45 protein-coding genes (2 of these 45 running past the window's edge) are annotated in these 57,671 nt (G+C 64.4%); 16 read left to right on the forward strand and 29 right to left on the reverse strand.

All coding sequences use genetic code 11. The features are described 5' to 3' along the window. The 5 genes from kdpA to OC450_RS01425 all read left to right on the forward strand — a co-directional run. Positions 1-123, forward strand: partial view of a potassium-transporting ATPase subunit KdpA gene (gene kdpA, locus OC450_RS01405; RefSeq protein ID WP_262047025.1) — the final stretch only. It extends 1,581 nt beyond the left edge of the window; the window shows 123 of its 1,704 coding nt (coding positions 1,582-1,704); its start codon lies off the left edge, out of view; it ends in the stop codon at positions 121-123. A gap of 49 nt (positions 124-172) precedes the next feature. Next, complete coding sequence (kdpB, locus tag OC450_RS01410; protein WP_211384328.1) at positions 173-2,287, forward strand: potassium-transporting ATPase subunit KdpB; 2,115 nt, start codon at positions 173-175, stop codon at positions 2,285-2,287. Between the two features lie 107 nt (positions 2,288-2,394). Next, on the forward strand, positions 2,395-3,000 hold the full coding sequence (locus OC450_RS01415; RefSeq protein ID WP_256805896.1) for a K(+)-transporting ATPase subunit C: 606 nt from the start codon (positions 2,395-2,397) through the stop codon (positions 2,998-3,000). Positions 3,001-3,040: 40 nt separating this feature from the next. Continuing rightward, entirely contained in the window at positions 3,041-5,764 is a 2,724-nt protein-coding gene (locus OC450_RS01420; protein WP_256805898.1) for a sensor histidine kinase, read from the forward strand. Next, on the forward strand, positions 5,761-6,450 hold the full coding sequence (locus OC450_RS01425) for a response regulator (RefSeq protein ID WP_211384331.1): 690 nt from the start codon (positions 5,761-5,763) through the stop codon (positions 6,448-6,450). Before OC450_RS01420 ends, OC450_RS01425 begins: the two co-directional genes overlap by 4 nt. Before the next feature lie 132 nt (positions 6,451-6,582). Here OC450_RS01425 and OC450_RS01430 read toward each other — a convergent pair whose 3' ends face one another. Then, a complete protein-coding gene (locus OC450_RS01430) occupies positions 6,583-7,467 on the reverse strand; it encodes a Ku protein (RefSeq protein WP_262047026.1) in 885 nt (294 codons plus the stop codon). A 119-nt stretch (positions 7,468-7,586) separates the two neighbouring features. Here OC450_RS01430 and ligD point away from each other — a divergent pair, with 119 nt between their 5' ends. Continuing rightward, on the forward strand, positions 7,587-10,247 hold the full coding sequence (gene ligD / locus OC450_RS01435; protein ID WP_262047027.1) for a DNA ligase D: 2,661 nt from the start codon (positions 7,587-7,589) through the stop codon (positions 10,245-10,247). A gap of 97 nt (positions 10,248-10,344) precedes the next feature. On the opposite strand, the gene OC450_RS01440 is transcribed toward ligD, so the two are convergent. Further along, entirely contained in the window at positions 10,345-10,509 is a 165-nt protein-coding gene (locus OC450_RS01440; RefSeq protein ID WP_211384334.1) for a DUF3309 family protein, read from the reverse strand. 172 nt (positions 10,510-10,681) lie between these two features. Here OC450_RS01440 and OC450_RS01445 point away from each other — a divergent pair, with 172 nt between their 5' ends. Beyond that, positions 10,682-10,999 carry a polyhydroxyalkanoic acid system family protein gene (locus OC450_RS01445; RefSeq protein WP_211384335.1) on the forward strand — a complete coding sequence of 106 codons (318 nt, stop codon included), beginning with the start codon at positions 10,682-10,684 and terminating at the stop codon, positions 10,997-10,999. Positions 11,000-11,002: 3 nt separating this feature from the next. Here OC450_RS01445 and treY read toward each other — a convergent pair whose 3' ends face one another. Genes treY through OC450_RS01475 form a run of 6 tightly spaced genes read right to left on the reverse strand, consistent with a single transcriptional unit; the run spans position 11,003 to position 25,006 of the window. Next, the gene (treY, locus tag OC450_RS01450; protein ID WP_262047028.1) at positions 11,003-13,789 is read right to left on the reverse strand and encodes a malto-oligosyltrehalose synthase; all 2,787 of its coding nucleotides are present in this window, start codon (positions 13,787-13,789) and stop codon (positions 11,003-11,005) included. A 1-nt stretch (position 13,790) separates the two neighbouring features. Continuing rightward, entirely contained in the window at positions 13,791-15,545 is a 1,755-nt protein-coding gene (gene treZ / locus OC450_RS01455) for a malto-oligosyltrehalose trehalohydrolase (protein WP_262047029.1), read from the reverse strand. Further along, the gene (glgX, locus tag OC450_RS01460) at positions 15,542-17,620 is read right to left on the reverse strand and encodes a glycogen debranching protein GlgX (protein WP_256805903.1); all 2,079 of its coding nucleotides are present in this window, start codon (positions 17,618-17,620) and stop codon (positions 15,542-15,544) included. The genes treZ and glgX overlap by 4 nt, the downstream gene beginning before the upstream one ends. Positions 17,621-17,623: 3 nt before the next feature. Continuing rightward, complete coding sequence (gene glgB, locus OC450_RS01465; protein ID WP_211384339.1) at positions 17,624-19,762, reverse strand: 1,4-alpha-glucan branching protein GlgB; 2,139 nt, start codon at positions 19,760-19,762, stop codon at positions 17,624-17,626. Beyond that, positions 19,755-23,048 carry a maltose alpha-D-glucosyltransferase gene (gene treS, locus OC450_RS01470; RefSeq protein ID WP_262047030.1) on the reverse strand — a complete coding sequence of 1,098 codons (3,294 nt, stop codon included), beginning with the start codon at positions 23,046-23,048 and terminating at the stop codon, positions 19,755-19,757. The genes glgB and treS overlap by 8 nt, the downstream gene beginning before the upstream one ends. A gap of 11 nt (positions 23,049-23,059) precedes the next feature. Further along, a complete protein-coding gene (locus OC450_RS01475; protein ID WP_262047031.1) occupies positions 23,060-25,006 on the reverse strand; it encodes a maltotransferase domain-containing protein in 1,947 nt (648 codons plus the stop codon). 203 nt (positions 25,007-25,209) lie between these two features. Between OC450_RS01475 and malQ the strand changes: the two genes are divergently transcribed. Further along, positions 25,210-27,171 (forward strand): 4-alpha-glucanotransferase, encoded by a 1,962-nt coding sequence (gene malQ / locus OC450_RS01480; RefSeq protein ID WP_262047032.1) that lies wholly within the window; start codon positions 25,210-25,212, stop codon positions 27,169-27,171. Between the two features lie 30 nt (positions 27,172-27,201). Continuing rightward, positions 27,202-29,007, forward strand: a complete 1,806-nt coding sequence (locus OC450_RS01485) for a glycoside hydrolase family 15 protein (RefSeq protein ID WP_262047033.1) — start codon at positions 27,202-27,204, stop codon at positions 29,005-29,007. 173 nt (positions 29,008-29,180) lie between these two features. On the opposite strand, the gene OC450_RS01490 is transcribed toward OC450_RS01485, so the two are convergent. From OC450_RS01490 to OC450_RS01515, 6 genes are read right to left on the reverse strand one after another with little or no spacing between them, the layout of a single operon-like run. Continuing rightward, positions 29,181-29,993, reverse strand: a complete 813-nt coding sequence (locus tag OC450_RS01490; protein WP_256805909.1) for an HAD family hydrolase — start codon at positions 29,991-29,993, stop codon at positions 29,181-29,183. Between the two features lie 34 nt (positions 29,994-30,027). Then, the gene (locus OC450_RS01495; RefSeq protein ID WP_211384345.1) at positions 30,028-30,558 is read right to left on the reverse strand and encodes a gluconokinase; all 531 of its coding nucleotides are present in this window, start codon (positions 30,556-30,558) and stop codon (positions 30,028-30,030) included. Further along, the gene (pgl, locus tag OC450_RS01500; protein ID WP_262047034.1) at positions 30,545-31,294 is read right to left on the reverse strand and encodes a 6-phosphogluconolactonase; all 750 of its coding nucleotides are present in this window, start codon (positions 31,292-31,294) and stop codon (positions 30,545-30,547) included. The genes OC450_RS01495 and pgl overlap by 14 nt, the downstream gene beginning before the upstream one ends. Next, positions 31,291-32,805, reverse strand: a complete 1,515-nt coding sequence (gene zwf, locus OC450_RS01505) for a glucose-6-phosphate dehydrogenase (RefSeq protein WP_211384347.1) — start codon at positions 32,803-32,805, stop codon at positions 31,291-31,293. Before zwf ends, pgl begins: the two co-directional genes overlap by 4 nt. A gap of 28 nt (positions 32,806-32,833) precedes the next feature. Beyond that, entirely contained in the window at positions 32,834-33,832 is a 999-nt protein-coding gene (gene gnd, locus OC450_RS01510; protein ID WP_262047035.1) for a phosphogluconate dehydrogenase (NAD(+)-dependent, decarboxylating), read from the reverse strand. A 13-nt stretch (positions 33,833-33,845) separates the two neighbouring features. After that, on the reverse strand, positions 33,846-36,695 hold the full coding sequence (locus OC450_RS01515) for a bifunctional transaldolase/phosoglucose isomerase (RefSeq protein WP_262047036.1): 2,850 nt from the start codon (positions 36,693-36,695) through the stop codon (positions 33,846-33,848). Positions 36,696-37,003: 308 nt separating this feature from the next. On the opposite strand from OC450_RS01515, the gene OC450_RS01520 reads away from it, so the two are divergent. The 4 genes from OC450_RS01520 (at position 37,004) to OC450_RS01535 (ending at position 42,724) form a co-directional block, all read left to right on the forward strand. Beyond that, entirely contained in the window at positions 37,004-37,654 is a 651-nt protein-coding gene (locus OC450_RS01520; RefSeq protein WP_211384350.1) for an STM3941 family protein, read from the forward strand. Between the two features lie 297 nt (positions 37,655-37,951). Beyond that, on the forward strand, positions 37,952-39,895 hold the full coding sequence (locus OC450_RS01525) for a PrkA family serine protein kinase (RefSeq protein WP_211384351.1): 1,944 nt from the start codon (positions 37,952-37,954) through the stop codon (positions 39,893-39,895). Between the two features lie 19 nt (positions 39,896-39,914). After that, a complete protein-coding gene (locus OC450_RS01530) occupies positions 39,915-41,192 on the forward strand; it encodes a YeaH/YhbH family protein (protein ID WP_211384798.1) in 1,278 nt (425 codons plus the stop codon). Beyond that, positions 41,189-42,724 (forward strand): SpoVR family protein, encoded by a 1,536-nt coding sequence (locus tag OC450_RS01535; protein ID WP_262047037.1) that lies wholly within the window; start codon positions 41,189-41,191, stop codon positions 42,722-42,724. The genes OC450_RS01530 and OC450_RS01535 overlap by 4 nt, the downstream gene beginning before the upstream one ends. Positions 42,725-42,733: 9 nt before the next feature. Here the strand turns inward: OC450_RS01535 and OC450_RS01540 are convergent, their stop codons facing one another. The 6 genes from OC450_RS01540 to OC450_RS01565 form a co-directional block, all read right to left on the reverse strand. Beyond that, positions 42,734-43,177, reverse strand: coding sequence for a DUF1801 domain-containing protein (locus OC450_RS01540; protein ID WP_211384353.1), 444 nt, complete (start codon positions 43,175-43,177; stop codon positions 42,734-42,736). Then, positions 43,174-43,386, reverse strand: coding sequence for a hypothetical protein (locus OC450_RS01545; protein ID WP_372702963.1), 213 nt, complete (start codon positions 43,384-43,386; stop codon positions 43,174-43,176). The genes OC450_RS01540 and OC450_RS01545 overlap by 4 nt, the downstream gene beginning before the upstream one ends. A gap of 54 nt (positions 43,387-43,440) precedes the next feature. Continuing rightward, entirely contained in the window at positions 43,441-43,872 is a 432-nt protein-coding gene (locus OC450_RS01550) for an SRPBCC domain-containing protein (RefSeq protein ID WP_211384355.1), read from the reverse strand. Next, on the reverse strand, positions 43,869-44,192 hold the full coding sequence (locus OC450_RS01555; RefSeq protein ID WP_211384356.1) for an ArsR/SmtB family transcription factor: 324 nt from the start codon (positions 44,190-44,192) through the stop codon (positions 43,869-43,871). The genes OC450_RS01550 and OC450_RS01555 overlap by 4 nt, the downstream gene beginning before the upstream one ends. Positions 44,193-44,395: 203 nt before the next feature. Beyond that, entirely contained in the window at positions 44,396-44,845 is a 450-nt protein-coding gene (locus tag OC450_RS01560; protein ID WP_262047038.1) for a DsrE family protein, read from the reverse strand. 40 nt (positions 44,846-44,885) lie between these two features. Then, on the reverse strand, positions 44,886-45,506 hold the full coding sequence (locus OC450_RS01565) for a hypothetical protein (RefSeq protein ID WP_211384358.1): 621 nt from the start codon (positions 45,504-45,506) through the stop codon (positions 44,886-44,888). A 196-nt stretch (positions 45,507-45,702) separates the two neighbouring features. Between OC450_RS01565 and OC450_RS01570 the strand changes: the two genes are divergently transcribed. The 3 genes from OC450_RS01570 to OC450_RS01580 all read left to right on the forward strand — a co-directional run bounded on the left by OC450_RS01570 (position 45,703) and on the right by OC450_RS01580 (position 48,540). Then, positions 45,703-46,275 (forward strand): STM3941 family protein, encoded by a 573-nt coding sequence (locus OC450_RS01570; RefSeq protein ID WP_262047039.1) that lies wholly within the window; start codon positions 45,703-45,705, stop codon positions 46,273-46,275. Between the two features lie 250 nt (positions 46,276-46,525). Beyond that, the gene (locus tag OC450_RS01575) at positions 46,526-48,076 is read left to right on the forward strand and encodes an SUMF1/EgtB/PvdO family nonheme iron enzyme (protein ID WP_262047040.1); all 1,551 of its coding nucleotides are present in this window, start codon (positions 46,526-46,528) and stop codon (positions 48,074-48,076) included. A 17-nt stretch (positions 48,077-48,093) separates the two neighbouring features. Continuing rightward, a complete protein-coding gene (locus OC450_RS01580) occupies positions 48,094-48,540 on the forward strand; it encodes a DUF4399 domain-containing protein (RefSeq protein ID WP_211384361.1) in 447 nt (148 codons plus the stop codon). Here OC450_RS01580 and OC450_RS01585 read toward each other — a convergent pair whose 3' ends face one another. From OC450_RS01585 to pqqB, 9 genes are all read right to left on the reverse strand, one after another. Then, positions 48,541-49,596 carry a 2-oxoacid:ferredoxin oxidoreductase subunit beta gene (locus OC450_RS01585; RefSeq protein WP_262047041.1) on the reverse strand — a complete coding sequence of 352 codons (1,056 nt, stop codon included), beginning with the start codon at positions 49,594-49,596 and terminating at the stop codon, positions 48,541-48,543. Further along, positions 49,593-51,440, reverse strand: coding sequence for a 2-oxoacid:acceptor oxidoreductase subunit alpha (locus OC450_RS01590; protein WP_262047042.1), 1,848 nt, complete (start codon positions 51,438-51,440; stop codon positions 49,593-49,595). Before OC450_RS01590 ends, OC450_RS01585 begins: the two co-directional genes overlap by 4 nt. Beyond that, positions 51,410-53,209, reverse strand: coding sequence for an FAD-dependent oxidoreductase (locus tag OC450_RS01595; RefSeq protein ID WP_262047043.1), 1,800 nt, complete (start codon positions 53,207-53,209; stop codon positions 51,410-51,412). The genes OC450_RS01590 and OC450_RS01595 overlap by 31 nt, the downstream gene beginning before the upstream one ends. A 232-nt stretch (positions 53,210-53,441) precedes the next feature. Next, the gene (locus OC450_RS01600; RefSeq protein WP_211384365.1) at positions 53,442-54,119 is read right to left on the reverse strand and encodes a DUF4286 family protein; all 678 of its coding nucleotides are present in this window, start codon (positions 54,117-54,119) and stop codon (positions 53,442-53,444) included. Between the two features lie 13 nt (positions 54,120-54,132). Next, positions 54,133-55,119, reverse strand: a complete 987-nt coding sequence (gene pip / locus OC450_RS01605) for a prolyl aminopeptidase (RefSeq protein WP_211384366.1) — start codon at positions 55,117-55,119, stop codon at positions 54,133-54,135. After that, complete coding sequence (gene pqqE, locus OC450_RS01610) at positions 55,109-56,308, reverse strand: pyrroloquinoline quinone biosynthesis protein PqqE (protein ID WP_262047044.1); 1,200 nt, start codon at positions 56,306-56,308, stop codon at positions 55,109-55,111. The genes pip and pqqE overlap by 11 nt, the downstream gene beginning before the upstream one ends. Further along, the gene (gene pqqD, locus OC450_RS01615) at positions 56,305-56,616 is read right to left on the reverse strand and encodes a pyrroloquinoline quinone biosynthesis peptide chaperone PqqD (protein ID WP_211384368.1); all 312 of its coding nucleotides are present in this window, start codon (positions 56,614-56,616) and stop codon (positions 56,305-56,307) included. Before pqqD ends, pqqE begins: the two co-directional genes overlap by 4 nt. A gap of 11 nt (positions 56,617-56,627) precedes the next feature. Next, positions 56,628-57,383, reverse strand: coding sequence for a pyrroloquinoline-quinone synthase PqqC (pqqC, locus tag OC450_RS01620; protein WP_410050490.1), 756 nt, complete (start codon positions 57,381-57,383; stop codon positions 56,628-56,630). Between the two features lie 20 nt (positions 57,384-57,403). Then, positions 57,404-57,671, reverse strand: partial view of a pyrroloquinoline quinone biosynthesis protein PqqB gene (gene pqqB / locus OC450_RS01625; RefSeq protein WP_262047046.1) — the 3' end only. It continues 662 nt past the right edge of the window; only the last 268 of its 930 coding nucleotides appear in the window; its start codon lies off the right edge, out of view; it ends in the stop codon at positions 57,404-57,406.

Consider the following 57,671-nt stretch of genomic DNA (forward strand, 5'->3'; position numbering starts at 1 on the left):
GGGCTGTTCGTCGGCCTCGTCGTCGGCGTGATCCTGATCATCGGCGGCCTGACCTTCTTCCCGGCGCTCGCGCTCGGCCCGATCGTCGAGCATCTCGCGATGAACGCCGGCCAAGTTTTCTGAACAGCAAGTGTTCTGATCGACAGCCTTCTGATTGTTTGGAGTGACCTCCATGGATACGATGAAACTGCAAAAACGCGCTTCCGTCTCGGCGATGCTCGATCCCAAGATCGTCGTGCCCGCGATTCGCGCGTCCTTCACCAAGCTCGACCCGCGGCTGATGATCAGAAATCCCGTGATGTTCGTGGTCGAGACCGTGGCCGCGCTCACCACGGTGATCTTCCTGCGCGACCTCGTCACCGGCGGCGCGAATCTCGGCTTCACCTTCCAGATCATCCTCTGGCTCTGGTTCACGGTGCTGTTCGCCAATTTCGCCGAAGCGGTCGCCGAAGGCCGCGGCAAGGCGCAGGCCGATTCGCTGCGCAAGACCCGCACCGAGAGCCAGGCCAAGCTGCTGACCGGCGCCGGGCAGGCCTTCCAGCTCGTGCCGGGCACCAGCCTGAAGGTCGGCGACATCGTGCTGGTCGAGGCGGGCGATACCATCCCCTCCGACGGCGAGGTGATCGAGGGCGTCGCCTCCGTCAACGAGGCTGCCATCACGGGTGAGTCCGCGCCCGTGATCCGCGAGTCCGGCGGCGACCGTTCGGCGGTGACCGGCGGCACGCAGGTGCTGTCCGACTGGATCCGCGTCCGCATCACGGCGGCGCAGGGCTCGACCTTCATCGACCGCATGATCAAGCTGGTCGAGGGCGCCGAGCGGGCGAAGACGCCGAACGAGATCGCGCTCAACATTCTGCTCGCGGGTCTCACCATCATCTTCGTGTTCGCCACCGTCACCATCCCGAGCTATGCGGCTTATGCCGGCGGCTCGATCTCGGTGATCGTGCTGGTCGCGCTGTTCGTGACGTTGATCCCGACGACGATCGGTGCGCTGCTGTCGGCGATCGGCATCGCCGGCATGGATCGCCTGGTGCGCTTCAACGTGCTGGCGATGTCGGGCCGCGCCGTCGAGGCCGCCGGCGACGTCGATACGCTGCTGCTGGACAAGACCGGAACGATCACGCTCGGCAATCGCCAGGCGACTGCGTTCCGTCCGGTTCGCGGCGTGACCGAGCAGGAGCTGGCGGACGCAGCCCAGCTTGCCTCACTCGCCGACGAGACGCCGGAAGGCCGTTCCATCGTCGTGCTGGCGAAAGAGAAGTATGGCATTCGCGGGCGCGACATGGCCGAGCTTGGCGCGACGTTCATCCCGTTCACGGCGCAGACCCGCATGAGCGGCGTCGATGCCGGCGGCTCGTCGGTGCGCAAGGGCGCGGTCGATGCCATGCTCAATTATGTCGGGGGCGGCGCGCCGCTGGCCGTCGCTTCCGGCAACACCGCACGGGCCATCCAGCCGGTGGCGCTGTCGGACATCGGACGCGAGGTCCAGACCATTGCGGACGACATTGCGAAGGCGGGCGGTACGCCGCTTGCTGTCGCCAGGGACGGCAAGCTGCTCGGCGTCGTTCAGCTCAAGGACATCGTCAAGGGCGGCATCCGCGAGCGCTTTGCCGAGCTGCGCCGCATGGGCATCCGTACCGTCATGATCACGGGCGACAACCCGATGACGGCCGCGGCGATCGCGGCGGAGGCCGGCGTCGACGATTTCCTGGCGCAGGCAACTCCCGAGGACAAGCTCAAGCTGATCCGCGACGAGCAGGCCAAGGGCAAGCTGGTGGCCATGTGCGGCGACGGCACCAACGACGCGCCGGCGCTCGCGCAGGCCGACGTCGGTGTCGCCATGAACACCGGCACCCAGGCGGCCCGCGAGGCCGGCAACATGGTCGACCTCGATTCCAACCCGACCAAGCTGATCGAGGTAGTCGAGATCGGCAAGCAGCTGCTGATGACGCGCGGTGCACTGACCACGTTCTCGATCGCCAACGACGTCGCAAAGTATTTTGCGATCATCCCGGCGATGTTCCTGGCATTCTATCCGCAGCTCAACGTGCTCAACGTCATGAACCTGTCGAGCCCGCAAAGCGCCATCCTGTCGGCGATCATCTTCAACGCGTTGATCATCATTGGGTTGATCCCGCTGGCGCTGAAGGGCGTCGCCTATCGTGCGGTCGGTGCCGGCGCTTTGCTTCGACGCAACCTGCTGATCTACGGCCTCGGCGGTATCGTCATTCCCTTTATCGGCATCAAGGCGATCGACCTCGTCGTCGTCGCCTTGCATCTGGCCTAACCCGTCATTGCGAGGAGCGAAGCGACGAAGCAATCCAGACTGCCTCGGTGGAAAGACCCTGGAATGCTTCGCTTCGCTCGCAATGACGATATATTTGGAGACCTAACATGCTCAGAGAAATCCGCCCCGCCATCGTCCTGCTGCTGGTGCTGACCGCCATCACGGGCCTGGCCTATCCGCTCGCGATGACGGCTATCGCCGGCGCGATCTTCCCGGCGCAGGCGCAAGGCAGCCTGATCGAGAAGGACGGCAAGGTGATCGGCTCCGCCCTGATCGGGCAGGAGTTCAAGGACGACAAATACTTCCACGGCCGCCCCTCGGCGACGCTCGCGCCGGACCCGAACGACTCGACCAAGACGGTCTCGGCGCCCTACAACGCCGCCAACTCCGGCGGCTCCAATCTCGGTCCGACCAGCAAGGCGCTGGCCGACCGGTTGAAGGAAGACGTGGACAGGCTCAAGAGTGAGAACCCGAACGCGGCCGTGCCGGTTGACCTGGTCACGACCTCGGCCAGTGGTCTCGATCCGGACATCTCGCCGGAAGCTGCCGAATTCCAGGTGCCGCGGATCGCCAAGGCTCGGAATATGCCGGAAGACACGCTGAAGCAGCTCGTGGCCTCCACCACGCAGGGCCGTTGGCTCGGCCTGCTTGGCGAACCCCGCGTTAACGTATTGGCGCTGAACCTCGCGCTTGATCGTGTGGCCGCGAAGTAGCGCTCTATGCTAGGAATGCCCGGATGACTATATTGGCCTGATGGTCCGAGAGCGCCGCGATCCCGAACAACGGCCGTCTCCCGAGGCGCTGCTGGAAGCTGCGCGCCGGGAGGAGGGCGCGAGCGGCAAGTTGAAGATCTTTGTCGGCGCCGCCCCCGGCGTCGGCAAGACCTACGAGATGCTGCAGAGCGCCCACGCCAAGCGCAAGGCCGGCATCGACGTCGTGGTCGGCTTCGTCGAGACCCATGGCCGCGCCGAGACCGAGGCTCTGGTGCGGGGGCTCGAGGTGGTCCCGCGCAAGCGGCTCGACTACCGCAGCCAGATCGTCGAGGAGATGGACCTCGATGCGGTGATCGCAAGGCGGCCGAAAATCGCCTTGGTCGACGAGCTCGCCCACACCAATGCGGCTGGCAGCCGCCATCCAAAACGCTATCTCGACGTCGAGGAGCTGCTCTCCCACGGCATCGACGTCTACACCGCCGTCAACATCCAGCACATCGAGAGCCTCAACGACGTCGTCGCGCAGATCACCCATGTGCGGGTGCGCGAGACGGTGCCCGATTCGGTATTCGACCGCGCCGATGCGATCGAGCTGATCGACCTCACGCCTGACGATTTGATCCAGCGGCTGAAGGAGGGCAAGGTCTATGTGCCCAAGCAGGCCGAGCGCGCGCTGGAGCATTATTTCTCGCCGGGCAATCTGACCGCGCTGCGCGAGCTGGCGCTGCGGCGCACGGCGGAGCGGGTTGATGAGCAGCTGCTCACGCACATGCAGGCGAACGCTATCGCCGGGCCCTGGGCCGCAGGCGAGCGCATTCTCGTCTGCGTCAGCGAGGACCCGCGCGCTGCGAGCCTCGTGCGCTACACCAAGCGGCTGGCCGACCGATTGCATGCGGCGTTCACCGCGATCTCGATCGAGACACGGCGCTCGCTCCAGCTTTCCGACGAAGAGCGCGACCGGGTCGCCGATACGCTGCGGCTCGCGGAAGCGCTCGGCGGCGAGGCCCTGACCATCCCCGCCGTCGGCCGCCGCATCGCCGACGACGTCATCAATTTCGCGCAAGGCAACAACGTCACCCAGATCGTGATCGGCAAGTCGACGCGATCGCGGTGGTTCGAATTGACGCGCGGTTCCGTCGTGCATGATCTGGTGCGCAGTGCCGGCAATATCAGCGTTCACGTCATTCCCGGCGATGAGCTCGCGATCGAGCCCGCGCCGAAGTCGGCGATCCAGACCGCGGCACGTTCCGAGCCGTTTGACGCACGTCCCTATCTGAAGGCGCTCGGGATCACTGCGCTCGGCCTTGCCGCAGCGGTGGGCATCAAGCCCTATTTCGGCATCGAAAACGTCGACCTGATGTTCCTGACCGCGGTGGTCGCCGTGGCCGTTCGCTATGGGCTATGGCCGTCGCTCCTGGCGAGCATAGCGGCGTCGCTGGCGTATAATTTCTTCTTCTTGCCGCCGGTCTACACGTTCACGATTACCGATCCGACCAATGTCGCGGCGTTCTTCTTCTTCATGCTGATTGCGTTTGTGGTGTCGAACGTTGCGGGACGGGTGCGGACCCAGGCCGACACCGCGATCGGCCGCATCCGCACGACCGAGCAGCTCTATGCGTTCAGCCGCAAGCTCGCGGGCACCGCCACGCTCGATGACGTGCTGTGGGCGACCGCCTATCAGACCGCGCTGATGCTGAAGGTCCGCGTGGTGCTGTTGTTGCCCGAGGACGGCCTGCTCACGGTCAAGTCCGGTTATCCGCCAGAGGATGAGCTCGACCAGGCCGATCTTGCCGCCGCCAACTGGGCCTGGAGCAACGATCGCACGGCCGGCCGCGGCTCGGACACGCTGCCGGGTGCAAAACGGCTGTTCCTGCCGATGCGTACCGGGCGCGGCCCGATCGGCGTCATCGGCATCGACGACGATCGCACAGGTCCCTTGCTGACGCCGGACCAGCGACGGCTTCTCGACGCGCTGGTCGACCAGGGCGCGCTCGCGATCGAGCGCGTGCTGCTGGTCGAGGACATGGACCGCGTCAAGCGGACCGTCGAGTCCGAGCGGCTGCGCTCGGCGCTGCTGACCTCGATTTCGCACGATCTCAAGACGCCGCTCGCGTCCGTGCTGGGGGCCGCCTCGACCATGCGTGATCTCGCCGGGGCGTTGTCCGACACCGAGAAGCGCGACCTGCTCGCCACCGTGATCGACGAGTCCGAGCGGCTCAACCGCTTCATCGCCAATCTGCTCGACATGACCAAGCTCGAATCCGGCGCCATCGTGCCCAACACGGCGCTGCACGACCTCGGCGAGATCGTCGGCAGCGCGCTGCGACGGGCAGCCAAGATTCTCACCGCCCACAAGGTCGAGCTGGTGCTTGCCGCGGACCTCCCCATGCTCCAGCTCGATGCCGTGCTATTCGAGCAGGTGCTGTTCAACCTGCTCGACAACGCCGCCAAATATTCGCGGCCCGACACTACGATCTCGATCAGGAGCCAGCGCGACAGGGATCATGTGGTGCTTCAGGTCGCCGACGAAGGCGACGGCATTCCGCCGGACGAGCTCGAGAGCGTGTTCGACAAGTTCTACCGCGCGCAGAAGGGCGATCACGTCCGCCCGGGCACCGGGCTCGGGCTTGCCATCTCCCGCGGCTTCGTCGAGGCGATGCGCGGCACGATCGCGGCCGCCAACCGCAATGACCGGAGCGGCGCGGTCCTGACCATCCGTCTGCCTGTTCCGGCACAGACCCACTCATTGGATACCGCCGCATGAGCGCTGCCCCCATCAAGGTGCTGGTCATCGACGACGAGCCGCCGATCCGCAAATTGCTGCGGATGGGGCTGACGACGCAGGGCTATGAGATCCTGGAGGCGCCGAACGGCAAGACCGCGCTGGAAAAGCTCAGCGAAGAGCCCGCGCTTATCATCCTCGATCTAGGCTTGCCCGACGTCCAGGGCCACGAGCTGCTGCGCACCATCCGCGCCCGCAATGAAAGCGTGCCGATCGTGGTGCTGTCGAGCCGCGGGGACGAGGCCGGCAAGGTGCAGGCGCTCGATCTCGGCGCCGACGACTACCTGACCAAACCGTTCGGCATGGACGAGCTGCTGGCGCGCCTGCGCGCCGCGCTGCGTCACCAGTTGCAGGTCCAGGGCGAGCGCCCGATCTTTCGCAGCGGCGATCTCTCGGTCGATCTCGTCCGCCGCATCGTCAAGATCGGCGAGCGCGACATCAAGCTGTCGCCGAAGGAATACGATCTGCTGCGTGTGCTCGTGCAGCACGCCGGCAAGGTGCTGACCCATCGCTTCCTGCTCAAGGAGCTGTGGGACGAGCTGACCGACGCGCAATATCTGCGCGTCTATGTCCGCCAGCTCCGTCAGAAGATCGAGGCCGATCCGGAGCGTCCGCAATATGTGCTGACGGAGACGGGGATCGGCTACCGGCTGAAGGCGGGAGATTAGTGTATTTCACGCCGTAGGACTGAAGAGCGCGTTTCCGGCCATACCCGTCATTGCGAGTGCAGAGAAGCAATCCAGGCTGTCTCCGCGGAAAGATTCTGGATTGCTTCTCTGCGCTCGCAATGACGGAATGGGTTAACCCGCCTTCCGGTGTCGGGCTGTCGAACGATGCGTCTTCTTCGCGCTGCGGCTACGCCCCGTCGCGCGGCGCGCGTGAGCCTTCGCTGCCGTTTTCTTTCCGCCGCGTCCCTTCAGGCTCTGCTTCAGCGCGTCCATCAGGTTGACGACGTTGCTCGGCCGCTCTTCGGGCTCCGGCAGCTCGATCTTCCTGCCGCTGGCCTTGCGCTTCACTAGCGCCTTCAGGGCGTTCTCGTATTCGTCCTTGAACTTGCTGGGGTCGAAATGCGAGGCCTTGGTATGCAGGATGTGGCCGGCGAGCTCGACCATGTCCTTGGTGATCTTCGGGTTCTTGATGTCGTCGAAGAACTGGTCCTCGTCGCGCAGCTCGTATGGGAAGCGCAGCGTGGTGCCCAGCAGGCCCTTGCCGAGCGGCTCGATGGCGATGATGTGCTCGCGGTTGGTGAGCACGATCTTGGCGAGCGCGACGCGGTCCTGGTCCTTCATGGCATCGCGGATCACGGCGAAGGCGTCGACCGCAGCTTTACCGTCGGGCGCGATGTAATAGGGGTGGTTGAGATAGCGCTGGTCGATCTCCTCGCTCGGCACGAAGCTCTCGATGTCGATGGTGTGATTGCTCTCGATCTGGACCGCCTCGAGCTCTTCCGGCTCGATCTCGACATATTTGCCCTTTCGCAGCTCGTAGCCGCGCCCCTTCTGGTCGCTTTCGACGACGTCGCCGGTCTCGGCATCGACCATCTGCTGCTTGAGCCTGTTGCCGGTCTCGCGGTTGATCATGTGAAACCGCGTCTTCTCGGCCGCAGTGGTCGCGGGATAAAGCACGACCGGACAACTGACCAGCGAGAGCTTCAACGTTCCCTTCCAATAGGCACGGGGGGCCATTCCATTCTCCAGCGATTCCAAGGCTTTTCAGGAACTCCAACCGGGCTCCGGGGTTTTGGTTCCGGCTGGGACTTTTGCCGTGATAGGCTTTAACGCGATTAGATAATGCGGGACCGGTCGTGCTGCGAAAACTCTCCACCTACCGACAGAAGCGTGACTTCGAGAAGACACCGGAGCCGTCCGGCAAGACCGCAGTGGCGCCATCGAAGCAGCGGCGTTTCGTGATCCAGAAGCATGACGCCACCCGCCTTCATTACGATCTCCGCCTCGAATTCGACGGTGTCTTCAAGTCCTGGGCCGTGACGAAGGGTCCTTCGCTTGACCCGCATGACAAGCGCCTGGCGGTCGAGGTCGAGGACCATCCGCTCGACTATGGCGATTTCGAAGGCACCATCCCCGAGGGACAATATGGCGGCGGCACGGTGATGCTGTGGGACCGCGGCACCTGGGAATCGGATGATCCGGAAGCCGGCTTCAAGAAAGGCGATCTCAAGTTCACCCTGCATGGCGACAAGCTGCACGGAAGCTGGGTGCTGGTGCGCATGCGCAATGACCGCAGCGGCGGCAAGCGCACCAATTGGCTCCTGATCAAGCACCGCGACGAATATGCGGCCGAGGGCGAGGACATTCTCAGCGAGGACAAGTCGGTCGCCTCCGGCCGTGCGATGGATCAGATCGCCGAAGGCAAGGGCCGCGCGCCAAAACCGTTCATGCTGGCGAAGGGCGCCAGGACCAAGGCGGACGCGGTCTGGCAGTCCAACCGGGCCGACGAGACGAAAGGGCGCACGGTCATGCCGGCGCCGCGCACGGCCTTGAAGACCCGGAAGGCAGGGAAGACGACGACGGCCTCGAACGCCAAGAAGGTCGCGGAGATGCCGGACTTCGTGGCGCCGCAGCTCTGCACACCAGTCGAGCGGCCGCCCGGCGGCGAGGGCTGGTGCCACGAGATCAAGTTCGACGGTTATCGCGTGCAGCTCCGCGTCGAGGAGGGCGAGGCGACGCTGAAGACGCGAAAAGGTCTCGACTGGACCGACAAGTTCGCCGCGATTGCGAAGGAAGCGGGTGTGCTGACGGACGTGATCATCGACGGCGAGATCGTCGCGCTGGACCACAATGGCGCACCGAATTTCTCCTCGCTCCAGGCTGCGCTATCGGACGGCAAGACCGACGAGCTCATCTTCTTCGCCTTCGACCTCTTGTTCGCGGACGGCCTCGATCATCGCCGTCTGCCGCTCGGCGAGCGCAAGGCGCGGCTGAAGGAACTTCTGGAAGCGCGCAAGCGCAAATCGAGCCAGATCCGCTATGTCGATCATTTCGAGAGCAGCGGCGACGCCGTGCTGCAATCGGCCTGCAAGCTCGAGCTGGAAGGCGTGGTGTCAAAGAAGCTGGACGCGCCCTATCGCTCCGGCCGCACCGAGAGCTGGACCAAGGCCAAATGCCGCGCCGGCCATGAGGTCGTGATCGGCGGCTACAAGACGACCAACGGCAAATTCCGCTCGCTGATGGCCGGCGTGCACCGCGGCGATCATCTCGCCTTCGTCGGCATGGTCGGCACCGGCTTCGGCGCGGACATGGTCAAGCGCATCATGCCGTCCTTGAAGGCCATGGAGGCGAAGCAAAGCCCGTTCGGCGGCAAGAACGCACCGAAAAAAGACCGCGAAGTGCACTGGCTGAAGCCGGAACTCGTCGCCGAGATCGAGTTCGCCGGCTTCACCGCCGACGGCAACATTCGTCAGGCCGCCTTCAAGGGGCTGCGGCAAGACAAGCCGGCGGAGGAGGTCGAGGCGGAGACGCCAGTTGATACCGAGCTCGCTGAGCCTTCGCCGAAGAGACGTTCTGCGCCAAACTCCGGCAAAAAGAAGGGCGCCGGCACTGCCGAGGTGATGGGCGTCTTGATTTCCAAGCCGGACAAGGAGCTGTGGCCGGACGGCGGCGACGGCGAGGGCGTCACGAAGCTCGATCTCGCGCGGTATTTCGAGGCGGTCGGCGGCTGGATGATCGAACATCTCAAGGGCCGCCCCTGCTCGATCGTGCGTGCGCCGGATGGCATCGGTGGCGAAAAATTCTTCCAGCGCCACGCCATGCCGGGGAGCTCGAACCTGCTTGAACTGGCAAAAGTCTCAGGCGACCGGAAGCCGTACTTGCAGATTGACCGTGTCGAGGGGCTTGCCGCGGTCGCGCAGATCGGTGGCCTCGAACTGCATCCCTGGAATTGCGCGCCGGGCGCGTATGATACGCCGGGCCGCCTGGTGTTCGACCTCGACCCGGCGCCGGACGTCGAGTTTGCCGACGTGGTCGAGGCGGCCAAGGAGATGCGGCAGCGGCTGGCCGATGTCGGCATGGAGAGTTTTTGCAAGACCACCGGCGGCAAGGGTCTGCATTTGGTGGTGCCGCTGCGCCATGGCGCCCGCGACAAGGTGAGCTGGAAGGAAGCCAAGGCCTTCGCGCAGGGCATCTGCCAGTGGATGGCCGACGACGATCCCGAGCGCTATCTGCTCAACATGTCCAAGAAACTGCGCAACGGGAAGATCTTCCTCGATTATCTGCGCAATGATCGCATGTCGACGGCGGTCGCGCCCTTATCGCCCCGGGCGCGCGATGGAGCGACCGTGTCGATGCCTGTGACGTGGGCGCAGGCGAAGGGCGACCTCGATCCGAAGCGGTACACGGTGCGGACCGTGCCGGGATTGCTCGGCCGCTCGAAGGCGTGGGAGAATTATGATGATGCGGCCGCGCCCATCAAGGCGGCGATGAAGAAGCTTGCGGCGAAAACGAAGTAGGGTGGGCAAAGCGAAGCTTGCCCACCAGCTTTCCTGCGTCGCGAGGAAGAGGTGGGCACGGCGCGTTGCGCCTTTGCCCACCCTGCGATGTCAGTCGCTAGATCCGTCCCATCAGCAGCAGGATCAGCAGGATTACGATGATTAGCCCGAGGCCGCCGCCGCCGTAATAGCCGGTGCCGTAGAACGGGCCGCCGCCGATGCCGCTGAAGCCGCCGAGCAGCGCGATGACCAAAATGATCAGGATGATTGTACCGATAGACATGCGAATCTCCTCCAGCCCTTCGTCAAAGGGTTGCTATGTTGTGCTCAGGGCAACTTGCCGCAGGTTTTAAAGTTCCAGATATGAAACAGGGCGTGGCTGGTAAGGCGGATGGAACCTTTGGCCTCGCGACCGGCATGACTATGTGAGGATCAATCACTTACAGGGCAGGGCCATGTCAGCACCACTTGTCGTTTCCATCCCGCATCGTCTCGGCCGCGAGGAAGCGGTGCGCCGGCTCAAGACCGGGCTCGGCCGTGCCGCAACAAGCATTCCCGTGATGCAGGTCGAGGAGGAGCGCTGGAGCGGCGACACCATGAATTTTCGCATCCGCGCAATGGGCCAGGTCGCGACGGGGCAGGTCGACGTTGCCGACGACCATGTCAAGGTTGAGGTGGTGTTGCCCTGGCTGCTGCAGCGCTTCGCCGAGATGGCGCAGGCCACGATCCGCAAGCGCGGCCAGTTGCTGCTGAGCAAGGACGGAAAAAGCTAGCGTTCAAGCGCGGGCGCGCTGCCGGACCGGCTTCGCCGCACCCGCGGTTCGTGCCGCGATGACGGCTGCGGGGAAATTGCGAAAAGCCTGCGCCAGCGACAGATCGTTGCCCGCGAGATCCGGCACGTCGTAGCCCGCGACGTCGACGGTTGCGTCGAAACCATCGTGTGTCGGCCATTCGCGTCCTGCTTGCGCGAAAGGTGCGAACTGGCGGCCGACCAGGATGATGGCCGCGGCACGGCCATGCCGGCGGACGAACGCGACCACATGGTCGGCATGGGCGCCCCGCACCTGAAGCGGCTGGTAGTCGCCTCGGGCGAAAACGTCAGGAAGCTCGTTGCGCAGCTTGAGGAGGTGGCGCGTCCAGGCCAGCTTGAGCCGGCCGTCGGGCCAGCTCTTGATCAGCTTATCCCAATCCGGATCGTCCAGCGTACTCAGCGCCGCGTGGCGCGCGGAAAAATCCACCGGGCGGCGGTTGTCGGGATCGACCAGCGAAAGGTCCCAGAATTCGGTGCCCTGGTATAAGTCGGGCACGCCGGGCAGGGTCGCCTTGAGCGTGAGCTGGCTGAGCGCGTTCAGCGCCCCAAGCAGCGCGATGCGGCGGGCCAGGGTCTGCAGCGCCTCCAGAAATTCGGCTGATTGCGCAGGATCGAGAATCTTCGCGATGAAGCTCGTTACGCCGCTCTCATACGCCCCATGGGGGTTGAGCCAGCTCGTCTCTTCCTTGCCCTCGCGCGCGGCCTTGAGCGCATAGGCCTGGATACGCTCGACGAAGCCGGCATCGGCCTTCTCCTGAAGCGGCCAGGCGCCGAGCAGGGTCTGGTAGAGCATGTATTCGAAAGTCGCCGACGGCGCGCGCAGATTGCCGTCGAGCGCGAGGTGCGGGGCGTTCAGGACTTTCCAGCGTGCCACGGCGCTGGTCCATTCGCCGGGAATTTCACTCAAGGCAGCGATCCGCGCGCGGGTGTCCTCGCCGCGTTTGGTGTCATGCGTGGCGGTCGCCGTCATCCCTTGCGGCCATTCCCTGGCGCGGGCCTGCATGATCTCGTGGAAAGCGCCAATGGTGAGGCCCTTGCTCGCGGGATCGCCGCCAACCTCGTTCAGGGCCAGCAGCCGGTGGAATTGATAGAAGGCGGTGTCCTCCAGCGACTTCGCCATCATCGGCCCTGTGAATTGCTGCACCTTCAGCGCAAAGCGGCGCACCCGCGGGGCGCTGTGCGGGAGGCGGCCCGGCTTGAGCAGGTCCATGGTGAGCGCATCGCGCAGGAAATCGAAGATGCCTTCGTCCGCGGCGAACCATTCCGCACGGGCGCGCACAATGGTGTCGTCGATCAGCTTGCGATCATGCGCCGCCGGCGCGCTCGTCGTCAGGTAGGTACGGTACACCGGGAAATGCAGCACATAGAGCTCGAGCGCCTGCCGCAGGCTGTCGGCGGAAAAGTCGCGGGTCGAATAATGGCCGTTGGCGATGCGCGCGAGCAGGCGCGTCAGCACCGTGAATTCGCTGGTCAACAGCGTCTCCAGCACGCGCCGCTTGGCGTCCTTGACGTACGGCGCGAGCCGTGGCGGCCGGTTGCTGATCTGCCGCCAGGTTTCGTCCAGGGCCTCCAGCCCCTTGGCGTCGACGAGGACGTGAGTGATGGCGTTCATCCACTCATAGCCGGTGGTGCCCTGGACGCCGGCGAAGTGCGGCAGGCGCTCGTGCTCGCACAGGATCTTCTCGATCACCGTATAGAACGGCTTTGTCTTGCCCTGCGCGTCGCGCACCAGCCGGCGCAGCCGCTGGCAATATTGCGCGGGATCGCGCAGGCCGTCGATGTGATCGAGGCGGATGCCTTGCAGTCTGCCGTCGGCAACGAGTTGCTTCACCAGCCGGTGCGTTGCGGCGAACGTGCCGGCATCCTCGACGCGCAGCCCGGCGAGGCCGTTGACGTCGAAGAAGCGGCGATAATTGATGTCGCTGGAGGCAAGGCGCCAGTGCCCGAGCTTGTAGTGCTGGCGCTCCAGCAGATGATGCAGCGTCAGCGTCTGCGCGGGACGGTCCTTGGCGGCGCGATAGGCATCGAGGCCGCGCGCGACGAGGTCGGCGCTGCCTGCGATCTCCCTGAGTTCGGCCTTGAAGCCCGGCGCCTCCTTGCGATTGGGACGGCGCAGTCCCGTGTAGCGGGCCGCGAGCGACAGCAGGCGCTTGCCGGCCTCGGTCTCGGCGGCGTCGGCTTCCTTCACGATCATGCGCAGCAATTCGCCGTAACGCTCCGGCGCGATCGGCAGGCGATGCTCGAAATACCAGGCGGAAAAACTGCCTTCGTCCGGGTCGTAGCGCAGCTCGATATCGCCGCGCTCCAGTGCCTCGCCGTAGGATGCGCCGAGGATCGGCAGCAGCACGCCGTCGCGCGCACGGAAGGCCAATTGATCCCAATCGATGTCGAAGGAGACTGCATGGGGCGATGCCTGGCCCCATTCCAGTACGTCGAGCCACCAGGGATTATCGGCAAAATGCACGCCGACATGGTTGGGCACGAAGTCGATGATGAGGCCGATATCGTGCCTGGTCAGGGCCTCGCTCAGCCGGGCAAAACCGGCCTCGCCGCCGAGCTCCGGATTGAGCTGGCTGTGATCGACGGTGTCGTAGCCATGGGTCGAGCCCTTGCGCGCCTTCATCACCGGCGAGGCGTAGAGATGCGTGATCCCCAGCGCCTTGAGATAGGGGACGATTGCGGCGGCCTTGTCGAAGTCGAATTCTGCGGTGAGCTGGAGCCGGTAAGTTGCGAGAGGGATTGCCGAAGGCATATCAATCTCCGAGATGCCAGACCACCGACCACGGCGAAAGCCGGTCGCCGCTTGCACTGCCCCAGATCGGCGTGCCTGCATTGCCGCTGGCGTACGGGATGTCCTTGTCGGACAGATTGGCAGCGAGGCGCAGCGTCGCGCCGTCGCCGAGACGCCAATGCGCGGTCAGCAGGCCGCTGTCGGCCGCCTCGGCATCGCCGAACCTCGCCCCCTTCAGCCGGGGCGCGATCTCCTTGTGGCGAAGCGCGAGCAGATCGCGCACCAGCGCAAGCCGCACGGCTTGCTCCGGCGTGTGGCCGGTCCAGTCGAGCACGGCCGATTGCGGCGTTGCCGGATCGAGCGGGTCGGGCACCTCGTCGCCGTAGGTCTCATAAGCCCAGGCATATTCCTGACGGCGGCCCTTGCGGACGGCGTCGGCAAGGCCGCCCTGGAAGTCGCAGAAGAACGGGAAGGGCGCGGTCGAGCCCCACTCCTCGCCCTGAAACAGCATCGGCACCATCGGCGCGAGCAGGGTCACTGCCAGCGCGGCTTCGATCTGCTGCGGCGATGCCAGGCTCTCGAGCCGGTCGCCGAATGGCCGGTTGCCGATCTGGTCATGGTTTTGCAGGAAGTTGACGAAGGTTGCGGGCGGCAGCTCGCCGCTGGTCTCGCCGCGCGGCTGCTTGTCCCAGAATTCCGAGATCTCCCCCTGGTAGACGAAGCCGGAGGCGAGGGCGCGGGCGAGATCGAGGCGCGGCGTTTGATAGTCGGCGTAATAACCGGCGGTTTCGCCGGTCAGCATCACGTGCCAGGCGTGGTGATAGTCGTCGTTCCACTGTCCGCGATATTTGCCATTCGGCGGCTCCTGCGCAGCGTCGAGCAGGCTGGCGCGGTTGTCGCCGTTCTCCAGCACGAGATGGATGTGCCGCCCCGTCGCCTTGGCAAGCTCGCCTGCGGCGACGCTGAGGTCCTGCAGCATCGACTGCTCGCCGGGGATTGCCATGATGTGATTGGCGGCATCCAGCCTCAGACCGTCGAAGCGGTAGTCGCCGAGCCAGGACAGCGCGTTCTCGACCGCGAAGGCGCGCACCTGCGGCACGCGATAATCGATCGCGCTTCCCCAGGGCGTGTGTGCGTCGGCGAAGAAGGACGGCGCATAGCGGCCAAGGTAATTCCCCTCGGGGCCGAAATGGTTGTAGACGACGTCGAGGAACACCATCAGCCCGCGCAGATGGGCTTCGTCGATCAGCGTCTTAAGGTCATCAGGGCGGCCATAGGCACTGTCGGGCGCATACCACAGCACGCCGTCATAACCCCAGCCGCGGCGGCCGGCGAAATCGGCCAGCGGCATCAGTTCGACCGCGGTGATGCCGGTCGCAACGAGATGGTCGAGCCTGTCGATCATCGCGCGGTAGGTGCCTTCAGGGGTGAAGGTGCCGACATGTGTCTCGATCAGCGCCGTCTCTTCCCAGGGACGGCCGCGCCAATCGCGCGCACGCCAGGTGAAAGCATCGTGATCGATCACCTCGCTGGGGCCGAACACGTCGTCGGGCTGGAATGCAGACGCCGGATCGGGCACGTCGATCTCGTCGTCGATCCTGAACTTATAGGTGCTGCCAACGGCCAGGTTGGGAATCTCGGCGACATACCACCCCTCCTGCCGGCGCTGCATCGCGTGCCGTCTGTCGAGCAGCAGATCGACACGGCGCGCACCTGGCGCCCACAGCCGGAACGACACGCCGTCCTTCGTCGGCCTTGCCCCGAAGGATGGCCTCATAGCGCCCCCGCGAAAGCGAGCACGGAGCGCGGCGGCGCCTTGCTGTCGCTTCCGGGCGGGAAGTCGATCGTGTTCAGCATGGCGTCGGTCGTGTTCAGGATCTGCTGCCAGCTCTTGTATTCGGTCATTTTGGGCAATTTGAATGCGATCTCTTCGGGGGCGGCGTTCAGTACGATAAAGATCGCGGCGCTGCCCGGTTCCATCGGCCCCATCACATAGGAGAGAAACCGCCCCTCGGGAAACTTCCAGTCGCTTTCCGTCATTTCGTCGCCGGCCGGCGTCAGCCACAGCGCACCGTATGAGATGCCGTCCTTGGGGCGGCCGTCGAGCCAGCGATGGCTGCGAAGCTGCGAGAACCGGCGGCGGATGTCGGCGAGTTCGGCGACGAACTCGATCATGTCGTCGCCCTCCTTGCCGAGATTGTCCCAGCCGACCCAGCCGACCTCGTTGTCCTGGCAATAGGCGTTGTTGTTGCCGGATTGCGAATTGCCGACCTCGTCGCCGGCGAGAATCAGCGGAATGCCCTGCGCCAGCATCAGGCAGGCCAGCCCGTTCTTGCGAAGCTGTCGGCGCAGGCCGATAATTCCGGGATCGTCGGTCGGGCCTTCGAAGCCGCAATTGTTGCTGTGGTTGTCGTTGGAGCCGTCGCGATTGTCCTCGCCATTGGCCTCGTTGTGCTTCTCGTTGTAGCTGAAGAGGTCGGCCAGCGTGAAACCGTCATGGACGGTGATGTGGTTGATGCTGGCGCGCGGCCGCCGTCCGTCATGATTGAACAGGTCGGACGATGCCGTCATGCGGCTGGATATGTCGCCGATCAGGCTGCCTTCGCCGCTCCAGTAGCGGCGCATGGCGCTGCGATAGCGATCGTTCCACTCCGACCATTGCGAGGGAAATGCGCCGACCTGGTAGCCGCCGAGGCCGAGATCCCAGGGCTCGGCGACGAGCTTGACGGACGCCAGCACCGGGTCCTGCCGGATAGCGGTCAGGAACGAGATGCCGCGGTCAAAACCGTTCGGACCGCGTGCGAGCGTGGTGGCAAGGTCGAACCGGAAGCCGTCGACGTGGCAGACCTCGACCCAATAGCGCAGGGAATCCATCACCATCTGTAGCACGCGCGGGTGGGTGAGGTTCACCGACGAGCCGCAGCCGGTGAAGTCGTCGTAGAAGCGCGGGTTGTCGCGGTTCAGCCAGTAATAGGAGGCGTTGTCGATGCCGCGGTAGCACAGCGTCGGGCCGAGGTGATTGCCCTCGGCTGTGTGGTTGTAGACGACGTCGAGCATCACCTCGATGCCGGCATCGTGCAGGCGTGCGACCGTGGTGCGGAAGGAATCGAGCGCGTTGTCCTGGGCGTAGCGCTGCTCGGGCGCGAAGAAGGACAGGGTGTTGTAGCCCCAGTAATTGGCGAGCTTCTTCTCCACCAGGATGCGGTCGTCGACGAAGCTGTGCACCGGCAGAAGCTCGACCGTGGTGACGCCGAGCTTCTTCAGATGCTCGATCATCGCCGGCGAGGACAGGCCCCCATAGGTGCCGCGCAGATTCGGCGGCACGTCGTCGCGCTTCTGCGTCAGGCCCTTGACGTGGGCCTCGTAGATGATGGTGTCTTCCCAGGGGATGTTGGGACGGATCTCGCGGCGGCCCCAGTTGAAGGTCTCGTCGACCACGACGGCCTTGGGCATGCCGCGCGCATTGTCGCGCCGGTCGAAGGACAGATCTTCGCGCGGGCTGCCGGTGCGATAGGCGAAATGCGCGTCGCTCCAGACCAGCCGCCCGGAAAGCCGCTTGGCATAGGGGTCGAGCAGCAGCTTGTTGGCGTTGAAGCGATGACCCTGCTCGGGCTCGTAGGGGCCGTGCACGCGGTAGCCATAGAGCTGGCCGGGCGAGACATCGTTGAGATATCCATGCCAGACGTCCTCGGTTCGCTCCGGCAGCTCGATGCGCTCGAGCTCGCGGCGGCCTTGCGTGTCGAACAGGCAGAGCTCGACCTTGTGGGCGTTGGCGGAGAACAGCGCGAAATTGGTGCCGCGTCCGTCCCAGCTTGCGCCGAGGCGTGCGGGCGATCCAGCAGTCAGACGCATCGGTCAGCTTTCCGGAACGAGGAAGATCGCGGCGAGCGGCGGAATGGTGAGGCGGAGCTCGCCATTGACCGCCTGGACCTCGCCGATATTGCCGACATTGCTGCCGCCGTAATGGGCGGAGTCCGAGTTGAGAACTTCCTTCCATTTGCCGCCGAACGGCACGCGAACGCGGTAGTTCTGGTAGACGTTGGGCGAGAAATTGACGATCACCATGCACCTGGCGTGCTCGTCGAATCCCTTGCGCAGCCAGGCGAACACGTTGCGGTTGGCGTCATCCGTGACCAGCCATTCGAAACCGGCCTGGTCGCAGTCCATCTGGTGCAGAGCCGGCACCGCGCGATAGAGCCGGTTGAGGTCGCGGATCAGCGCCTGGATGCCCGAGTGGAACTTGTATTCGAGCAGGTGCCAGTCGAGCGACTGGTCGTGATTCCATTCGCGGCTTTGCGCGATCTCCGCGCCCATGAACAGCAGCTTCTTGCCGGGATGGCCGAACATGAAGCTGTAATAGGCGCGCAGATTCGCAAAGCGCTGCCATTCGTCGCCGGGCATGCGGCCCAGGATCGAGCGCTTCCCGTGCACGACCTCGTCATGCGACAGCGGCAGGATGAAGTTTTCCGAGAAGGCGTAGTGCAGGCCGAACAGGATGTCGCCGTGATGATGCTTGCGGTGGATCGGATCCTTGCTGATGTAGTTCAGCGTGTCGTGCATCCAGCCCATGTTCCACTTGTAGCCGAAGCCGAGCCCGCCGAATTCGACCGGGCGCGAGACCTGCGGCCAGGCGGTGGACTCTTCGGCGGCCGTGGTTGCCTGCGGGAAGCGGGCGAAGACTTCCGTGTTGAAGCGGCGCAGGAAGTTGATCGCCTCGATGTTTTCCCGGCCGCCATACTGGTTCGGAATCCACGCGCCCGGCGGCCGGCTGTAGTCGAGATAGAGCATCGAGGCGACCGCATCGACGCGCAGGCCGTCGATGGCGTAGCGCTCCAGCCAGAACAACGCGTTCGACACCAAGAAATTCGTCACTTCGGTGCGGCCGTAATTGTAGATCAGCGTGCCCCAGTCGAGATGGCGGCCCTGGAGCGGATTGGCGTGCTCGTAGAGCGCGGTGCCGTCGAAGCTGCCGAGCCCGTGCGGGTCGTCCGGGAAATGGCCGGGCACCCAGTCGAGCAGCACGCCGACGCCCTCCCGATGGCAGGCATCGACCAGCGCGGCGAAATCCTCCGGCGTGCCGAAGCGGCTGGTCGGCGCATAGAGGCCGGTCGGCTGATAGCCCCAGGAGCCGTCGAACGGATGCTCGCTGACGGGAAGGAATTCGAGATGGGTGAAGCCCATGTCGCGGGCATAGGCCGGCAGCTGCTCGGCGAGCTCGCGATAGGTGAGCCATTCACCGCCGTTCTTGCGTCGCCATGAACCGAGATGAACCTCGTAAATCGACATCGGCGCCGACAGCGCGTTGATGCCGTCGGGAATCGGACGCGGCCGAGGCAGATGCGCCTCGTCGAACACGATGGAGGCGGTCTTCGGACGCACTTCGCTCGCAAACGCCATCGGGTCGGATTTCAGCGGCAGCAAGTGGCCGTGCGGCCCAATGATCTCGAACTTGTAGTGGTCGCCCGCCTTGGCGTGCGGAATGAACAATTCCCAGTAGCCGGCGCCGCGCACCCGCATGGGATGGCGCCGCCCGTCCCAGAAGTTGAAGTCGCCGACCACCGACACGCGCCGCGCATTGGGCGCCAGCGCCACGAAGCCGATGCCGTCGATGCCTTCGAGCCGCATCGGATGCGCGCCGAGCTTGTCGTAAAGGCGCTGATGGGTGCCCTCGCCGAGCAGATAGAGATCGAAATCGGTCAGGATCGGCGGGAAGCGATAGGCGTCCTCGAACTCGACGACGTCGTTGCCGAACTTTGCGCGGAGCTGATAGCGCTTCGAGCCGTTCGGCAGGGCGCCGACGAACAGGCCCGAAGCATGGACGCGGTCGAGCGTCGCCACCTCGCCGTGCTCGCCGACCGCCTCGACATTGGAGGCTTCGGGAAGAAACGCGCGTACCACGCTCTTGCCGCCCTCGGGGTGCAGCCCGAGATAGTGGAAGGGGTCGGAATGGCGGCCCTCGATGATCGCGTAGGCTTCGGCTGGGAGTTTAGGCATGGGCTTCGCTCTCGGTACTGGTCAGAATGCGAAGCAGTCCGGACAGCGGCGCATGGAGCCCCTCAGGCCGGTGGGACAGCTCGTACTCTACTTCGTCGAACGCTCGATCAAGCAGGAAAAACCTTAACAGGCCTGCCGCGGATTGCCGCTCTTCCGGCCACAGCCGCCGATCGGTCATGGCTTCCCGGTAGGCGGTGAGGAACGTCGCGGCGGCGCGCTCGCGCCATTCGTCGAGCGCGGCCGTAAGCCGGCCCTGCTCGTCGGAGGCGCCCGCGAGCGCGCGGTAGAGCGCCGCGTTGACCGAAAGATCAATCGAGCGGATCAGGCCGGCGACGTCACGCGCGGCAGGTGCCTTGCGCCGCTTGTCGGCCAGCGGCAGACGCGGATCGCCGTCGAAGTCGATGATGAAGATGTCGTCCTTCACGATCAGAGTTTGCCCGAGGCGGAAGTCGCCATGATGACGGATGTTCAATCCGCCGATGTCGGATGGCAAGAGCACATTCAGCCGGTCGGACAGCGTCGCACGCGCCGCCGTGAGCTGATCGATCAGCGGCCGGTCCGCCTCGCGCAGGCCGTCGCGGCTGTCGGCCAGCCGTTCGAAGACGCGTTCGGCCCGTGCCTTGAGGTCGGATGCCCAGCGCTTGGCGTGTGCGGAGCCGATCGGCTCCGGCGCGAGATCGCCGGGCTTCGCGGCGGCGAGAGCCACATGCAGTTCTGCGAGCCGCCTGCCGATCTGCGCCATGAAGTGCAGATAGGGTGCCTGCTCCTGGGTCTCGTGCGCCATCTCGCCCGGCGGCAGTACTCGCTGCTCGTCGATATAGCGGTCGAGATAGCCGGCAGTGACGGCCCAGCCGTCGCCCTGGTTCTCGACATAGGCGTGCAGCACGCCGAGCGCGCTGCGGCTGTCGCCTTCGACCAGCTCGACACTGCCGAGCAGCGCCGGCGTGTTGCTAAAGCGGGCGACCTCGGTGAGGTAGGTGCCGATCTCGATCTCGGGATTGATGCCGCTTTCGAGCTGGCGATAGATCTTGGCGACATACTGGTTGTCGACCAGCGCGGTGCTGTTGGACTGCTCGACGGCGCGGATGCGCTCGGGCTCCTTGATGGAGTAGTCGGCGAACCGGCTGGTCGCCTTGAACTCCAGCCGGAGATTGTTCTCCTCCACCACCAGGTTCTGCGACAAATTGCGCAGGAACAGACCTATGAAGATCTGCTCCGTCGCAACGTCGAGCAGTGTGCCCTCGCGCGCGCCCTGGCGGACGGCGGCGAGCGCCTTCGGGTTGAAGCGTTCGCGGTCGAAGCGCACCCACTCGATCTGCATCGGCAGCACGTAGCGCGTCTTGACCTCGTCCCGCGCCGTCTCGAAAAACGCGATCCAGGGCCGGTTGTCGCCGATGTCGCAGAACGGCACCGCCGAGGTCAGCGTCGGCTTGATGTGCTTGGGACTTTGCTCGGGAAACCAGCGCGTGCGCGACAGGAATCCCGGCAGCACCTCGTGCTCGAACACGCCGCGCTCGCGCGCCAGCGACACCCAGGTCGAATTCACCGGCACGACCAGCGTCTCGAATTCCGGCACCGCGCTTGGTGTCACTGGCTCGGACTTGTCGCGCTCCTGGAGCTGGAACCAGTAGAACCCATAGGGTCCGAGCGTGATCATGTAGGGCAGTTCGCCGATCGCGGGGAAGCGGCTGCGGCCGAGCATTTCCTGCGGGATGCGGTCCTTCCACGGCGACAGGTCGAGTTCTGTCGCTTGCGCAGCGCGCGAAAGATTGGCGACGCAGAGGATCACCTCGCCGCGATACTGACGGACATAGGCCAGCACGGACCGGTTGGCCGGACGGATGAAAGTCATGGTGCCGCGGCCGAAGGCGAGCGTCGACTTGCGCACCGAGATCAGGCGCTTGGTCGCGCTGAGCAGCGAGGACAGGCTGCGCGACTGTGCCTCCACGTTCACCGATTCGTAGCCGTAGACGGGGTCCATGATCAGCGGCGCGTAGAGGCGGGCCGGGTCGCAGCGCGAGAACCCGCCGTTGCGGTCAGGGCTCCACTGCATCGGCGTGCGCACTCCGTTGCGGTCGCCGAGATAGATGTTGTCGCCCATCCCGATCTCGTCGCCGTAATAGATGATCGGCGTGCCGGGGAAGGACAGCAGCAGCGAGTTCATCAGCTCGATCTTGCGGCGGTCGTTGTCCATCAGCGGCGCGAGGCGGCGGCGGATGCCGACATTGATGCGGGCGCGGGGATCGTTGGCGTAGGTGGTCCAGAGATAGTCGCGCTCGACGTCGGTGACCATCTCCAGCGTCAGCTCGTCATGGTTGCGCAGGAACAGCGCCCATTGGCAGCTCGCCGGAATATCCGGCGTCTGGCGCAGGATGTCGGTGATCGGGAAACGGTCCTCCTGCGCGATCGCCATGTAGAAGCGCGGCATCAGCGGGAAGTGGTAGGCCATGTGGCATTCGTCGCCGCGGCCGAAATATTCCTGCACGTCTTCCGGCCATTGATTGGCCTCGGCCAGCAGAAGCTTGCCCTTGGAGTAGGAATCCAGCTCCTGCCGCAGCCGCTTGATGATGGCGTGCGTCTCGGGGAGGTTCTCGTTCGAGGTGCCTTCGCGCTCGCACAGATAGGGAATGGCGTCGAGCCGGAAGCCGTCGACGCCGGCATCGAGCCAGCGCTTCATCACCTGGATCAGCGCGCTGACGACGCGCGGATTGTCGAAATTGAGGTCCGGCTGGTGCGAGAAGAAGCGGTGCCAGTAGAACGCACCGGCCTCGTGATCCCAGGTCCAGTTGGACTTTTCCGTGTCGGTGAAGATGATGCGGGTGCCCTGGTATTTTTGGTCGGTGTCGCTCCAGACATACCAGTTGCGGGCGCTCGAGCCCGGATGGCTGCGGCGCGCGCGCTTGAACCACGTGTGCTGGTCCGAGGTGTGGTTGACGACGAGCTCGGTGATGACGCGCAGGCCGCGCTTCTGCGCTTCCTGGATGAAGCGCTTGAAATCCTTCATCGTCCCGAAATCGGGATTGACCGAGCCGTAGTCGGCGATGTCGTAGCCGTCGTCGCGGCCGGGCGAAGGATAGAACGGCAGCAGCCACAGCGCGGTGACGCCGAGCTCCTGAAGATAGGGCAGCTTTTCGGTCAGCCCGGCGAAGTCGCCGACGCCGTCATGGTTGCTGTCGGCAAACGCCTTGACGTGGAGCTGGTAGATGATGGCGTCCTTGTACCAGAGCTCGTCCACGATCTCGGCAGCCTCGGCTTTCTTGGTGTCGACGGAAGACAGAACATTCATGGCGTGGCCCCTTACGCCAGGCAGCGGAACAGCAGCGCCGGATCACGGTCGGGATCGATACGCAACTTGATCCCGCCCCATTCGATGCGGGACTGTTCGCCGGTGAGGAGGTTTTCGAGCGCGGTGACGTGGCGGCGCTCGCCGCCGACGTCGATGGTGAGGTCGCCGAGCGGCAACCAGAATTCCCGCGCATGGCGCGAGAGCGCGATGGCCGCGACGACGGTATTGGCGGGATCGGTGGCCTCTTTGGCGAAGGCGATCGTCTCGCCGTCCTCGATGCCGAGGAAGCGCAAATCGGCGGTCTGCTGAAGCGCCGCATTCTCACTGCGGATGCGGTTGAGCTGCGTGATGTAGGGCTTGATATTGCCGGGCTTGTCCCAGTCGCGCTGCTTGATCTGGTATTTCTCGGAATCGAGATATTCCTCGCGGCCCGGGACCGCTTCGTGCTCCAGCAGCTCGACGCCGCTGTAGACGCCGTAATTGCCGGACAGCGTCGCGGCCAACGCGACGCGCGATTTGAACGCCCAGGTCTCGCCGCTCTGGAGATGATAGGGCAGCAGGTCGGGCGTGCTCACGAACAGGTTCGGCCGATAAAAGTCGCGCTCGGGATAGCGCGTCAGCTCGCCGAGATATTGCTCCAGTTCCCACCTTGCCGTCCGCCACGGGAAGTAGCTGAAGGATTGCGCAAAGCCGAGCTTGGCGAGGCCCTTCATCAGCTTCGGCCGCGCAAAAGTCTTGGAGAACAGGATCACCTCGGGATGCCGGCGGCGGATGTCGCGGATCAGCCACTCCCAGAATGGAAGCGGCGCGGTATCGTGATTGTCGATGGCGAAGATGGTGACGCCATGGTCGATCCAGAACAGCATGGCGTCGCGGAAGGCGTTCCAAAGCCCGATCCGGTCGACCGAGGCGAAATCGGGGATGATGATGTCCGAATAGGGGCCATCTGCCGTCCGCACCGAACGGTCCGGCCGCCATTTGAACCATTCCGGATGCTGCGTCAGCCAGGGATGATCCGGCGAGCATTGCACGGCGAAGTCGAGCGCCAGCTCGAGGCCGTATTCGAGGCAGGTCGCGACCAGCGCGCGAAAATCCTCGATCGTGCCGAGCTCGGGATGCAGCGCATCGTGCCCGCCCTCGGCGGCACCGATTGCATAAGGCGAGCCGGGATCGCCCTCGGTCGCCACCGGCGCATTGTTGCGGCCCTTGCGGCGGGTGCGGCCGATCGGGTGGATCGGCGTGAGGTAGAGCACGTCGAACCCCATCGCGGCGATGTCGGGCACGCGCGCAATGCAATCGCGGAGCGTGCCGTGCCGGCCCGGGATCCGGCTCTGGCTCCGCGGCATGATCTGATACCAGGCCCCAAAGCGCGCCTTGTCGCGGTCGACGATCAGCGGGAAGGGCACCGAGCGGGTGAGGTCGGGCCGCGACTGGCTCTCGGCCATGGCTTCACCGAGCTCGGTTGAAAGCAACGGGGCGACGTCCCCGGTCTGAAGATAATTCTCGCACTGTCTGACGATGACGGCCGCGGCGTCCTGCTGCGCGCCATGCGCCTTGGTCAGAAGGCCGGCGCCCTCGATCGCGTCGAGGCTGACATCCGCGCCGGTGCGTTGCTTGCACGCTACCCCATGAGACCAGGTCGCGAACTCGTCGGTCCAGGCTTCGATGGCGTAGACATACTGGCCGGGCTCGACTGGCGTGAATGCGCCGGACCAACGATCATTGCCGCGATGGATCATCGGCTCGCTCCGCCAGTCCCGGTCCTGCTCACCGCGCCAGATCAGCGCGGCGCCGATCACGGCGTCGCCGTCGCGATAGACGTCGGCCCAGACCTCGACCCGTTCGCGCGCGATCCGTTTCACGGCAAAGCGACCGCCGTCGATCGAGGGGTAGACGTCTTCGATGAGGAAAGCGCTGCCGGCTGCGGCACTTTCGACAGTTTGAATTGTCTTGTTCACGGTGATGCCATTGACAAGAAAGCAGGACCCCGTTTCCCTTGTCGGGAACCTACGCTTGGTACCTATATAGAAAGCCGGTTGTGTGTCATTAGTTCCCTGGGAACGGTCAGCGCGGTTTGCGAGTTGACTCCGACTAACGTCTTCCACCACCTCGTTAAAATCGATGCCCCCGGCCCAAAAATGGCCTGCAAGCTGCGTGCCGAATGGATCTTTTAGCTCAAGCCCGGATCAAGGGCGTTCAGTCCGAATTCGTCGATGCCCTCGGAAAGTTGCGGGTTACCGATCCCGTGGCGCTCAAATCCATCCTCGACGCCCTGCCGGAGAAGCGGGTTTACCGCTTCGTCAGCGGGCCCGTGGTGGTCCGGGCCCTGGGACATCCGCGCACCGAATTGGCGACGATGGGCGCGCCGCCGCTGCAATGGACATTGCGCGCAAACGGCAATGTGATTGCGCAGGGCGAGACGCGCGAGCCCGTGATCGCCTGGCCCGCCGATCTGCCGCTCGGATATCACCGGTTGACGCTCACCGATGCCAAGGGTGTCGCGGAAGAGGTGCCGATGATCGTGGCGCCCGAACGGGCCTTTGGCGGCGATTTCGACCGCGGCTGGCTGCTCGCCGTGCAGCTCTACGGCGTCCGCTCGGAGCGCAATTGGGGCATCGGCGATTTCACCGACCTTGCCGATCTCGTCCGGCTCGCCAAGCAGCTCGGTGCCGACGGCGTCGGGCTCAATCCCCTGCATGTGCTGTTCGACAATCATCCGGCCGATTGCAGTCCTTATTCGCCGAACAGCCGGTTGTTTCTCAATCCGCTCTATATCGACGTCGAGGCGATCCCGGAATTTACCGCGGATCTCGTCCCCGACGCGGCCGCGACCGCCGCGCGCCTGCGTGAAGGCGATCGTGTGCCCTATGCCGACATGGCGGCCTTGAAGTGGCTGGGCTTGCGCGCCGCCTATGGCAGCTTCGTGACCAGCGCGAGCGGCGTCCGCCGCAACCAGTTCGACGCCTTCCGGGCCGACCGCGCGCCGCTATTGTCCCGCTTTGCCTGCTTCGAGGTGCTGCGGCATCGCTTCACTGGACCGTGGTGGGAATGGCCGTCCGAATGGCAGCAGCCTGACGAGGCCAAGTGCGCCGAGTTGCGCAACGGTCCCGACAAGCGCGATGTCGAATTCATCGAATTCGTGCAATGGACGGCAGATTCGCAGTTGCAGGCCGCCAAGGAGCTTTCCATCCAACTCGGCATGCGCGTCGGGCTCTATCTCGACGTCGCCGTCGGCGTGCAGTCCAACGGCTTCGATGCCTGGAACGAGCAGGCGGCAATTTCCCGCCATCTCGCCGTCGGCGCGCCGCCCGACGTGCTCAACACCGTCGGCCAGGATTGGGGTCTTGCCGGCTTCAATGCGGGCGGCCTCGAAGCGCAATCCTTCGTGCCGTTCGCCGACATGCTCGCCGCCTCGATGCGCCACGCCGGCGCCATCCGGATCGATCACGTGCTGGGATTGAAGCGGCTTTATCTGGTGCCACGCGGTTTCAAGCCCGACAATGGCGCCTATGTGCAGATGCCGTTCGAGGCGCTGCTCGGCGCCATCGCACGCGAGAGCACGGTGCATCAATGCATCGTGATCGGCGAGGACCTCGGCACCGTGCCGGAAGGTTTTCGCGAGACCATGCAGGATTTCGGCATCTGGTCCTATCTCGTCATGATGTTCGAGCGCGACGATTCCGGCCATTTTCGCAACATCGACTTCTATCGGCCGAACGCGCTGGTGACGCTGAACACGCACGACCTCTGCACCTATGCGGGCTGGCGCTCTTTCAGCGATCTCAGGGTTAAGCTGTCGCTCGGGCTGGACCCCGGCGAGAGCGATCAGGCGCGCTGGGACGCGCTCGGCAGGCTCGACGAGATCCTGCGCCAGAACAGCATCAGCGCCAACGATCTCTATTCGGTGCTCGCCTTCCTGTCGCGCACGCCGTCGCGGCTGCTGGCGGTGTCGATGGAGGATCTGCTCGGCGTGATCGACCAGCCCAACATTCCCGGCACGATCGACGAGCATCCGAACTGGCGCCAGCGCCTGCCCGTTGCGCTCGACAAGATCGCGACCAAGGTCGATCTCGCAGCTTTGAAGGCCGCCACACGGGAACGTTCCTTGATCGGCGGGAGTTGATCGCCGGGGATTTTTTAGGCTCGCAAAACATTGTCTCAGAAGATCGAAGACTACGCGCTGATCGGCGACTGCGAGACGGCGGCGCTGGTCGGACGCAACGGCTCGATCGACTGGCTGTGCTGGCCGGCCTTCGATTCCGATGCCTGTTTTGCCGCGATCCTCGGCACGCCCAAGAACGGGCGCTGGCTGATCGCGCCGAGCGAGGACGTCACCGCGACCTCGCGCCGCTATCTCGGCCATACCCTCATCCTCGAGACACGCTTTGAGACGAAGACCGGCACCGTCGCGCTGATCGACTTCATGCCGCCGCGCGGCAAGGCCTCCGACATCGTGCGGCTGGTGCGCGGTGTCAGCGGCACTGTGAAGCTGCGGATGGAGCTCGTGATCCGCTTCGGCTTCGGCGTCGATATCCCCTGGGTGCGGCGGATCGACCATTCCCTGCTGGCGGTCGCCGGCCAGGATATGACCGTGCTGCGGACGACGGCGAAGACTCGCGGCGAGGATATGACCACGGTGTCCGATTTCGAGGTGAAGCAAGGCGACACCGTGCCGTTCGTGCTGACCTACGGCCCCTCGCATCTCGATCCGCCCGCGCCGATCGACCCGGAGCTCGCGCTCCAGGAGACCGAAAAATTCTGGAATGACTGGTCAAGCCGCTCCACGCATGACGGCGAGTATCACGATCTGATCATGCGCTCGCTCATCACGCTGAAGGCGCTGACCTTCGCCCCGACCGGCGGCATCGTCGCGGCGCCGACCACGTCATTGCCGGAGAAGCTCGGTGGTGCCAGGAATTGGGATTACCGCTTCTGCTGGCTGCGCGATGCCACCTTCACGCTGCTGGCGCTGATGAACTCGGGCTATACCGAGGAAGCCTCGGCTTGGCACAATTGGCTGTTGCGCGCCGCCGCGGGGTCGCCGGCGAACATGCAGATCATGTACGGCATCTGGGGCCAGCGGCGGCTTTTGGAATGGGAGGCCGACTGGCTCGACGGCTACGAGGGCGCGCAGCCGGTGCGGGTCGGCAATGCCGCGCATGCGCAGCTGCAACTCGACGTCTACGGCGAGTTGATCGACGCCTTCCACCAGTCGCGCATGGCCAAGCTGAAGCTCGACGATGAAGCGACCTGGGCGCTGGAATGCGCCGTGCTCGATCATCTCGCCGAAGTCTGGGACCAGCCCGACCACGGCATCTGGGAGCGGCGCGGACAGCCGAAGCACTATGTCTTCTCCAAGGTGATGACCTGGGTCGCCTTCGACCGCGGCATCAAGAGCGCGGAGACCTTCGGCTTCAAGGCGCCGCTGCTGCACTGGCGGACCCTGCGCGATGCGATTCATCGCGACGTCTGCAACAGGGGTTTTGACGCGGAGGAGAATGCGTTCGTCGAATCCTACGGCTCAAAACTGCTCGATGCCAGCGTGCTGCTGCTGCCGGCGGTGGGCTTCCTGCCGGCGCAGGACCCACGCATCCGCGGCACCGTCGCCGCCGTCGAAAAGCACCTGCTGCGTGACGGCTTTGTGCTGCGCCACGATCCGCGGGAGATGTCCGAGGAGACCCAGCCGATCGAAGGAGCGTTCCTCGCCTGCAGCCTGTGGCTGGCCGACGCCCATGTGCTGTCCGGCAATATCGACAAGGCGCAGGCGCTGTTCGACCGCGTGGCTGCGCTTGCGAACGATGTCGGACTGCTGGCCGAGGAGTATGACTCCCTTGCGCGGCGCCAGACCGGAAATTTCCCGCAGGCGCTGACCCACATCGCGCTGATCAACACTGCGCACAATCTGTCGGCGGCGAGGCAAGAGTGCGATAAGCCGGCAGTACAGCGATCGAAGCAGTGAACGCCTTGACTGCATCGCCAGCGACGGTTCGCTCCCTCTCCCGCCTGCGGGGGAGGGCTGGGGTGGGGGTGTTTCCGCCGGGCGAGAACCCCCGAGAGGAGAGAACCCTCACCCGCCGCTACGCGGCGACCTCTCCCGCAAGCGGGGAGAGGTGAAGCGAGCCGGAAGCCCGTTCAGCCAACCCCGTTCCGCTTCAGGATCATCTCCATCGCCTCGGCAAAACCATCCTGCTCGTTGCTCGAGGTGACGTTGGTGGCCTGCTCCTTGACGCTGTCGGTGGCGTTGCCCATGGCGATCGAGGTGCCGCTGACGCGGAACATCGCGAGATCGTTCTGCATGTCGCCGATGGTGGCGACCGCGTCGGTCGAGATACCGAGCCGCTTGGCCATGGCCTGCACGAACGTGCCCTTGTCGAAGCCGGGCGGGGTGATGTCGAGATAATAGGTCTGCGAGCGAACGGCGGTGGCCGCGCTGCCGAGCGCCTCCTGCATCGCCTTCTCGCAGGCCTCGAGCCCGGCCGCATCGGCGCTGGCGCCGACGATCTTGCAGGCGCCGGAGAGATACGGCGTAAAATCCGTCACGACGGTCGGATCGGACCGGATCGTGTGCTGTTCATGGGGGACGTACTTGCCATCGGGATTGTCGATCAGCCATTTGTCGGTGGTGAACAGCCAGATGTCGGCGCCGAACTCGCGCAGGATCTGCAGCGACCGTTCGGCCGCGGTCGCCGGGATCAGATGCTGCTCGACCGGGTGCATCTCGGGATCGACGATGGAGGAGCCGTTGAACGGGCCGACCGGGAGCCAGAGCGCCAGCGGCTCGATCAGGAACCGCATGCCGATCGCGGGGCGGCTCGACGTGATCGTGAAGCCGATACCGGCCTGGTGCAGCCGCTGCACCGCGGACCTCGCACGTTCCGTCAGCGTCTTGTCCTTGGTCAGCAGCGTGCCGTCGACGTCGGAGACCACGAGTGCGATTTTCGTCATGGCAGGACCTTGGCTTTCCCGAGGATGATTGGCCTCAGCGTTTCGTGCCGCGCGGTTTCAGTTGCCGCACGATGCCGTCCACGATCGCTTCGACGGATTCGTCGATCGAGACGGTGATGACGTGCTCGCCCGTCGCCGGCGGCTCCAGCGTGTTGAACTGGCTCGTCAGCAGCTCCGGTGGCATGAAGTGACCCTTGCGGTGCGCGAGCCGGTCGGCGATCAGCTCCTTCGTGCCCTTCAGGAAGACGAAGCGGACGTCGTCGCGCCCCCGCAGCAGCACGTCACGATAGGTGTGCTTCAGCGCCGAGCAGGCGATGATGACATGCCCGCCGCGTTCGCAGACCCGTGCGATCTCGTCGGCGATGGCGTTGAGCCAGGGCCAGCGGTCCTCATCGGTGAGGGGGTGGCCGGCCCGCATCTTCTCGACATTGCTGGCGGGATGAAAGCTGTCGCCGTCCTCGAAGCGCCAGCCGAGCCGCTGGCCCAGCGCTTCCGCAATCGTGCTCTTGCCCGAGCCCGACACGCCCATCACGATCAATGCACAAGGTGCTTCAGCGCGGCCCACGAATTCCCTCCGGAAGCGCGGCCTGGTCGACCAGCCAGACGGTCTCGCCATTCGAGCGCGCGCGCAACGCCGGCAGAGTCTCGCCATTGAGGAGGCGCGTCAAGATCGGCTGCTTGTCATGCCCGGCAATCTCGAACAGCATTTCACGGCAGGACGCCAGCGCGGGCAGGGTGAGCGAGACCCGCGGCACGAACGGCGCCACATTGGCCTTGGGCACCCCGACGACCCAGCGTTCGGTCTCCTCGATCGCGGGATAGCCGGGAAACAGCGAGGCGGTGTGGCCGTCCGGTCCGGCGCCCATCAAGACCAGGTCGAACAGCGGCCGTGCCGGATCGAGCTGGTCCGCGCCGTAGAAAGCCTGCAGCTCGCGCGCATAGGCCTCGGCGCTTTGATCCGGATTGTCAGCCGTGGTCGGGATCGGGTGGATATGCCCGGAGGGCGCGTTGCGATCGAGAAAGGCCGCGCGCGCGACCGCCATGTTGTTGAGGGGATCGCTTTCGGCCACGAAGCGCTCGTCGCCGATGAACCAGTGCACGCGCTCCCACGGGATATTGCCACGCCAGGCGTCGCTGCCAAGCAGCCGATAGAGCCTCTTCGGGCTGGAGCCGCCGGTCAGGCAGATCGCGATGCGCCCGGGATTGGCCGCGATTCGCGCCGTCACCCGTTCGGCCGCGGCCTGTGCGAGGGCTTCGGCGTCGGCTGCGACGATCAGCTCGGGCTGGCCGGCCGCCGTCATCGCGAAAACTTCCGCCAGCTTCGTCCGTCGCGCCGGAGCAGCTCGTCGGCGCAGGCCGGGCCGTCGCTGCCGGCTTGATAGGTCTCGATGCCGTTGGTGCCGGCCTGCTTCCAGGCGTCCAGGAAAGGCTGCACCGCCTGCCATCCGGCCTCGACGCCGTCGGCGCGCTGGAACAGGATGTTGTCGCCGATCATGCAGTCGTAGATCAGGGTTTCGTAGCCGGTCGAGGGATCGGCCTGAAAATAGTCGCCGTAGCGAAACTTCATCTCGACGCCGTCGATGGTGATGCTCGGCCCCGGAATCTTGGCGTTGAACTGCAGCTCGATGGTCTCGGTCGGCGCGATGCCGATCGTGAGGAAATTCTGCGACAGGCGGTCGACCGTGGTGCCCGAGAACATCGACAGCGGCGCCTGCTTGAACTTGATCGCGACTTCCGTGCGCTTGTGGCCCAGCGCCTTGCCGGTGCGCAAGTAGAACGGCACGCCGGCCCAGCGCCAATTGTCGATCATCAGTTTCAGCGCGACATAGGTCTCGGTGGTGCTGCCGGGCTTGACGTCCTCGGTCTTGCGGTAGTCCGGAATCTCGTCGTCGCCGATGCGTCCCGCGAGATATTGCGCACGGACCGAATTCTTCAGCGCTTCCTCGTCGGTGGGCTGCTGGATCGCCGAGAGAACATCGGCCTTTTCGGAGCGGACCGAATGGGCGTCGAAATGGGTCGGCGGCTCCATCGCGACCAGCGACATCAGCTGGAACAGATGGTTGGGCACCATGTCGCGCAGCGCGCCGGTGGCGTCGTAGAAGCCGCCGCGATGGCCGACGCCGAGCTTCTCTTCCACCGTGATCTGGATGTGGTCGATATGGTTGCGATTCCAGATCGGCTCGAACATGCCGTTGGCGAAGCGCAGCACCAGGATGTTCTGCACCGTCTCCTTGCCGAGATAATGATCGATCCGGTAGATCTGGTGCTCGTCCATGATCTTCAGCAGCTCGGCGTTCAACGCGCGCGCCGTGACGAGATCGGTGCCGAACGGCTTTTCGATCACGAGCCGGCGCCAGGCGCCGTTCTCCTTCATCATGCCGGTACGGCCGAGCTCGCGCGCGGTCGGCGCGAACGCGGCGGGCGGGGTGGCCAGATAGAACAGCCGGTTGCCACCGGTGTCCTGCGCGCATTCGAGCGAATCAAGATGCTCGCGCAGGCGGTCGAAGGACGGTGGGTCCTTCGGATCGGCCTCGACGAAGGTCACGCATTGCAGCAGCTTCTGTGCGATGTCGTCGTCCACGGGCCGCGTTGCGAACTGGCGCAGGCCCTTCAGGAGGCTGTCGCGCAGCTCGCCGTCCGACTGGCTCTTGCGGGCCACGCCGACGACGCAGAACTTTTCCGGGAGCAGGTGCTCGGCGGCAAGATTGTAGAGCGATGGCATCACCAGACGGTGAGTGAGATCGCCGGTTACGCCAAAGATGACGAAGGCGCAATTTTCCGGCTTGCGCTTTACTTGCGGGTCTTTTGTCACGAACGATTGGCCTTCGCTTTGTTGCGCCCTATTTGGGTTTCGAAGCACCCGGCTGCTTCGGCTCCTTGTGGCCGCCGAACCCCGCACGCATCGCGGAGAGAATTTTCTCGGCGAAGGTGTGTTCCTTGCGGGAACGGAAACGTGCGTAGAGCGCCGCGGTCAGCACTTCGGCCGGCACCGCCTCGTCGATCGCGGCATTCACGGTCCAGCGTCCTTCGCCGGAATCCTCGACGAAGCCGGAATATTCCGCCAGCGCCGGGCTGTCGGCGAGCGCGGTTGACGTGAGGTCGAGCAGCCAGGACGGGATCACGCTGCCGCGCCGCCAGACTTCCGCGATATCGGCGAGATCGAAATCGTAGCGATGGTCCGCCGGCAACGCCTCGATGCTGGCGTTCTTGAGGATGTCGAAACCTTCGGCATAGGCCTGCATCAGGCCGTATTCGATGCCGTTGTGGATCATCTTGACGAAATGCCCGGCGCCGACCGGGCCGGCATGGATGTAGCCCTGCTCGATGCGGGGATCGCGGCCCTCACGTCCTTCCGTGCGCGGAATGTCGCCGGCGCCGGGCGCGAGCGCGGCGAAGATCGGGTCGAGCCGGTCGACCACCGGTTTCTCGCCGCCGATCATCATGCAATAGCCGCGGTCGAGACCCCAGACGCCGCCGGAGGTGCCGACGTCGACATAATGAATACCGCGCTCCTTCAGCGCCTTGCCGCGGCGGACGTCGTCCTGCCAGAACGTGTTGCCGCCGTCGATGATGACGTCGCCTTCCTGCATCGCGCCCGCGATCGTCTCGATCGTGGTCTCGGTGATGTGGCCTGCCGGCAGCATCACCCAGGCGGTGCGCGGCCGTTCCAGTTTGGCGACGAACTCTTCCAGCGTCGCCGAGCCTTGCGCGCCGTCTGCGGCAAGGCCGGCGACGGCCTTGGCGTCCTTATCGTAGACCACGGTCGAATGGCCGTGGCGCATCAGGCGTCGAACGATGTTGCCGCCCATCCGGCCGAGGCCGATCATGCCGAGTTGCATTTGAGGGATTCCCTTAGTTCAGCGCGTCGTTGAGCGCCGCGTTGAGCGCCGCGAGACCTTTCTTGAGCCCGCCCTTCAGATGGACGCGGAGCGCGCGACGGCCGCGCTCGGTGAGCACGTCGAAGTCGCCGCGCGCCTGCGCCGCCTTGATGACGCCGAAGCTCGCTTTCTGGCCTGGAACGGCCAGATCCTTGGCCTCGTCGGCGGTGATCTGGAGGAACACGCCGCTGTCGGGTCCGCCCTTGTAGGCCTGCCCGGTCGAGTGCAGGAAGCGCGGCCCGAACTCGGCGCAGGTTGCGACATGCCGCTTCTCGCGCACTTCGAGCCGCATGGCCTGAAGTGCGTCGATCGTCGCCTTGTCGCGCGCGATGTAGCCGAGCAGGGCGACGTAATCGCCATGACCGGAGCGGGAAAGATGCGCCTTCAGCCATGAGGTGAGGTCGCCATTGGCGCCGGCGGCGCGGAGCGCCGCGGCGTTTGCCTCGTCGGTGTAGAGATCGGCATCTGCGGTGCTGACCACCGGTTCCTCGGCCGGCAACGAACCGGTCTTCTCGAACGACGCGGTGAGTTCGCGGGTCTTGATCTTGGCCGCTTCGACGTCCGGCTGGTCGAACGGGTTGATGCCGAGAATGCTGCCGGCGACGGCCGTTGCCATCTCGAAGCGGAAGAACTCCTGGCCGAGATGGTCGATCGACTTCATGACGATGCGCACGACGGGATGGCCGGCCGCTTCGATCGCAGCCAGCTGCGAGTCATGGGCGGCGTCGGCCTCGCCCTCGATACGGATGTCGATGAAGAGCCGGTCGTTGCCGTAGACCGAGGGCTCGCCCAGCGGCTCGCCGTCGATCGGGATCAGGCCCTTGCCTTCCTTGCCGGTCGATTCCGCGATCAGCTGTTCGGCCCAGGCGCCGAAATCGGCGATCTTCTTCGACGACAGGATCGTCACCTTGTCGCGGCCTTCGAGCGCCGCAAGGCCCATGGCAAGGCCGAGCTGCACGCCGGGGTTCTCGGCTGGCGGCACGTCCGGTCCGCAGGAGCGCGCCATCGCGAGCGCGTGCTTGATGAAGGTCTTGACGTCGATGCCCGCGGTTGCCGCCGGCACCAGGCCGAACGGCGAGAGCACGGAATAGCGACCGCCGATCGAGGGCTCGCCATGGAAGATTCGCGCGTAGTTCAGCTTCTTCGCCGCCTTCTCCAGCGAGGAGCCGGGATCGGTCACCGCGATGAAGCGATGGCCGGTCTTCACCTTCGGGCCGACCGCCTGCGCGACGCGCTCGTGGAAATAGTCCTTCATCGCATTCGGCTCGGTGGTGCCGCCGGACTTGCTGGAGACGATGAAGACGGTGTTGGCGATGTCGATCTTCGCCTCCATCGCCCGCACCTGCGCCGGATCGGTGGAATCGAGCACATGCAGCTTCGGGAAGCCTGACTTTCGCGCGAACGTCTCGGCCAGCACTTCGGGCCCGAGGCTCGATCCGCCCATGCCGAGCACGACGGCGTCCGAGAACTTCTGGCCCTTCACGCGGCTGGCATAATCCTCATAGTCGGCGACGTCGGCCTTGGCGGCGCTGTCGAGCCAGCCGAGCCATTTGTCCTCGTCCGTGCCTGTCCAGACCGATTTGTCGCGCTGCCAGAGCCTGCGGATCCTGGCTGACGCCCGCCATTCCTCCGTGCTCTTGGCCACCGCCTTGCCGAGCCCGTCGCCGAGCGAGAGAAGCTGGCGGTCGATCGCGGGGCCGAGCACGGTGGCGCGCTTATGGGCGACCGCGCCATACAGCTTGTCGGCCGCGTCGGCGAACTGCCTGACGCCGTCCTTGACGAGTTCCTCGGTGATGGCGTCCAGCGAGACGCCGGAGCGCTCCAGCTCCTCCAGCACGCGCCGGGCGTCGTCGACGTTCTCTTCCAGGCTGTCGCGCGGCTTGCCGTGGTCGCGGAACGCATCCAGCGTGGCCGGGGGCACGGTGTTGATGGTGTCGGGGCCGATCAGCTCCTCGACATACAGGACGTCGCTATAGTCCTTGTTCTTGGTGCCGGTGGAGGCCCAGAGCATCCGCTGCGGCTTGGCGCCCCTGGCGGCGAGCTTGTCCCACCGCGCGCCCGAGAACAGGCGTTTGTAATCCTGGTAGGCGACCTTGGCGTTGGCGATCGCGACCTTGCCCTTCAGCGCCGCGAGCCGCTCCTTCTCGGATGGATCATTGGCGCGGGCGATCTTCTCGTCGAGCTGCTTGTCGACCACCGAGTCGATGCGGCTGACGAAGAAGCTCGCGACGCTGGCCACGTGCGAGGGGTCGCCGCCACCTGCGACATATTTCTCCAGACCGGCGAGATAGGCCTTGGCGACCTCCAGATAGACGTCCCTGGAGAACAGCAGCGTGATGTTGATGCTGATGCCGTCGCCGATGAGCTGTTCGATCGCCGGCAGGCCTTCCGGCGTCGCCGGCACCTTCACCATCAGGTTCTTGCGATTGACGTCCTTCCAGAGCCGCCGTGCCTCGGCGACCGTGCCGGCGGTGTCCATCGCCAGATAGGGCGAGACTTCGAGGCTGACATAGCCGTCGCCGCCCTTGAGGCGATCATAGACCGGCCGCAGCACGTCGGCGGCGTTCTGGATGTCCTCAACCGCGACAGCCTCGAACAGGTCGGCGACCGACCGATCGCCACGCTTCAACGCCTTGCCGATCGGCGCGTCGTACTCGTCCGAGCTGCCGATCGCCTTTTCGAAGATCGAGGGATTGGAGGTGACGCCCTTGACGCCATCGGTTTCGATCAGCCGCTTCAGGTCGCCGTTGGCGATGAAGCCACGGGCCAGGAAGTCCAGCCAGACGGCTTGTCCGTGCTTTTCCAGTTCTTTGACGGGATTCATGGTGCTTATTTATCTCCAAGCCTGCGGGCGAGGGGTTTCCGCGCCGGTCCTGACGCGCTATCCTCTAGCTTACATGCTTCCTTGAGGGAACCAATCAAGGGTATGGGAGTCATACCCTCCAGTGTAACTCCGTCGCCATGATGGCGATCCCGGTGGAAGAAGCCGAGTTGCGTAAATAGTCGTTGGCCGTGAGTTAATCGGCCGAAGTCTGGTTGCGTAACGTCAGCTGCTTCGCCTCGTCGCTCGTGGCTGCGCGGATTACCATCGGCGGATTCCGGTCCGCCTGATGCATTGTGGCTCGGTCGCGAATGGCCATGCTGGGGGTAAGCATGCACGCACATCATGACCGTCTGACGCTCGCGATCGCGGAGAGCCCGCCATCGACCGCGGCGACCCCATGCGTCGACGCGTCCCCCGACCTCGAAATCGGTCCATGTACCGTCCAACTGCGGCTGCTGATCGCGGCGGGCTTCGCGATGACGTTGCTCAGCGCAACCCTCGCCTTCGACTGGTGGGACGGTCTTGGCGATTACGATACCGTGGCCGGCTCTGCCGGCGTCGCGGTGTTCGCCCTGTTGACCATCCGGCTGATCTGGATGCTCCCCGCCGAGCGGGGACCGGTGGTGGTCGTCACCCCCTATGGCATCCGCGACCTCCGCATCGGCAATGAATTTCTGCTGTGGGACTCGATCGCGAGGATCTCGGCTGAAGAACGCCGCGGGCGCAAGATGATCGTGCTGACGCCGACGCCGGCCTTGCAGCGGCAGCTCCGCAGCATCCGCACCCTGGCCCGAAGTGCGCAGGGCGATCGGATCGTCATCCGGACGGAGGACCTGGCGACCGATTTTGATACACTGCTTCGCGCCTGCCGCGACTGTCACGCGGCCAGAGCTCCGCGCACCGCATTGCAGCAGGAAGATGAACGCGGCGCGCAAGGCTTCGCCGTACAAGCGTCATAAGATCGCCGCTCGCCGATCGCTATGCTGCGGCGCCGGATGGCCTCATATCCGGTAATGCCCGGATGTTGCGACCGAGTGACATTTTCTGGAAATGCGCCAATATAGAGAGAGATTCGCACAAATTACAGGCATGTGCCTGTTCGTAACTCAACGAGTGCCTACGTTGTGCGTTGCGTCGAGTCGACACCCGGGTGTCCAATGATCGTCATGTGCTCACGCTGATTCGATCCGGCCTGAGGAACGGTCCGGTAACTGCTTTCGTTTCAGCTTGTAGCGGAACTCACGCGGAGAGGGATCATGTACAACGATTCGCTATTCAACGCTTTCGCTAAGTCGTTCGAGGCGAGAAGCCAGCACGACATGTCGATGGCGGAATATCTGGAATCGTGTCGAAGCGATCCCATGAAATACGCGAATGCGGCCGAGCGACTGCTAGCAGCGATCGGTGAACCCCAGACGATTGACACGGCCAAGGACCCACGCCTTGGCCGTATTTTTTTGAACCGCACGATCCGCACCTATCCGGCCTTTGCCGGCTTCTACGGCATGGAAGAAACCATCGAGCGCATCGTTGGTTTCTTCCGTCACGCGGCGCAGGGCCTCGAAGAGCGCAAGCAGATCCTCTATCTGCTCGGCCCGGTCGGCGGCGGCAAATCCTCGCTCGCCGAGCGGCTGAAGTCGCTGATGGAAGTGCACCCGATCTACGTGCTCAAGGCCGGCGACGAACTCTCGCCCGTGTTCGAGAGCCCGCTCAGCCTGTTCGATCCGGATCAGCTCGGTCCGATGCTGGAAGAGAAGTACGGCATTCCGCGCCGCCGGCTCACCGGCCTGATGAGCCCGTGGTGCTACAAGCGGCTGGAAGCCTTCGGCGGCGACATTTCCCAGTTTCGGGTCGCAAAGATCCAGCCGTCGCGGCTGCGCCAGATCGCGATCGCCAAGACCGAGCCGGGTGACGAGAACAACCAGGACATCTCCTCGCTGGTCGGCAAGGTCGACATCCGCAAGCTCGAGACCTACGCGCAGAACGACCCCGACGCCTACAGCTATTCCGGCGGCCTCAACCGCGCCAACCAGGGCGTGCTCGAGTTCGTCGAGATGTTCAAGGCGCCGATCAAGATGCTGCACCCGCTGCTCACCGCGACGCAGGAAGGCAACTATATCGGAACCGAGAACATCGGCGCGATTCCGTTCACCGGCGTCATTCTCGCGCACTCCAACGAGGCCGAGTGGTCGAGCTTCAAGGCCAACAAGAACAACGAAGCCTTCATCGACCGCATCTGCGTGATCAAGGTGCCATACTGCCTGCGGATCACCGAAGAGCAGAAGATCTACGAGAAGCTGATCCAGGGCTCCGAGCTCGCCTCCGCGCCTTGCGCGCCCTCGACGCTGGAGACGCTGGCGCGGTTCTCGGTGATGTCGCGGCTGCGCCGGCACGAGAATTCCACGGTGTTCGCCAAGATGCGGGTTTACGACGGCGAGAGCCTGAAGGAATCCGATCCGAAGGCGCGCAGTGTCCAGGAATATCGCGACGCCGCCGGCGTCGACGAGGGCATGGACGGCGTCTCCACGCGCTTTGCCTTCAAGATCCTGGCCGCGACCTTCAACCATGATCCGCAGGAAGTCGCCGCCGACGCCGTGCACCTGATGTACGCGCTGGAGCAGTCGATCAAGCGCGAGCAGCTGCCCGAGGAAGTCGAGAAGCGCTACCTCGAATTCATCAAGGCGGATCTGGCGCCGCGTTATGCCGAGTTCATCGGCAACGAGATCCAGAAGGCCTATCTCGAATCCTACTCGGATTACGGCCAGAACCTGTTCGATCGCTACGTCGACTATGCCGACGCCTGGATCGAGGACCAGGACTTCAAGGATGCAGATACCGGCCAGCTGCTCGATCGCGAACTGTTGAACCAGGAACTGACCAAGATCGAGAAGCCGGCGGGCATCGCCAACCCCAAGGATTTCCGCAACGAGGTGGTCAAATTCTCGTTACGGTCGCGGGCCCAGAACGGCGGCAAGAATCCGACCTGGATCTCCTACGAGAAGATTCGCGATGTGATCGAAAAGCGGATATTCTCCCAGGTCGAGGACCTGCTTCCGGTCATCTCGTTCGGGTCGAAGAAGGACGGCGAGACGGAGAAGAAGCACGGCGAGTTCGTCGCACGCATGGTGGAGCGCGGCTACACCGAGCGTCAGGTTCGCCGTCTGGTCGAATGGTACATGCGCGTGAAGCAAGCCGGTTGAGGCGGATGAGAAAGTGGCCATTCACATCATTGACAGGCGCCTGAATCCAGGCGGCAAGAGTCTTGAGAACCGGCAGCGGTTCTTGCGTCGGGCCAAATCCCTGGTGCAGGGCGCCGTCAAGAAGACCTCGCAGGAACGCGACATCAAGGACGTCCTGGAGGGTGGTGAGATCACGATACCGCTCGACGGCATGCACGAGCCGCGTTTCCGCCGCGAAGGCGGCACGCGCGACATGGTGCTGCCCGGGAACAAGAAGTTCATTGAAGGCGACTACCTCCAGCGCTCGGGGCAGGGCAGCGCCAAGGATTCCGGTCCGGGCGAAGGCGACAGCGAGGACGCCTTCCGCTTCGTGCTGAGCCGCGACGAGTTCGTCGATCTCTTCCTCGACGACCTCGAGCTGCCTGATCTTGCCAAGCGCAAGATCGCGCAGACCGAGAGCGAGGGCATCCAGCGCGCCGGCTACACCACGTCCGGCTCGCCGGCGAATATCTCCGTCAGCCGGACGGTGCGGCTCGCGCTCGCGCGCCGCATCGCGCTCAAGCGTCCGCGCAAGGACGAGATCGAGGAGCTGGAAGCCGCGATCGCCGCATGCACGGACGAGGACGAGCGGGTGGTGCTGCTCGCCCAGCTGGAAAAGCTGAAGGCGAAGACCAAGCGCATTCCCTTCATCGATCCGCTCGACATCCGCTACCGCCGCTTCGAGACGGTGCCCAAGCCGGTCGCCCAGGCGGTGATGTTCTGCCTGATGGACGTGTCAGGCTCGATGTCCGAGCACATGAAGGATCTGGCCAAGCGCTTCTACATGCTGCTCTACGTGTTCCTGAAGCGCCGCTACAAGCATGTCGACATCGTCTTCATCCGCCACACCGACCGCGCCGAGGAGGTGGACGAGCAGACGTTTTTCTACGGCCCGGCCTCTGGCGGCACGCTGGTCTCCAGCGCGCTCCAGGCGATGCACGAGATCGTGCGCGAACGCTTCAATCCCTCGGACTGGAACATCTACGCCGCGCAGGCCTCCGACGGCGACAATTCCTATTCCGACGGCGAGCTCACGGGCATGCTGCTGACCGACAAGATCCTGCCGGTCTGCCAGTTCTTCGCCTATCTCGAGGTCGGCGAGTCCGGCGGCAGCGCCTTCGATCTCTCCGACTCCTCGCTCTGGACCCTCTACGAACGCCTGCGCAACAGCGGCGCACCGCTCTCGATGCGCAAGGTCAGCGAGCGCAGCGAGATCTTCCCGGTGTTCCACGACCTGTTCCAGCGCCGCGAAACTGCCCAGGAGAAAGCCGCTCCATGACGGAACGCTTGTTCGAAGGCGCCGATTGGGATTTCCACACCTTGCAGCGCATCACCGATGCCTGCGAGGAGGTGGCATTCAAGGATCTCGGGCTCGACGTCTATCCGAACCAGATCGAGGTCATCACCGCCGAGCAGATGCTGGATGCCTATTCCTCGGTCGGCATGCCCTTGTTCTACAAGCACTGGTCGTTCGGCAAGCAGTTCGCGTACCACGAAGCGTCCTATCGCAAGGGCCTGATGGGGCTCGCTTATGAGATCGTGATCAACTCCTCGCCCTGCATCTCCTATCTGATGGAGGAGAACACGGCGACGATGCAGACGCTGGTGATCGCGCACGCGGCTTTCGGCCACAACCACTTCTTCAAGAACAACTATCTGTTCAAGCAGTGGACCGATGCCGACGGCATCCTGGACTACCTCGATTTCGCCAAGAACTACGTCATGCAATGCGAGGAGCGCTACGGCCGCACCGAGGTCGAGCGCACGCTGGATGCTGCGCATGCGCTGATGTCGCACGGCATCGACCGCTATCCCGGCAAGAAGAAGCTCGATTTGCGCGAGGAAGAGAAGCGGGCAGGGCGCCGCCGCCAGCACGAAGAGGAAGTCTTCAACGATCTCTGGCGCACGGTGCCAAAGGGAGCGTCGAAGACCCGGTCCGCGATCTCGCTCGAACGCCGCCGCAAGCTGCTCGGCCTGCCGCAGGAAAACCTGCTCTATTTCCTTGAAAAGAGCGCGCCGCGACTGGCGCCCTGGCAGCGCGAGCTGCTCCGCATCGTCCGCCACATCGCGCAATATTTCTATCCGCAGAGCCAGACCAAGGTGATGAACGAGGGGACGGCGACCTACGTCCACTATCGCATCATGACCAAGCTGCATCAGCAGGGCCGCATCACCGACGGCAATTTCCTCGAATTCCTGGGATCGCACACCAATGTGGTGTTCCAGCCCGAATTCGACGATCAGCGCTTCTCAGGCTTCAATCCCTATGCGCTCGGCTTCGCGATGATGCAGGACATCGAGCGCATCGTCACCAGGCCGGAAGACGAGGACCGCGAATGGTTCCCGGACATCGCCGGCAAGAACGACGTGATGGGCGTGCTGCGCGACGTCTGGGCCAATTATCGCGACGAAAGCTTCATCGCGCAGTTCCTGAGCCCGAAGCTGATGCGGCAACTCCGCATGTTCCACCTGCATGACGATCCCGAGGAACGCGCCGGCATAAGGGTCGATGCGATCCACGACGAGCGCGGCTTCCGCCGGGTGCGGCGCGAACTGGCGCGGCAGCACGATGTCGGTTACATCGACGCCAATATCGAGGTGATCGACGTCGATCTGTCCGGCGACCGCCGGCTGATCCTGCATCACCATGTCATCAAGGGCGCGCAGCTCAACGAAACCGACGCCAAGCGGGTGCTCCAGCATCTCGCCGATCTCTGGACCTACGACGTCGCGCTGATCGAGGTCGACGCCAACGACAAGGTCCTGCGCGAATATGTGGTGAGCCCGCGCCCGATTCCGGCGGCGGCTTGACGCCGCCGTCTACGCCGAACGTTTGGCCGGCTTCTTCCTGGCCTTGGACCTGTTCAAGTCCACGGCCGCGCGGATCAGTGCCTTCAGCGCCGTCTCGTTGATCTTCTCGCCCTCGCGAAAATCGATCGCGCGCCGCACATTGCCCTCGAGGCTGGAATTGAACAGGCCGGTCGGATCGTCCAGCGCCGCGCCCCTGGCAAACGTCATCTTCACCACCGCCTTGTAGGTCTCGCCGGTGCAGATGATGCCGTCGTGCTCCCACACGGGAACGCCGCGCCATTTCCATTCCTCCACGACCTCGGGATCGGCCTGCTTGATCAGGCCGCGGATCTTCCCCAGCATTTCGCCGCGCCAGTCGCCGAGCTCCTTGATCCTGCCGTCGATCAATTTGGAGGGTGAGGCTGCCTTTGCTTCCGTCGGACCACTCCTGGTCGCGGTCACGGCTTTCTTCATGATCTCGCCTCGCTTCGCACAGCGTCGCTGCGGCCGAGATAGGGCAATGCGAACAGATACAGCCCGGTCGCGAGCAGCGGGATCAGCGGGACCAGCGCCATCAGGCCGATCCACACGGCCTGGAGCTGCATGATCATGGCGACGATGTTCGCGATGACGGCGATCGTGAAAGCCATCGACAGCCAGCGATGAATCTGTCGAATCCACATGTTCGTGCTCAATGAGACCTCCTTGGCAAATGATCGGAACGGACGCCGGCCGAGCTACTCAGCCCGTGCCAGCACCTCGTCCAGCTTGGCGAAAAACTGCTTCCAGCCGGCATGCGCGCCGCCAAAAGCCTGCTTCTGCGTCGGGCTGAAGCCGGCTTGCTCGACACGCAGGTGCGTGCCCGCACCCGTCGGCGTCAGCGTGAAGGTCACGACGCTCTTGAGATCGAACGCTGCGTCCTCATGCGCAAAATTCCAGGTGTAGGCGAGGGTGCGCTGAGGCTCGATGGCAAGCACCTCGCAGTCCAGCACGCCGCCCCACTCGCCGCGCAGGTTGAAGCGATGGCCGACGGTCGGCTTGAAGTCATTCTTCATCAGCCATTCCTCGATCAGATGCGGCTGCGTCAGCGCGCGCCAGATCCGCTCTGCGGGAAAGGCAAATTCGCGCTCGATGACGACGGAACGTGTCTCGGTTGCAGCTTCGGTCATTGGTCCATCCTCTTCAGGAGATCGTCGAGTGCGTCGAGCCGGTTCTGCCAGAAGCCGGCCATCTGGCTGGTCCAGTCGACCAGCGGATTGAGCGCACCGGGCTGCGCGCTGTAATGCGTCTGGCGTCCTTCATGCCGGTCGCGCACGAGGCCAGCCTGCTTCAGCGCGCCGAGATGTTTCGAGACCGCCGGCTGGGAAACGCCCGATCGCAGCGTCAGTGCCCCGACGGTCTGCTCGCCCTCGCGGCAAAGCCGTTCGAAGATCGCTCGCCGCGTCGGATCGGCGAGCGTTCTGAAAAGAAGGTCGGGTGCGGCGGACATAAGATCCATAACCAGAAAGTTATGGATTTACTCATAACCGTAGGGTTATGGGTGTGTCAAGCCCGATGGGGGATGTGGACTCGTTGGCGCAACGCGCACTACCGTCATTGCGAGGAGCCCTTGCGACGAAGCAATCCAGTCTGTCTCCGCGGACGGACTGGATTGCTTCGCTACGCTCGCAACGACGGAGGAGGTGGCGGCGCCTACGGCCGCAGATAGAGGTAGCCCTGCGATTGAAGCTCGGCGAGGCGGACCACGCCGCCTTTCTCCGCGCTGACGAAGCCCGGCAGCAGATCCGTCAGCGTGATGTTCTGCGCCTTCATCGTGTTGCCGCAGGCGGCGAGTTCGACGCCGTCCTTGGAGAAATCGCCGACGCGCTTGCTGACGTCGGGGTTGGCCTGCGCCGCGTGAAACGCCTTCAGCGCCGGCCCATGGATGACCAGCGCGATCGTGACGTGATCCGGGCCGCCGACACCGTCGATGTGGTTCTGGATGTTGCCGAGCACGAAATTGACCTTCTCGGCGTCACTGAGATGGTAGACCACCTTGAGCTTGTTGCCCGGGCCCGCGTCCGTCGCGGCCTTGGCGCTGGAGGCGCCAAGCGCGGCGCCCAACGCCGAGACGGCGCTCCACAAGATGTTCCGGCGGTTCATGGCGATCTCCCTCGGCTGACCTGAATTTGCCGGAGACATATCATTTGTGACGGAGGGCGGCGAGTTCCTTGCGGTCGGTCACGAGCGAGGCGCACTCCGCCGTGTCGGTGCGGTCGAGGCGGAAAATGCCGTCGTCGGCGCCGGCGACCAGCGACTGCTCGGCATCGTCATCCGGCTTGTTGTTCTGCCAGACCCTGACCCGTGCCAGCCGCACGATTGCCGATTTGTCGTCCTTCGACAGCGCCACGCCGATGCCGCCGCCTTCGCAGTCGACGCCGCAGCCGAGGCGGATCTCGGTGCCGTCCTTGGTGAACACGGCATGGTTACAGGAACCGCTGGAGTCGAAATCGCCCGAGCGATGGCGATATCTGAAGCCGAGGCGGAAGGAGTTGTGGAGCTGCTTGTCTTCCTGGTCGGCCTCCGCGGAGATCAGCAGCTTCATGGCGGCGACCTTCTGCTTCGGATGCCGCGCCAGATGCCCGGCATCGTAGCGGCGCACGAAGCAGGCGTAGGCCTTGCTGCCGGGCGTGCCCGCATACATGCGCGCGTTGAAGGTCTCGGCCTCGGCCTTGGTGGCTTCGCGGATGTCGTCGGCCTCATCGGCCCGGGCAGCGCCGACGTAGGCGGCAAGAGCAAGCGGAAGGACGAGGGCAAGCTTCATGATCGCACCGGATGCGTGAGCCGTCGGCGGCCCGCCTGGTGAGGCGGGGCCGGTTGGCGGTTAGTCGCAGGCGGAGCGGCCCGCGTTCAAGTGCTTCCGCCTCACCCTGCTGCGGGGAGCCTCGCGCAAGGTTCCAGCCCTAGAAGGAGGGCGTTGATATTCCCCTGGTTGTTGCAGATGGCTGGTGGCGGTCACGATGTCCGTAAGTCAGAACTTGCCCAACCTTGCGATCGGCTATTCCCTGGCGTGGCTGCTCGGGCTCCTCGGAGCCAGCCTGTTGCTGACGCTGCTGTGTGCCGCACTCGCATTCAACTGGCACGACGCCAAGAACATCACCGCGTTCCAGATCGCGATCTGCTATTTCGGCGTCGCGTTGTTCGGCCTGGCCACCTGCAAGATGCTCCGGACGCTGATCTCCTCGCGGGAGCCGGTCGTCTTCGTCACCCGTGTCGGCATTCGCGATATCAGGATCGCCGATGACACCATCTCCTGGCGTTCGGTGCGGGACATGTCGATGTGGCGATACCGCAGCCAGAAGATCGTTGTGCTCCAGCTCGATCCTCTTCTCGCCGACCGGTTCGCCGGGAGTTTTCTGAGGCGCGTCTTGTCGCTGATGAACAAGCCGATCGGCGCGGACGGCGTGCTCGTCAATGCAGGCGGCCTGACCATGGACGGCGAAGCGCTATTCGAAACCTGCCGGAAATACTGGACGGCCGGCCGGTTGGCATATTCGGGCCGCTCCGCAACCGAGCCCGAGCCGGTCCATTAGAGCGCGATGCGCCGAGTCCGGGCACAGCGTGCCCGCTTCCAGCGAGCTGTGATCGAGGCTCCGTGCGTTGCCTTAGTCGCAGGCCGGGCCAGGAAGGTTCACGCAATGCAAGCCCTCGGTTCGCTGGAACTCGATGTCGGCTGATCCTTCGACATTGTCCCGATTCGTCAGTGTGATAGCCTTCACAGACGAATGCCTCTCGAAGTCGTAGGGTGCGGCTGCCTCTTGCAAGTTTGTGGAGTGCCCCGCAATGGGCGAAATTCGCAACTTCAGATCCGGAAGCCACGATGACCCGCCGCCAAACGGCAGGATGTCTCGTCGTCTCGCCGCGATTATTGTCGGAGACATTGCTTCCTACAGTCGCTTGATGCAGGCCGACGAGGAAGGCACGCATGTTCGCGTCAAGCGGATCGAGCGGGACCTCATCGAGCCCAGTATCGTCGAGCATCACGGCAGCCTGGTGAAGACGACGGGGGACGGCTTCATCGCTATTTTCGACAGTCCGGTTGAGGCCGTCCGCTGCAGTATCGTCATCCAGCAAAATCTCATTGGCCGCAACGCCTCGCTGGCGAAGGAGTCCCGGATCGAATACCGGATTGGAGTCAATCTCGGTGACGTCATCGTGGAGCCGGACGACGTCTATGGCGATGGCGTCAACATCGCCACGCGGATCGAGGGCATCGCCGAGCCCGGTCAGGTCTATATCTCGGGCGCGATCTACGAGCAGATCAAGCACAAGGTGGTGTGCGGTTACGAAGCGCTTGGCGACCGCAAGGTGAAGAACATCACCGATCCCGTGCGCATCTACCGTGTGCTGCCGGATGCGGATGCCGTCGGCAGGACGCGCGGTCGGCGCGAGAATGTGCTGATATTCCTGCTGGGACTGACACTGCTTGTTATTGCGAGCGGCGTACTTTGGTATCTGCTCATGCAGCCACACAGCCCCGGCGAGCAGGCTGCGGCTCCCCCGCTGCCGGTTCCGGCAGCATCCCCCACGTCGCAATCCGCTCAAGCCGAACCCGGTTCTTCGACGCAGGCGCCGCAGACAGCACCTGCGGCTTCTCCCTCGATCACAGCGGCGCCCACAACCTCGCCGTCGCCAGTTCCGACGCAATCCACGATGTCGGTCCAGGAGCCGGAAATGATCGCGATCCGCGGCGGCAGTTTCGCGATGGGCAGCAACGATGACCCGACGGAAAGACCCGTCCACCAGGTCGCGATCAAGCCGTTCGCGATCGGCAAATACCCGGTGACGGTCCAGCAGTGGAACGAATGCGCAGCCGCAAAGGCGTGCGCCTTCACTGCCGTCGGCAAGGACGATGCGCCGATCACCAATGCGAGTTGGACCGACGCACAGCAATATGCTGCGTTCCTCGCGCAGGCGACAAAGAAGTCGTACCGGCTCCCAAGCGAAGCCGAATGGGAATATGCGGCGCGGGGCGGAACGCAGACCAAATACTGGTGGGGCGACAAGCTCCAGCCGGGCATGGCCGGGTGCAAGGATTGCGGCGACGCCGCGGCCGAGCAGCCGGCGAAAGTCGGCAGCTTCAAGCCCAATCCCTTCGGGCTCTACGATATGGGCGGCGGCGTCGACCAATGGGTCGATGATTGCTGGCACAAGACCTATCAGGGCGCGCCCAATGACGGCTCGGCATGGAGTGGGGGGGACTGCAGCTCGCACGTCCTGCGCTCGGGCTCCTGGAAGAACGACTCGCGATACGTGCGACCGTCCAACCGCGATGGTTACGATACCAATGTTCGTTACCCGACGCATGGATTCCGCGTCGCTCTCAGTCCCTAGGTGCTGGAGTAAATCTGATGCAAATCCTTCGCTGCGTTGTGCTGTCGGCTGCGCTCGCATTGATTCCAGGCATCGCCTGTTCGCAGGGCAAGACCGCTCCCAAGGACGCAAAGCTCTATTTCATCACCCCGTATGACGGGCAGAAGGTGCGCGGCGGATTCCTGGTTCGGTTCGGCCTGCGCAACATGGGCGTGACGCATGCCGGCGACGACTACCAGAACGCCGGCCATCATCATTTGCTGGTCGACGTCAGCGAACCCCTCGATCCGAAGGAGCCGATCCTGCAGGACAAGTCGCATCTGCATTTCGGGGCAGGGCAAACCGAAACATTTCTCGAGCTTCCGCCCGGGACCCATACCCTTCAGCTGGTGCTGGGCGACGCGAAACACTATCCGTTCGAGCCGCCTGTCGTGTCGGACAAGATCACCGTGCGCGTCAGGCCGCCGCTTCAGCGCGGCAAATGATCAGCGCAGGCTGGCGTTGAACTTGTCCAGTGCCGCCGAGCCCGGGCACAGCGTGTCCGCTTCCAGCGTGTTGAGCGGCATCTCGACCGTGTTGAGATGCGCGTGCATATCTTCCGCATCGGGGTCGACATAGAGGAGCCCGGTGACGATCTGCCCCTTGGCGGCGTGCCTCGCGAGGAACGTCTGCGCGCCGAGCCGGTCGTGCGGATCGTAGTCGGCGTCGATCTTGCGCAGCGCGATCTTGCTGCCGTCATGCTGCTCGACCATTTGCACGGTGCCCGGCGCGTAATCCACCGCGATCGGGTCGCGGCCGACCAGCACGTCGAGCCGGTTGACCGCGTCATTGTGCTCGCGGACGTAGTCGAAGCTCTTGGTCGAGCCGGCGTGGTTGTTGAAGGCGATGCAGGGGCTGATGACGTCGATGAAGGACGCGCCCTTGTGGCGGATCGCCGCCGCAATCAGCGGCACCAGCTGGGTCTTGTCGCCGGAGAACGAGCGCGCGACGAAAGTGGCGCCCAGTTGAAGTGCGATCGCGACGAGATCGATGGCGTTGTCGGTATTGGTGACACCCTTCTTGGACTTCGAGCCGCGGTCGGCGGTCGCCGAGAACTGCCCCTTGGTCAGGCCGTAGACGCCGTTGTTCTCGACGATATAGGTCATGTTGACGCCGCGCCGGATCGAATGGGCGAACTGGCCGAAGCCGATCGAGGCGGAATCGCCGTCGCCGGAGACGCCGAGATAGATCAGGTCGCGGTTGGCGAGGTTGGCGCCGGTCAGCACCGACGGCATGCGGCCGTGCACGGAGTTGAAGCCGTGCGAATTGCCGAGGAAATAGTCCGGCGTCTTCGACGAGCAGCCGATGCCGGAGATTTTTGCCACCCGGTGCGGCTCGATCGACAGCTCGTAGCAGGCCTCGATGATCGAGGCCGTGATCGAATCGTGGCCGCAGCCGGCGCACAGCGTCGAGATCTTGCCTTCGTAGTCGCGGTGGGTGTAGCCGAGCTCGTTCTTCTTGAGGCCCGGATGGTGGAATTTCGGCTTTGCAATGTAGGTCATGATACGGCCTTGCGGAGCGGGGTCACCTTGAGGTGATCCTGGTGGTCGCCAATGGCTTTTGCGATGAAACGGGCGGTGATCGGCGAGCCGTCGTAATGCACGATCGGCACGAGCCGCACCGGGTCGATGCCGTTCTCGTTGACGATGAGCTGGCGCAGCTGGCTGTCGCGGTTCTGCTCGACCACGTAGACGAAATCGTGCTCGGCGAGGAAGCTCGCGACGCTGGAGTGGAACGGGAAGGCGCGGATGCGCAGGCGGTCGAGCTGATGCCCGCGTGCTTCCAGAAGGGCGATCGCCTCGTCCATCGCCGGCGAGGTCGAGCCGAAATAGATCACGCCGTATTTGGTCGGACGTTCGGCATTGGCCTGGAGCGGACGCGGGACCAGATCCTGCGCGGTCTCGAACTTGCGCATCAGGCGCTGCATGTTGTCGGCGTAGACCGAGCCCTCCTCGGAGTAGCGCGCATAGCGATCGCGCGACGTGCCGCGGGTAAAATAGGAGCCCTTGGTCGGATGCGTGCCGGGATAGGTGCGGTAGGGGATGCCGTCGCCGTCGACGTCGAGATAGCGGCCGAAGTCGCGGCCTTCCTCCAGCATCTCCGCGGTCATCACCTTGCCGCGGTCGTACTGCCTTGCGTCATCCCATTTCAGCGGACGGCAGAGCCGGTGGTTCATGCCGATGTCGAGGTCGAGCATCAGGAAGATCGTGGTCTGGAGCCGCTCGGCGAGATCGAAGGCGGCGGCCGCGAATTCGAACGCTTCTGCGGGATCTTCCGGGAACAGCAGCACGTGCTTGGTGTCGCCGTGCGAGGCATAGGCACAGGCGATGATGTCGCATTGCTGGGTGCGGGTCGGCATTCCGGTCGAGGGGCCGGCGCGCTGGATGTTCATGATCACGGCCGGGATTTCGGCGAAGTATGACAGGCCGATGAACTCGGTCATCAGCGATATGCCGGGGCCGGAGGTCGCGGTGAAGGCGCGGGCGCCGTTCCAGGAGGCGCCGATCACGATGCCGATCGAGGCAAGCTCGTCCTCGCCCTGGACGATGGCGTATTTCGCCATGCCAGTATCAGGGTCGTGCCGGTACTTCTTGCAATGGGCGGTAAAGGCCTCCGCCACCGACGAGGACGGCGTGATCGGATACCAGGCGCACACCGTCGCGCCGCCATAGACGGCACCGAGCGCGGCGGCGCTGTTGCCCTCGATGAAGATGCGGTCGCCGACCTTGTCGGACTTCTTCACGCGCAGACCGATCGGGCATTTGAGGTTCTGCAGCGCCCAGTCGCGGCCGAGATGCAGCGCGTGGACGTTGGAGGAGAGCAGCTTCTCCTTGCCCTTGTACTGCTCGCCGATCAGCTGCTCGATCAGCTTCGGGTCCATGTCGAGCAGCGCACTGAGCGCGCCGAGATAGATGATGTTCTTGAACAGCTGGCGCTGGCGCGGATCGGTGTAGGTCGAGTTGGTGATCGCCGTCAGCGGCACGCCGATCACGGTGATGTCGTCGCGGAATTTGGTCGACGGCATCGGCTTGGTGGAATCGTAGAACAGATAGCCGCCGGGCTCGATGCCGGCGACGTCCTTGTCCCAGGTCTGCGGGTTCATCGCCACCATCATGTCGACGCCGCCGCGGGCGCCGAGATGGCCGTCTTCGGTCACCCGCACCTCGTACCAGGTCGGCAGCCCCTGGATGTTGGAAGGGAAGATGTTGCGCGGTGACACCGGAACGCCATGGCGCAGGATCGCGCGCGCGAACATCTCGTTGGCGCTGGCCGAACCCGATCCGTTGACGTTGGCGAAACGGACGACGAAGTCGTTTACGCTGCTGATCGGCTTCTTGTCGGACATGATGATCCCGCTTGAGTCATTTCGATCAAATATTTCTGCATGTCCCAGGCTCCGGTGGGACAACGCTCGGCGCACAGCCCGCAATGCAGGCAGACATCCTCGTCCTTGACCATCACGCGTCCGGTCTTGAGGTCACTGGAGACGTAAAGGTCCTGGTCGGGGTGCAGCGACGGTGCCTTCAGGCGCTGGCGCAGATCGGCTTCCTCGCCATTCTCCGTGAAGGTGATGCAGTCCATCGGGCAGATGTCGACGCAGGCATCGCACTCGATGCAGAGCGAAGTCGAGAACACGGTCTGGACGTCGCAGTTCAGGCAGCGCTCGGCCTCGCCCAGCGCCAGCTTGACGTCGTAGCCAAGCTCGACCTCGGTGCGGATGTCCTTCAGCGCGATCACCTTGTCGCGATGCGGCACCTTGAAGCGCTTGTCGTTGGAGATGTCGTTGTCATAGCTCCATTCGTGGATGCCCATCTTCTGCGAGGAAACATTCACCTCCGGCAGCGGCCGTTCGGTGATGTCCTCGCCCGACAGCAGCTTGTGGATCGACAGCGCGGCGTCGTGGCCCTGGGCCACGGCCCAGATGATGTTCTTCGGACCGAACGCGGCGTCGCCGCCGAAGAAGACCTTGGGGTTGGTCGAGACGAAGGTCTTCGGATCGACCTTGGGCATATGCCATTTGTCGAACTCGATGCCGCAATCCTGCTCGATCCAGGGGAAGGCATTCTCCTGGCCGACCGCGACCAGCACGTCGTCGCATTCGATGGTCTGGTCCGGCTCGCCGGATGGAACGAGGTTGCGGCGACCCTTGGCGTCGTATTCGGCCTTCACTTTCTGGAAGGTGATGCCGGTGAGCTTGCCGCTGTCGTGGATGAAAGAAACCGGAACAAGGAAGTTGAGGATCGGGATGTCCTCGTGGATCGCATCCTCCTTCTCCCAGGGCGAGGCCTTCATCTCCTCGAAGCCGGAGCGCACGACGACCTTGACGTCCTCGCCGCCGAGCCGGCGCGCGGTGCGGCAGCAATCCATCGCAGTGTTGCCGCCGCCGAGCACGACCACGCGCTTGCCGATCTTGTCGGTGTGGCCGAACGACACCGAGGACAGCCAGTCGATGCCGATATGGACGTGGGCGGCAGCTTCCTTGCGGCCGGGAATGTCGAGCTCGCGGCCGCGCGGCGCGCCGGAGCCGACGAAGATCGCGTCATACTTCTCGGCGAGCAGCGCCTTCATGCTCTCGATGCGGTGGCCGCCCTTGAACTCGACGCCGAGACCCAGGATGTAGCCGGTCTCCTCGTCGATCACCGAGTTGGGCAGGCGGAATTTCGGGATCTGCGTGCGCATCATGCCGCCGGCTTCCGGATCGCCGTCGAACACGGTGCAGTGATAGCCGAGCGGCGCGAGGTCGCGCGCCACCGTCAGCGACGCGGGGCCGCCGCCGACGAATGCGACGCGCTTGCCGTTTTTCGCGGAGGGCTTCGGCAGGCGATGCGTAATGTCGTCCTTGAAGTCGGCAGCGACGCGCTTGAGGCGGCAGATCGCGACCGGCGTTTCCTCGACGCGTCCGCGGCGGCATGCCGGCTCGCATGGACGATCGCAGGTGCGTCCCAGAATTCCGGGAAACACGTTCGATTTCCAATTGATCATGTAGGCGTCGCTGTAGCGGCCTTGGGCGATCAGTCGGATGTATTCGGGAACGGGGGTGTGCGCAGGACAGGCCCATTGGCAATCGACCACTTTGTGAAAGTAGTCGGGGGCCGCGATATCGGTCGGTTTCATTCCTACCCTGTCCGCGCAGGCTCAAAGACCCGGCGGCCTCTTCTGAGCTTGGCGAACGCTTAACGCGCGTCGATCTGGTTTCTGAATGACGTCATTGGGTTAGCTTATTAGAACCGGTCCGAAGTACAACGGCAAATTTTCGCGCTTCCCCTCTTTCATGGGAGCTGCGCGCGCACAGCATTAACGGAAGCGCGCAGCAATGCGGCGGTGCAACATGTTGCGCTGCGCTGCTTCAGCCGCGCGCGATCTCGCTCTTCGCCAGATCCCACATCAGCGCGTAAGTGCCGACCGAGACCGGAAGCGGGAAGGGCGCTGCCGCAGGACCGGTGAAGCTTTCGGCGATGACCGCCGAGACCGCGCCGACACGGGTGCCGTCGATCAGCACGAACCAGTCGCGTGCACCTTCGTTGCGCATTGCCGGAATCTCAGGCGTCGCACCCGACAATTCCGGCTCGCTTTCGAGCAGATGCATCGAGATGATGCCGTCGTGTTTTTCCGGCGCCAGCCTTTCTTGCAGTGCGTCACGCCACGCCACGGCATTCTCCGGGGTCGGCCGCAGCCGCACCACGCCGAGCGCGGCGCCGCGCCCTGCTCCGTTGCTGATGGTGATCCGCGCGACGACGCGCAGCATGTCCTTGAACCGCGCCATGCTCTGCCGCGACCAGTCGGTCGGGTTGGCGAGCCGCGCCCGGTAGGCAGGGCTGTCGAGCACGTCGAGCGTCGCGGTCGAATACAGGCAGAGATATTTGGGATTGGCGGCGTGCGCGACATAGCGCCGCGCTTCGAGGAATCCCTCGATCGCAACGCGCTCTTCCAGATGCTCGCGATCGTACCAGCGGTTGAAATCGGCCTCATCGGCCGCGTCGATATTCATCGACGTCAGCAGCATGCCTTTCCCGGCGAGCGGCATTTTTCTTGTCCTGTTATCGTGCGGCCTTTGATGCGAGGTCTGCGATCGACTTCATGACCGCGTCCCGCACGCCGGCATCATAGAGCGAATGCCCGGCTTCTTCCACGATGCGAATCTCGGAACCCGGCCACGCCTTCGCCAGCGCCTGAGATGTCTCAGGAGGGCACAACAGGTCGTAGCGGCCCTGAACGATGATGCCGGGAATGCCATCGAGCTTGCCGGCGTTCCGCAACAGCTGGTCCTCCGTCATGAAGCTGTCGTGGACGAAATAATGCGCCTCCATGAACGGCGTCGCCGGCAATGTGCGCCACACGTTCAGCGACGCCAGGTCCAGCCGCGTCTTTGCCGCCTTGTGTTCCGACAACGCGCGTTCGGTGTCGTGCCAGGCGCGCGCCGCGGGCCCGTGCACGGCGGGATCGGTATCGAGGATGCGGCGATAGTAAGCTTCCACCGGCCGCTCGCGCTCCTCTAGCGGCAGTACGCTCAGAAAATCCTCGTAGAGCGCGGGATAGAATTGCGACAGGCGCGAGGTAAAGGCCGTCTCCACTTCCGCGCGCGTGCCGAGAAACGTCGCGCGCAGCGCAATGCCGCTGACGCGCCCGGGATGCGCCTGCGCATAAGCCAGCGCCAGCGTCGCGCCCCAGGAGCCGCCGACCACTATCCAGCGTTCGAAGCCGAATTTTTCGCGGATCTTCTCCATGTCCGCGATCAGGTGCGCCGTGGTGTTGTGCTGGCGCGATCCCTTGGGACGGCTGCGGCCGCAGCCGCGCTGGTCGAACAACACCGCGCAGAAGCGGTCGGGATCGAACAGCCGGCGATGATCGGGCTGGCAGCCGCTGCCGGGGCCGCCATGCAGATAGATGGCGGGAATGCCGTCGGCACGGCCGACGCTTTCGACATAGAGCTCGTGGCCCTCGCCGACATCGAGCATTTCGGAGGTCAGCGGCGCAAAGGGATCGGCGCGCCTGGCGGATGCGGCCGCGTCGGCGTCAGGCGCCATTCTCGGATTCCAAGGTGCCACCGGCAAAGTTGCGGTAGAGGAAGCGGTTGGTCTCGCCTTCGGCCTCGCGCTCGGCCTGCTTGAAGATGGTTTCGTGCAATGGCGACAGTGCGCAGGCGGGGTCGGTGTTGGCGGCATCGCCGGTCAGCGCAAAGGCCTGGCAGCGGCAGCCGCCGAAATCGATCTCGCGGAATTCGCAGGACTTGCACGGCTCCTTCATCCAGCCGGTGCCGCGATAGCGGTTGAAGGCCTCGGAGTTCTGCCAGATCCAGGCGATCGAATGGTTGGAGCGCACCGATTCGAAGTCGAGTCCGGTGATGCTTTCGGCGGCGTGGCAGGGCAGCACCTTGCCGGCGGGCGAGATGTTGAAGAACTGCCGGCCCCAGCCGCCCATGCACTTCTTCGGCCGCAGCGCGTAATAGTCGGGAACGACGTAGTCGATCGTCAGCCGCCCCTTCAGCCGCTCGCGCGCCTCTTCGACGATCCGGGTGCACTCGTCGAGTTGCGCCACTGTCGGCATCAGCGCGGCACGGTTCTTCAGCGCCCAGCCGTAATATTGCACGTTGGCGACCTCGAGCCGGTCGGCGTCTAGATCGACCGACATCTGGACGATGTCAGGGAGCTGATGCAGGTTCTGCCGGTGCATCACCGCATTGACGGTCAGCGGCAGATCCAGCTCGCGGGTCCATTTCGCCACTTCGAGCTTCTTGCGATGCCCGTTTTTATAACCGGCGACGCGATCGGCGAGGCCTTCTTCGACGCCCTGGAAAGAGATCTGGACGTGGCAGAGCCCGGCGTCCGCAAGCTCGCTCAGCCGCTCGCGCGTCAGCAGCACGGCCGAGGTGATGAGGTTGGTGTAGAGGCCGACGTCGCTCGCATGCTTGACCAGCTCGACGAGATCCTTGCGCGCCGTCGGCTCGCCGCCGGAGAAATGCACCTGCAGCACGCCGATCTCGGCAAGCTCGCTCAGGACCTTCTTCCATTCCCCGGTGGTCAGCTCCTTGCCCGAGCGGTCGAGCTCGACCGGATTCGAGCAATAGGGGCATTGCAGCGGGCAGCGATGGGTGATCTCGAGCAGCACCGCCAGCGGAATGCCGAAGGTTTCCGCCGTCGAGCGCTGCTTCTCCAGCACCGCGAGGCTGTCGCTGGCGTCGGGTGGAATTGCCGGGTTGCCGAGCACATCGCTCATGACGTCTTCTCCCGGGCCTCCGTGAGGAAGCCCTTGTCGGCGAGATCCTGCAGCATGACGATGACGTCGGCCAGGATCGCCTCGCGCGGTGCGGCATATTTCGCGGCCAGCTGATCGGCGATATCGCCGACATTGCGCTCGCCGTTGCAGAGCTGCAAGACCTCGACCGCAATCTCGTCCGGCGCCAGCACCCGTTCCGGGGCCAGGATCACCCAGACTTGTCGCGTCTCGTCGTATTTCAGCCTGGCGTGCCGCGGCAGCACCGGGCGGCTTGCCTCGCTGACGCTGATATTGCGCGGCCCGGCCATCGCTTTATCCCTTAACCCGCTTTGGGCACGAACGCGCCCGGCGGAATGTGGCCCTCGACATAGGCGTGCTGGAGCGCATCGAGCTGCACCCACAGCACGTTGGTCTTGAAGATCAGCGCATTGCAGACCTGCGCGCGCTGCTCCGGCGTCGTGGCATGCGCCTTGACGTAATCGAGCGCAAAGCCGGCATCGCGCGGCGCCTGGGTCAGGCGCCGCTTGAAGTAGCTCATGATATCGGGATTGACGAAGTCGTAGTGCTCCAGCATGCCGGAGATACGCTCCTCGTGCAGGTTCGGCGCGAACAATTCGGTCAGCGAGGACGCGATCGCCTCCAGCGGGCTCTTTTCGCGGCAGTAGTGGACATAGGCTTCGACCGCGAAGCGCGTCGCCGGCAAGATGCCCTCGGTCGATTCCACATAGGCCGTGTCGAGCCCGAGGCCTTCGGTCAGCTTCAGCCAGCGTTCGATGCCGCCCTCGCTGCCGACATCGCCGTCATGGTCCTCGATGCGGTGGCGCCATTCCAGCCGGGTGGCGCGGTCGCGGAAGCGCGAGATCACCACCGCGTCCTTGATCGGGATCGTGCTCTGGTAATAATAGCGGTTCAACGCCCAGGCCTGCACCTGGCCCTTGTTCAGCTTGCCGCCATGCAGCAGCCTATGGAACGGATGCAGGCTGTGATAGCGCGTCGCGCCGATATGGCGCAGCGTCGCCTCCAGCTCCTCGGCGCTAGTGAGCCTGATGTCCTTGCCGATCGAGAGCGCAGTCATTCCAGTCAGTGACGCGGCATTCACAGCACGATCTCCGTTCCGTCGGCGGGTATCTGCCAGCCCGCCCGCTCAGCAGACTTGCGCTCGGGCGAGCCAGGCAGCAGCGCCGGGTTCGAGTTATTGATATGCAGAAACATCTTCCTGTCGAGTGTGAGGTCGGCGAGCCGCGCGATCGCGCCGTCGTCGCCGGACATCGCGACATGACCCATGCTCTTGCCGGTCTTGTGGCCGAGCCCGGCCCTGATCATCTCGTCGTCCCGCCAGACCGTGCCGTCGAAGAACACCAGC

This window comes from Bradyrhizobium sp. Bra78 (genome assembly GCF_024519855.1).
Taxonomy (GTDB): Bacteria; Pseudomonadota; Alphaproteobacteria; order Rhizobiales; family Xanthobacteraceae; genus Bradyrhizobium; species Bradyrhizobium japonicum_G.

Excerpts from the sequence above, each read along its gene's own strand:
- pqqE (WP_262047044.1), bottom strand. The coding sequence starts at position 56,308 with ATGAGCGATGTGCTCGGCAACCCGGCAATTCCACCCGACGCCAGCGAC.
- kdpB (WP_211384328.1), top strand. The coding sequence starts at position 173 with ATGGATACGATGAAACTGCAAAAACGCGCTTCCGTCTCGGCGATGCTC.
- OC450_RS01600 (WP_211384365.1), bottom strand. The coding sequence starts at position 54,119 with ATGCCGCTCGCCGGGAAAGGCATGCTGCTGACGTCGATGAATATCGAC.
- OC450_RS01525 (WP_211384351.1), top strand. The coding sequence starts at position 37,952 with ATGTACAACGATTCGCTATTCAACGCTTTCGCTAAGTCGTTCGAGGCG.
- OC450_RS01550 (WP_211384355.1), bottom strand. The coding sequence starts at position 43,872 with ATGACCGAAGCTGCAACCGAGACACGTTCCGTCGTCATCGAGCGCGAA.
- pip (WP_211384366.1), bottom strand. The coding sequence starts at position 55,119 with ATGGCGCCTGACGCCGACGCGGCCGCATCCGCCAGGCGCGCCGATCCC.
- OC450_RS01420 (WP_256805898.1), top strand. The coding sequence starts at position 3,041 with ATGGTCCGAGAGCGCCGCGATCCCGAACAACGGCCGTCTCCCGAGGCG.
- OC450_RS01430 (WP_262047026.1), bottom strand. The coding sequence starts at position 7,467 with ATGGCCCCCCGTGCCTATTGGAAGGGAACGTTGAAGCTCTCGCTGGTC.
- OC450_RS01560 (WP_262047038.1), bottom strand. The coding sequence starts at position 44,845 with ATGAACCGCCGGAACATCTTGTGGAGCGCCGTCTCGGCGTTGGGCGCC.
- OC450_RS01445 (WP_211384335.1), top strand. The coding sequence starts at position 10,682 with ATGTCAGCACCACTTGTCGTTTCCATCCCGCATCGTCTCGGCCGCGAG.
- OC450_RS01595 (WP_262047043.1), bottom strand. The coding sequence starts at position 53,209 with ATGAAACCGACCGATATCGCGGCCCCCGACTACTTTCACAAAGTGGTC.
- OC450_RS01440 (WP_211384334.1), bottom strand. The coding sequence starts at position 10,509 with ATGTCTATCGGTACAATCATCCTGATCATTTTGGTCATCGCGCTGCTC.
- glgX (WP_256805903.1), bottom strand. The coding sequence starts at position 17,620 with ATGCGTCTGACTGCTGGATCGCCCGCACGCCTCGGCGCAAGCTGGGAC.
- treZ (WP_262047029.1), bottom strand. The coding sequence starts at position 15,545 with ATGAGGCCATCCTTCGGGGCAAGGCCGACGAAGGACGGCGTGTCGTTC.
- OC450_RS01535 (WP_262047037.1), top strand. The coding sequence starts at position 41,189 with ATGACGGAACGCTTGTTCGAAGGCGCCGATTGGGATTTCCACACCTTG.
- pqqC (WP_410050490.1), bottom strand. The coding sequence starts at position 57,383 with ATGACTGCGCTCTCGATCGGCAAGGACATCAGGCTCACTAGCGCCGAG.
- OC450_RS01580 (WP_211384361.1), top strand. The coding sequence starts at position 48,094 with ATGCAAATCCTTCGCTGCGTTGTGCTGTCGGCTGCGCTCGCATTGATT.
- OC450_RS01490 (WP_256805909.1), bottom strand. The coding sequence starts at position 29,993 with ATGACGAAAATCGCACTCGTGGTCTCCGACGTCGACGGCACGCTGCTG.
- OC450_RS01565 (WP_211384358.1), bottom strand. The coding sequence starts at position 45,506 with ATGAAGCTTGCCCTCGTCCTTCCGCTTGCTCTTGCCGCCTACGTCGGC.
- OC450_RS01415 (WP_256805896.1), top strand. The coding sequence starts at position 2,395 with ATGCTCAGAGAAATCCGCCCCGCCATCGTCCTGCTGCTGGTGCTGACC.
- OC450_RS01570 (WP_262047039.1), top strand. The coding sequence starts at position 45,703 with ATGTCCGTAAGTCAGAACTTGCCCAACCTTGCGATCGGCTATTCCCTG.
- OC450_RS01520 (WP_211384350.1), top strand. The coding sequence starts at position 37,004 with ATGGCCATGCTGGGGGTAAGCATGCACGCACATCATGACCGTCTGACG.
- OC450_RS01590 (WP_262047042.1), bottom strand. The coding sequence starts at position 51,440 with ATGTCCGACAAGAAGCCGATCAGCAGCGTAAACGACTTCGTCGTCCGT.
- OC450_RS01555 (WP_211384356.1), bottom strand. The coding sequence starts at position 44,192 with ATGTCCGCCGCACCCGACCTTCTTTTCAGAACGCTCGCCGATCCGACG.
- malQ (WP_262047032.1), top strand. The coding sequence starts at position 25,210 with ATGGATCTTTTAGCTCAAGCCCGGATCAAGGGCGTTCAGTCCGAATTC.
- OC450_RS01515 (WP_262047036.1), bottom strand. The coding sequence starts at position 36,695 with ATGAATCCCGTCAAAGAACTGGAAAAGCACGGACAAGCCGTCTGGCTG.
- OC450_RS01540 (WP_211384353.1), bottom strand. The coding sequence starts at position 43,177 with ATGAAGAAAGCCGTGACCGCGACCAGGAGTGGTCCGACGGAAGCAAAG.
- gnd (WP_262047035.1), bottom strand. The coding sequence starts at position 33,832 with ATGCAACTCGGCATGATCGGCCTCGGCCGGATGGGCGGCAACATCGTT.
- OC450_RS01545 (WP_372702963.1), bottom strand. The coding sequence starts at position 43,386 with ATGTGGATTCGACAGATTCATCGCTGGCTGTCGATGGCTTTCACGATC.
- OC450_RS01425 (WP_211384331.1), top strand. The coding sequence starts at position 5,761 with ATGAGCGCTGCCCCCATCAAGGTGCTGGTCATCGACGACGAGCCGCCG.
- pqqD (WP_211384368.1), bottom strand. The coding sequence starts at position 56,616 with ATGGCCGGGCCGCGCAATATCAGCGTCAGCGAGGCAAGCCGCCCGGTG.
- pgl (WP_262047034.1), bottom strand. The coding sequence starts at position 31,294 with ATGACGGCGGCCGGCCAGCCCGAGCTGATCGTCGCAGCCGACGCCGAA.
- treY (WP_262047028.1), bottom strand. The coding sequence starts at position 13,789 with ATGCCTTCGGCAATCCCTCTCGCAACTTACCGGCTCCAGCTCACCGCA.
- OC450_RS01585 (WP_262047041.1), bottom strand. The coding sequence starts at position 49,596 with ATGACCTACATTGCAAAGCCGAAATTCCACCATCCGGGCCTCAAGAAG.
- OC450_RS01575 (WP_262047040.1), top strand. The coding sequence starts at position 46,526 with ATGGGCGAAATTCGCAACTTCAGATCCGGAAGCCACGATGACCCGCCG.
- treS (WP_262047030.1), bottom strand. The coding sequence starts at position 23,048 with ATGAATGTTCTGTCTTCCGTCGACACCAAGAAAGCCGAGGCTGCCGAG.
- glgB (WP_211384339.1), bottom strand. The coding sequence starts at position 19,762 with ATGCCTAAACTCCCAGCCGAAGCCTACGCGATCATCGAGGGCCGCCAT.